The sequence below is a fragment of the Metabacillus arenae genome (assembly GCF_014773385.1).
Taxonomy (GTDB): domain Bacteria; phylum Bacillota; class Bacilli; order Bacillales; family Bacillaceae; genus Metabacillus_D; species Metabacillus_D arenae.
Window position 1 is genome coordinate 57672 of sequence record NZ_JACXAI010000017.1, and the last position, 57671, is coordinate 115342.

47 protein-coding genes are annotated in these 57671 nt (G+C 37.9%); 34 read left to right on the top strand and 13 right to left on the bottom strand.

Annotation, left to right across the window (positions count from 1 at the left end):
* The first annotated feature begins 6 nt into the window (after window positions 1–6).
* The 7 genes from IC621_RS13840 to IC621_RS13870 all read left to right on the top strand — a co-directional run bounded on the left by IC621_RS13840 (window position 7) and on the right by IC621_RS13870 (window position 8145).
* A complete protein-coding gene (locus IC621_RS13840; RefSeq protein ID WP_191158911.1) occupies window positions 7–690 on the top strand; it encodes a Yip1 family protein in 684 nt (227 codons plus the stop codon).
* Window positions 690–1814 carry an efflux RND transporter periplasmic adaptor subunit gene (locus tag IC621_RS13845; protein WP_191158912.1) on the top strand — a complete coding sequence of 375 codons (1125 nt, stop codon included), beginning with the start codon at window positions 690–692 and terminating at the stop codon, window positions 1812–1814. The genes IC621_RS13840 and IC621_RS13845 overlap by 1 nt, the downstream gene beginning before the upstream one ends.
* A complete protein-coding gene (locus IC621_RS13850; protein WP_191158913.1) occupies window positions 1811–2503 on the top strand; it encodes an ABC transporter ATP-binding protein in 693 nt (230 codons plus the stop codon). The genes IC621_RS13845 and IC621_RS13850 overlap by 4 nt, the downstream gene beginning before the upstream one ends.
* Window positions 2500–3693, top strand: a complete 1194-nt coding sequence (locus tag IC621_RS13855; RefSeq protein ID WP_191158914.1) for an ABC transporter permease — start codon at window positions 2500–2502, stop codon at window positions 3691–3693. The genes IC621_RS13850 and IC621_RS13855 overlap by 4 nt, the downstream gene beginning before the upstream one ends.
* Window positions 3694–4238: 545 nt before the next feature.
* Window positions 4239–4880 carry a TetR/AcrR family transcriptional regulator gene (locus tag IC621_RS13860; RefSeq protein ID WP_191158915.1) on the top strand — a complete coding sequence of 214 codons (642 nt, stop codon included), beginning with the start codon at window positions 4239–4241 and terminating at the stop codon, window positions 4878–4880.
* Window positions 4881–5075: 195 nt separating this feature from the next.
* Entirely contained in the window at window positions 5076–7382 is a 2307-nt protein-coding gene (locus IC621_RS13865) for an ABC transporter permease (RefSeq protein ID WP_191158916.1), read from the top strand.
* Window positions 7383–7386: 4 nt separating this feature from the next.
* Window positions 7387–8145, top strand: a complete 759-nt coding sequence (locus tag IC621_RS13870; protein ID WP_191158917.1) for an ABC transporter ATP-binding protein — start codon at window positions 7387–7389, stop codon at window positions 8143–8145.
* Between the two features lie 606 nt (window positions 8146–8751).
* On the opposite strand, the gene IC621_RS13875 is transcribed toward IC621_RS13870, so the two are convergent.
* Together IC621_RS13875 and IC621_RS13880 are read right to left on the bottom strand one after the other, a co-directional pair.
* Entirely contained in the window at window positions 8752–10068 is a 1317-nt protein-coding gene (locus IC621_RS13875; RefSeq protein WP_191158918.1) for an MFS transporter, read from the bottom strand.
* A 227-nt stretch (window positions 10069–10295) separates the two neighbouring features.
* A complete protein-coding gene (locus tag IC621_RS13880; RefSeq protein ID WP_191158919.1) occupies window positions 10296–11054 on the bottom strand; it encodes an MBL fold metallo-hydrolase in 759 nt (252 codons plus the stop codon).
* Between the two features lie 288 nt (window positions 11055–11342).
* On the opposite strand from IC621_RS13880, the gene IC621_RS13885 reads away from it, so the two are divergent.
* From IC621_RS13885 to IC621_RS13895, 3 genes are read left to right on the top strand one after another with little or no spacing between them, the layout of a single operon-like run.
* On the top strand, window positions 11343–12893 hold the full coding sequence (locus IC621_RS13885) for a spore germination protein (RefSeq protein WP_191158971.1): 1551 nt from the start codon (window positions 11343–11345) through the stop codon (window positions 12891–12893).
* The gene (locus IC621_RS13890; RefSeq protein WP_191158920.1) at window positions 12890–13996 is read left to right on the top strand and encodes a GerAB/ArcD/ProY family transporter; all 1107 of its coding nucleotides are present in this window, start codon (window positions 12890–12892) and stop codon (window positions 13994–13996) included. Before IC621_RS13885 ends, IC621_RS13890 begins: the two co-directional genes overlap by 4 nt.
* The gene (locus IC621_RS13895; RefSeq protein WP_191158921.1) at window positions 13989–15185 is read left to right on the top strand and encodes a Ger(x)C family spore germination protein; all 1197 of its coding nucleotides are present in this window, start codon (window positions 13989–13991) and stop codon (window positions 15183–15185) included. Before IC621_RS13890 ends, IC621_RS13895 begins: the two co-directional genes overlap by 8 nt.
* A 297-nt stretch (window positions 15186–15482) precedes the next feature.
* On the opposite strand, the gene rodA is transcribed toward IC621_RS13895, so the two are convergent.
* Window positions 15483–16658 carry a rod shape-determining protein RodA gene (gene rodA, locus IC621_RS13900; RefSeq protein WP_191158922.1) on the bottom strand — a complete coding sequence of 392 codons (1176 nt, stop codon included), beginning with the start codon at window positions 16656–16658 and terminating at the stop codon, window positions 15483–15485.
* A gap of 602 nt (window positions 16659–17260) precedes the next feature.
* Window positions 17261–18046: an alpha/beta fold hydrolase gene (locus IC621_RS13905; protein WP_191158923.1), complete on the bottom strand. Its 786-nt coding sequence runs from the start codon at window positions 18044–18046 to the stop codon at window positions 17261–17263.
* A 136-nt stretch (window positions 18047–18182) separates the two neighbouring features.
* Between IC621_RS13905 and IC621_RS13910 the strand changes: the two genes are divergently transcribed.
* From IC621_RS13910 to IC621_RS13935, 6 genes are all read left to right on the top strand, one after another.
* Window positions 18183–18938 (top strand): DeoR/GlpR family DNA-binding transcription regulator, encoded by a 756-nt coding sequence (locus IC621_RS13910; protein ID WP_191158924.1) that lies wholly within the window; start codon window positions 18183–18185, stop codon window positions 18936–18938.
* Entirely contained in the window at window positions 18939–19862 is a 924-nt protein-coding gene (gene pfkB, locus IC621_RS13915; RefSeq protein ID WP_191158925.1) for a 1-phosphofructokinase, read from the top strand.
* The gene (locus IC621_RS13920; RefSeq protein WP_191158926.1) at window positions 19863–21752 is read left to right on the top strand and encodes a PTS fructose transporter subunit IIABC; all 1890 of its coding nucleotides are present in this window, start codon (window positions 19863–19865) and stop codon (window positions 21750–21752) included. It abuts the gene before it with no gap.
* A gap of 457 nt (window positions 21753–22209) precedes the next feature.
* Window positions 22210–22761 carry a signal peptidase I gene (lepB, locus tag IC621_RS13925; protein ID WP_191158927.1) on the top strand — a complete coding sequence of 184 codons (552 nt, stop codon included), beginning with the start codon at window positions 22210–22212 and terminating at the stop codon, window positions 22759–22761.
* A 96-nt stretch (window positions 22762–22857) separates the two neighbouring features.
* Window positions 22858–23799 (top strand): DUF4349 domain-containing protein, encoded by a 942-nt coding sequence (locus IC621_RS13930; protein WP_224752526.1) that lies wholly within the window; start codon window positions 22858–22860, stop codon window positions 23797–23799.
* Window positions 23800–23891: 92 nt separating this feature from the next.
* Window positions 23892–24935, top strand: a complete 1044-nt coding sequence (locus tag IC621_RS13935; protein ID WP_191158929.1) for an SDR family oxidoreductase — start codon at window positions 23892–23894, stop codon at window positions 24933–24935.
* A 320-nt stretch (window positions 24936–25255) separates the two neighbouring features.
* On the opposite strand, the gene IC621_RS13940 is transcribed toward IC621_RS13935, so the two are convergent.
* Window positions 25256–26698: a carbon starvation CstA family protein gene (locus IC621_RS13940; RefSeq protein ID WP_191158930.1), complete on the bottom strand. Its 1443-nt coding sequence runs from the start codon at window positions 26696–26698 to the stop codon at window positions 25256–25258.
* Between the two features lie 668 nt (window positions 26699–27366).
* Here IC621_RS13940 and IC621_RS13945 point away from each other — a divergent pair.
* From IC621_RS13945 to IC621_RS13990, 10 genes are all read left to right on the top strand, one after another.
* Window positions 27367–27513, top strand: a complete 147-nt coding sequence (locus IC621_RS13945; protein ID WP_191158931.1) for a hypothetical protein — start codon at window positions 27367–27369, stop codon at window positions 27511–27513.
* Window positions 27514–27885: 372 nt separating this feature from the next.
* Window positions 27886–28233: a hypothetical protein gene (locus IC621_RS13950; RefSeq protein WP_191158932.1), complete on the top strand. Its 348-nt coding sequence runs from the start codon at window positions 27886–27888 to the stop codon at window positions 28231–28233.
* Between the two features lie 260 nt (window positions 28234–28493).
* Complete coding sequence (locus IC621_RS13955) at window positions 28494–28676, top strand: hypothetical protein (RefSeq protein ID WP_191158933.1); 183 nt, start codon at window positions 28494–28496, stop codon at window positions 28674–28676.
* A gap of 411 nt (window positions 28677–29087) precedes the next feature.
* Entirely contained in the window at window positions 29088–29573 is a 486-nt protein-coding gene (locus tag IC621_RS13960; RefSeq protein ID WP_191158934.1) for a DUF2975 domain-containing protein, read from the top strand.
* 10 nt (window positions 29574–29583) lie between these two features.
* Entirely contained in the window at window positions 29584–29805 is a 222-nt protein-coding gene (locus IC621_RS13965) for a helix-turn-helix domain-containing protein (protein ID WP_191158935.1), read from the top strand.
* Between the two features lie 143 nt (window positions 29806–29948).
* Window positions 29949–30728: a DUF817 domain-containing protein gene (locus tag IC621_RS13970; protein WP_191158972.1), complete on the top strand. Its 780-nt coding sequence runs from the start codon at window positions 29949–29951 to the stop codon at window positions 30726–30728.
* A 759-nt stretch (window positions 30729–31487) separates the two neighbouring features.
* The gene (locus tag IC621_RS13975) at window positions 31488–32507 is read left to right on the top strand and encodes a Gfo/Idh/MocA family oxidoreductase (protein WP_191158936.1); all 1020 of its coding nucleotides are present in this window, start codon (window positions 31488–31490) and stop codon (window positions 32505–32507) included.
* Between the two features lie 28 nt (window positions 32508–32535).
* Window positions 32536–33363, top strand: coding sequence for a sugar phosphate isomerase/epimerase family protein (locus IC621_RS13980; RefSeq protein ID WP_191158937.1), 828 nt, complete (start codon window positions 32536–32538; stop codon window positions 33361–33363).
* A gap of 177 nt (window positions 33364–33540) precedes the next feature.
* Window positions 33541–34962 carry a D-xylose transporter XylE gene (gene xylE / locus IC621_RS13985; RefSeq protein ID WP_191158938.1) on the top strand — a complete coding sequence of 474 codons (1422 nt, stop codon included), beginning with the start codon at window positions 33541–33543 and terminating at the stop codon, window positions 34960–34962.
* Between the two features lie 852 nt (window positions 34963–35814).
* The gene (locus IC621_RS13990) at window positions 35815–36819 is read left to right on the top strand and encodes a LacI family DNA-binding transcriptional regulator (RefSeq protein ID WP_191158939.1); all 1005 of its coding nucleotides are present in this window, start codon (window positions 35815–35817) and stop codon (window positions 36817–36819) included.
* Between the two features lie 258 nt (window positions 36820–37077).
* Here IC621_RS13990 and IC621_RS13995 read toward each other — a convergent pair whose 3' ends face one another.
* The gene (locus IC621_RS13995; RefSeq protein WP_191158940.1) at window positions 37078–37488 is read right to left on the bottom strand and encodes a hypothetical protein; all 411 of its coding nucleotides are present in this window, start codon (window positions 37486–37488) and stop codon (window positions 37078–37080) included.
* 1005 nt (window positions 37489–38493) lie between these two features.
* On the bottom strand, window positions 38494–38943 hold the full coding sequence (locus IC621_RS14000; protein WP_191158941.1) for a hypothetical protein: 450 nt from the start codon (window positions 38941–38943) through the stop codon (window positions 38494–38496).
* 713 nt (window positions 38944–39656) lie between these two features.
* Here IC621_RS14000 and IC621_RS14005 point away from each other — a divergent pair.
* The 3 genes from IC621_RS14005 (at window position 39657) to IC621_RS14015 (ending at window position 43897) form a co-directional block, all read left to right on the top strand.
* Complete coding sequence (locus IC621_RS14005) at window positions 39657–39809, top strand: hypothetical protein (RefSeq protein ID WP_191158942.1); 153 nt, start codon at window positions 39657–39659, stop codon at window positions 39807–39809.
* A 952-nt stretch (window positions 39810–40761) separates the two neighbouring features.
* On the top strand, window positions 40762–42381 hold the full coding sequence (locus IC621_RS14010) for an ABC-F family ATP-binding cassette domain-containing protein (protein WP_191158943.1): 1620 nt from the start codon (window positions 40762–40764) through the stop codon (window positions 42379–42381).
* A gap of 280 nt (window positions 42382–42661) precedes the next feature.
* On the top strand, window positions 42662–43897 hold the full coding sequence (locus IC621_RS14015) for an ATP-binding protein (protein WP_191158944.1): 1236 nt from the start codon (window positions 42662–42664) through the stop codon (window positions 43895–43897).
* Between the two features lie 43 nt (window positions 43898–43940).
* Here IC621_RS14015 and IC621_RS14020 read toward each other — a convergent pair whose 3' ends face one another.
* From IC621_RS14020 to IC621_RS14035, 4 genes are all read right to left on the bottom strand, one after another.
* Window positions 43941–44669, bottom strand: a complete 729-nt coding sequence (locus IC621_RS14020) for a LytR/AlgR family response regulator transcription factor (RefSeq protein WP_191158945.1) — start codon at window positions 44667–44669, stop codon at window positions 43941–43943.
* Window positions 44666–46411, bottom strand: coding sequence for a sensor histidine kinase (locus IC621_RS14025; RefSeq protein WP_191158946.1), 1746 nt, complete (start codon window positions 46409–46411; stop codon window positions 44666–44668). Before IC621_RS14025 ends, IC621_RS14020 begins: the two co-directional genes overlap by 4 nt.
* Before the next feature lie 215 nt (window positions 46412–46626).
* Complete coding sequence (locus IC621_RS14030; protein ID WP_191158947.1) at window positions 46627–46821, bottom strand: IDEAL domain-containing protein; 195 nt, start codon at window positions 46819–46821, stop codon at window positions 46627–46629.
* 569 nt (window positions 46822–47390) lie between these two features.
* Complete coding sequence (locus IC621_RS14035) at window positions 47391–48251, bottom strand: glycine betaine ABC transporter substrate-binding protein (RefSeq protein ID WP_191158948.1); 861 nt, start codon at window positions 48249–48251, stop codon at window positions 47391–47393.
* Between the two features lie 676 nt (window positions 48252–48927).
* Here IC621_RS14035 and proV point away from each other — a divergent pair.
* The 3 genes from proV to IC621_RS14050 all read left to right on the top strand — a co-directional run bounded on the left by proV (window position 48928) and on the right by IC621_RS14050 (window position 51969).
* Window positions 48928–50124 carry a glycine betaine/L-proline ABC transporter ATP-binding protein ProV gene (proV, locus tag IC621_RS14040; RefSeq protein ID WP_191158949.1) on the top strand — a complete coding sequence of 399 codons (1197 nt, stop codon included), beginning with the start codon at window positions 48928–48930 and terminating at the stop codon, window positions 50122–50124.
* Window positions 50117–50953, top strand: coding sequence for a choline ABC transporter permease subunit (gene choW, locus IC621_RS14045; RefSeq protein ID WP_191158950.1), 837 nt, complete (start codon window positions 50117–50119; stop codon window positions 50951–50953). The genes proV and choW overlap by 8 nt, the downstream gene beginning before the upstream one ends.
* A 104-nt stretch (window positions 50954–51057) precedes the next feature.
* Window positions 51058–51969, top strand: a complete 912-nt coding sequence (locus tag IC621_RS14050; RefSeq protein WP_191158951.1) for a ketopantoate reductase family protein — start codon at window positions 51058–51060, stop codon at window positions 51967–51969.
* A gap of 143 nt (window positions 51970–52112) precedes the next feature.
* Here IC621_RS14050 and IC621_RS14055 read toward each other — a convergent pair whose 3' ends face one another.
* A complete protein-coding gene (locus IC621_RS14055; protein WP_191158952.1) occupies window positions 52113–53024 on the bottom strand; it encodes a CobW family GTP-binding protein in 912 nt (303 codons plus the stop codon).
* A gap of 200 nt (window positions 53025–53224) precedes the next feature.
* Between IC621_RS14055 and IC621_RS14060 the strand changes: the two genes are divergently transcribed.
* Entirely contained in the window at window positions 53225–54247 is a 1023-nt protein-coding gene (locus IC621_RS14060) for a potassium channel family protein (protein ID WP_224752527.1), read from the top strand.
* A gap of 643 nt (window positions 54248–54890) precedes the next feature.
* Here the strand turns inward: IC621_RS14060 and IC621_RS14065 are convergent.
* Window positions 54891–56111 carry an aminopeptidase gene (locus IC621_RS14065; protein ID WP_191158953.1) on the bottom strand — a complete coding sequence of 407 codons (1221 nt, stop codon included), beginning with the start codon at window positions 56109–56111 and terminating at the stop codon, window positions 54891–54893.
* Between the two features lie 289 nt (window positions 56112–56400).
* Between IC621_RS14065 and IC621_RS14070 the strand changes: the two genes are divergently transcribed.
* Window positions 56401–57567 (top strand): acyl-CoA dehydrogenase family protein, encoded by a 1167-nt coding sequence (locus tag IC621_RS14070; RefSeq protein WP_191158954.1) that lies wholly within the window; start codon window positions 56401–56403, stop codon window positions 57565–57567.
* The last annotated feature ends 104 nt before the right edge of the window (window positions 57568–57671 follow it).

The following is a 57671-nucleotide window of genomic DNA, read 5'->3' on the forward strand; positions in this document are numbered from 1 at the left end:
ATTGGAATGGAAAATCAACCAGAAGTAACAGTAAAAAACAATGTAAGTAAACCCTCAATATTCGGAATGTTTACCAGCCCGAACTTGCAGTTTGAGAGAATAAGAGAAAGGCCTGCCGTTCTAGTCCCGTTATTAATTGTTATTTTAGTCTCTTTCATTGGCAGTTATTTTGTTGCAAATTCAATGGATTTTGTGGGACCAGCGGTTGAACAAGGAATGGGTGTAGAGGAGGCAGAAGCTTTAGCAGGCATTTCAAAGGTTACAACAATCATTTTCGGGGGAATTGCAATTCCAATCGTGTTATTAATTTCAGCGCTTATCTATTTTGCGATTGTAAAAATTGCGGGTACTGAAGCAACCTTTAAACAATTATTTTCATTTGTTACATTCGTATCTATTATTACAGTTACAGGAGCGTTATTAAACGGAATTGTCGCATATTTTACTGGCACAAACCCTGAAACATATGTGACTAGCTTAAATAGTTTTGTAGGAGCAGAAGGTGGATTAGGCGGTGCTTTAAATACAATTGAAGTATTCGGCATTTGGGGAACAATTTTAACAGGTATGGGTCTTCATAAAGTAGCAGGATTATCAAAGGGAGCGGCTTGGACGGTTGCCATCATCTTCTTTGTGTTTGGATTAGTGATGGGCGCTGTTGCCGGTATAATTGGAGGAATGGCAGTATAATGAAAAAAAAGGTTTGGATAATCGTCGGGGTTGCGAGCTTAATCGCAATCCTTGTAGGTGCAAATGTGTATCGCGCAATGAGTGCAGAAAGCCCAGAAGTAAAAACAGTTAACCTAAAGGAACGTGAAATTACAGCCAATGTCATGGTGCCTGGCACCTTACAATTTCAAGAAGAAGAATATATTTTTAATGAACCTGAGAAGGGAACTATTGCAGAGATTCTTGTAAAAGAGGGAGATACTGTTGAGAAAGGAACTCCTTTATTAAAATACGAAAATGAACAACTTACTCTTGAAAAGGAACAAAATGCTTTATCAATTGAATCTGGTTATCTTAGAATCAATCAATTAAAGGATCAAATCGAGGATTTAGATGAGAAAGAAAAGGATTTAAAAGACCAAGTTGGTGAAAAGGAAGCCGAAAAACAGATAGATACAGAGCGTTCGCAGCTTGAAATGGATTTAAAAGTTGCTGATATTGAGCTAAGGCAGACTCTTCTGCAGAAAGAAACAATTGCAAAGAAAATGGAAGAATTAGTTGTTAAAAGTCATTTTGCCGGCACGGTTCTTTCCGTGGATGAAGAAGCAGCATCTAATAAATCTGAGGTTCAAAAGCATGTCTTACATATCGGGGATCCAAATAAGCTTGTGGTGAAGGGTGTTTTATCTGAGTATGACGCTTTAAAGGTAAAGAAAGATCAGCCTGTAAAAGTAAGATCCGATGTGATCCCTGACAAAGAGTGGAATGGAAAGGTCACAACAGTAGGGATGCTTCCTGAACAAACTGACCCAGCGCTGGGAGATCAAAATCAGGCTGTTCAATATCCGATCGAGGTGTCCATTGATACAAAGGATTTGGAAGCAAAGCCTGGATTTAAATTAATTATGGAAGTTGAAACAGAAAAGCGGACAGCGTCATCTATTCCAGTAGAAGCTGTCAAACAGGAAAATGACAGCTACTTTGTTTATGTAGCAAAAGATGGAAAAGCCCAGCGGAAAGAGGTTGAAGTGGGACAATCCTCAGGAGATTATATGGAAGTGAAACAGGGGATAAATGCAAAGGATGATGTTATCGTAAATCCTCCTGACACCTTAGAAGTTGGTTCGGAAGTGACCGTTAAATGATCGAATTAAAAGATATTACGAAAAGCTATAAGGTAGGAAAAGAATCGTTTGATGTCCTAAAGCAGATAAATGTAGCGATTCATCAGGGAGAGTTCATTGCGATTATGGGGCCTTCAGGATCTGGAAAATCTACATTAATGAACATCATCGGTTGTCTTGACAGACCCTCTGACGGCAAGTATTTACTTGATGGGGAGGATATTTCCACCTATAAGGATATACAGCTTGCAAAGGTTAGAAATGAATCTATCGGCTTTGTTTTTCAGCAATTTCAATTACTGCCAAGATTGAATGCCCTTAAGAACGTAGAGCTTCCAATGATTTATGCAGGATTAGGTAAAAAAGAGCGGGAAGAAAGAGCAAAGCAGGCTTTAACAAAAGTTGATCTCGGAGATCGAATGCAACATATGCCTAATGAGTTGTCCGGCGGACAAAAACAACGTGTCGCAATTGCCCGGGCGATTGTCAATCAGCCAAAGCTCATTTTGGCAGATGAGCCAACAGGTGCTCTTGATACAAAAACAAGCTATTCCATTATGGAGCAGTTTACACAATTAAATGAGGAAGGTACTACAATTGTCCTCGTCACCCACGAACAAGAAGTCGCTGAATATGCGAGAAGGATGATCTTGGTTCGTGATGGAGAAGTTGTTTCGGCTGATGAACAAGTGAGGAGGGTGACAACGTGAGTTTGATGGAAAACTTAAGAATGGCATTTTCCTCCGTTTTAGCCCATAAAATGCGTTCCATTTTAACGATGCTTGGAATTATCATTGGTGTAGCTTCTGTTATCGTTGTCGTAGCGATTGGACAAGGCGGCGAACAGATGCTCAAGTCGCAAATCACAGGTTCTGGAAATACAATTGAAGTGTATTATGAACCAAGCGAAGAGGAACTTAAATCAAATCCAAATGCTTATATGGAAGCAGCCTTTACACAGGAAGATATTCAGTTGTTAAACGAAATTCCTGAAGTGGATAAAGTCGTAGCCTCTAGTACAGAATTTTTGCAAACAAGATATAAAGAAAACACGCTTGATACTAGTATTTTAGGAATAAACAATGCTTATATAGAAGTGAATGAATTAAAAATTCAAAATGGACGAAGCTTTGTTGAAGCTGATTTTTTAGGCGGAAGACGAGTTGGTCTAATAAGTGATGAGTTAAAAAAAGAGCTATTTAAAGACGAAAAAGGAATTGGCGAGGTTGTTTGGGTAAATGGACAGCCCATCGAAGTTGTAGGGGTTTTAGAGAAGCCAACAGGATTATTTGCTTTCGGGGCGATGGAGGTTTATATACCTTCTGAAACCTATCGCTCATCATTTGGAAAAAGCGACTTCAATCAGGTGACCCTTCAAGCGGTCAATGCTGATCAAATGAAAATAGCCGGCGATCAGGCAACAGAGCTTTTAAATAGAGTCCACGATACTGACGAATCCTACAAGGTATTAAATTTTGAAGAGCTTGCCCAAGGGATCAGCCAAGTTACCAATATTATGACATTGATTATTGGTTCAATTGCAGGAATCTCCCTCCTTGTCGGCGGGATTGGGGTTATGAATATTATGCTTGTATCCGTTACGGAAAGAACACGGGAAATCGGAATCCGAAAAGCACTTGGAGCGACAAGAAGCCAAATTCTTACTCAATTTCTAATCGAAGCGATCACCCTTACATTGCTTGGTGGAATCATTGGAATTGTATTAGGCTCCGGTGCAGCTTCATTAGTATCCGTTTTTGCAGGCTGGCCATCTTTAATTTCCTGGCAGGTCGTGTTAGGAGGACTACTGTTCTCCATGATCATCGGAATTATTTTCGGTATGCTTCCAGCAAATAAAGCAGCAGGCCTTGACCCAATAGAATCGTTGCGTTATGAATAAAAATCACATGATTTTTTCACATAAACCAGGAGCTAATAAATTAACGCGTGGGGATTAAGAAAAAAAGACTTATAGCAGGAATAATTGTTTTGCAGGTTGTATTAGCTATTTCTTATTGGACTAAAGGTTGGAGTTATATTTCAATCTCCTTTGGATTAATCGCTGTCGCTCTATCTTTTGGGTGTCTCATCGATATTTTAGGAAACAAAGGAAGTTTCTTTCCTAAGAAAGAAACATGTAAAATATGCCGTTGAGGAGATGCAAAGGGATTTGTTTCAAAAGCTGTTCCTAACTTATTAGCAGCATTGGTCTATATAATAATCTAAAAAACAGCACTACCCAAAGTAGGATAGTGCTGTTTTTTATGATCTATTCATAATGTATATTCCATACATTTTTAGTGAACATAATGATGTTTTATAGGTATTTACCCTATAGGGTAATTTTAGAGTCTTTACAAAATTTAACACACATCCTATTGACAATTAAAAGTAGTATGTTAATATTTAATCGACAGACAGTCGGTCTATAAAGGGGGTGTAACAATGAGAAAAGAAGCAGAGGAACGTAGGAACGAAATACTTGATGCGGCCGATGAGCTTTTTGGTCAGAAGGGTTTTGATGGAACGAGTACAAACAATATTCTTGAAAAGGTCGGAATTGCGCGGGGAACACTGTATTATCACTTCAAGTCGAAGGAGGATATTATGGACGCGTTGATTGACCGGTATAGTGTCCGTCTTTTAGGAGCGGCGCAGGAAATTGCCGCAGATAAGAGTATTCCTGTAGTCGAACGTATTATCCGCGTTGTTATATCAATGAATTTCAGTGGCGGAAGCAGCCAGGAAATTATGGAGCACATTCATAAGCCACAGAACGCCCTTATGCATCAGAAAATACAAAAAGTCATCATCAACGGCGTTACGCCAATACTGACGGGAATAATCCAAGAGGGCATTGAACATGGACTGTTTAGCACGCCTTACCCTTATGAATGTATGGAAATGGTTGTTACATATGCGAATACCGTTTTTGATGATGATATGGTAGAGATGACCAATGAGGAGCGTGCCTCACGGATACAAGCGTTTATATTCAACGGAGAAAGGCTGCTCGGTGCAGAAAGCGGAAGTCTGATGAACGTTATGCAAATGTTTGGCAGCGAAAATGGTAGAAATAATGAATAATTCGGAAAAAAATTTGGAAGATTTCTTCTGCTATGGTCTAAGGCAGCTTATTTCAGCAATAGGAAGCGGGCTTACGGCGGGCAGCGGCAGAGGAACGAGATTTCTCATTTTCATCACTGGAGTGCTGATATGTGTGACATCGGTAATTTTGTCTAATGTAAAATCGGTTAAAAAGCTTGAAAACAGAGGTGACTTATGTATTTCAGAATAATACGGAATGACATTTTAAAGAGCAAAGTAATAACATTTACAACAATGATATTTGTTGCTGCAGCATCAATGCTTGTTTCACTCGCAGCGATACTCGTCGTCAATCTTTCGGGTGCGCTAGATACGCTAATGACAAAAGCTGAAACTCCACATTTTATGCAAATGCATTCCGGTGATATTGAAACCGCTCGACTTAAATCCTTTGCAGAGCAAAATAACAATGTCGAAGAATTTCAGGTAGTTGAGTTTCTAGGCATGGAAGGCGCGCAGATTATTTTAGGCGATAATTCGCTTGCGAATAGTGTTCAGGATAACGGCTTCAGCATACAGAATGAAAAATTCGATTATCTTCTTGATCTTAACGGCAACATCATCAACGTATCTGACGGCGAGCTTTATGTTCCAGTAACCTATATGAGGGACAACACTACAAAGGTCGGTGACAAGGCCGTAATAAGCGGGAAGGAATTTACCGTTGCGGGATTTCTACGTGATTCGACCATGAATTCCTCGCTCTCCTCGTCAAAGCGATTTCTTGTAAGCAACAATGATTTCGCGGAAATAAAAGACCTTGGAAGTATCGAGTATCTGATTGAGTTTAGATTAAAAGATTTCTCGGCGATAGGCGAATTTGAAACAGCTTATGCTTCCGCAGGATTTGAAGCGAACGGACCAACGGTTACCTATACGCTTTTTAAAACGATGAACGCCATTTCAGACGGGATGATGCTTGCGGTTATCCTTCTTGTAAGCGCCCTTGTCGTTGCAATCGCATTTATGTGCATACGCTTTACGCTCCTTGCGAAAATAGAGGACGACTACCGCGAAATTGGGGTATTGAAGGCAATAGGGATGCGTATATCCGAAATAAAGCAAATTTATCTTGCGAAATACGTAGCGATAGCAGCGTTAGGCAGTGTTCTTGGGTTTATTCTTTCGGTTATGTTCCAAGGTGTGCTTCTTGAAAATATACGGCTTTATATGGGTGAAAGCGAAAATTCTTCTTATGCTGTGGCTTTAGGAATTATCGGTATACTACTCGTTTTCATTGCAATTATTGCCTATGTCAATGGTGTACTGAAACGCTTTCGGAAAATTTCCGCTGCGGAAGCTATACGCTTTGGTACTTCTCAGGAAAAGAAAGCTGGCGCTAAGCGTTTTTCCTTAATTAGAAATAAACTGTTTAGCACGAATATTTTTCTCGGAATCAAAGATGTTCTCGCAAGAAAAAGACTTTACGCCACAATGCTTGTGGTCCTGGTGATTTCGGCATTTATCATTATTGTTCCGCAGAACCTGTACAACACGATTTCCTCAAAAAGCTTCATCCAATACATGGGGATTGGAAACTACGATCTGCGCATTCAGACCAATATATTTGACAAAACCGATGAAATTGTGAAGACGATAGAGAGCGACAGTGCCGTTTCAAAGAATGCTGTTCTAACAACAAAGACTTTCAAAGTAAAAACGAGTAACGGGTCAGAGGAAAATATAAAAATTGAACTCGGTGACCATTCGGCATTTCCTATAGAGTATTCTGAGGGCAGAGCACCTGCTGCAGAAAACGAAATCGCGCTTTCGGCTATAAACGCCGGTGAGATGAGCAAAAAGGTCGACGATGTTATTACGCTGGTGATTGAAGGGAAGGCGAAAGATCTCACGGTAACCGGAATATACTCCGACGTTACTAACGGCGGCAAAACCGCAAAGGCTGTATTCACCGACAATTCTGCGAACATCATGTGGACCATCGTCTGTGTTGAACTTTCGGATAAATCTCTTGTCGAAAGAAAAGTTTTGGAATATTCAGATAAATTTGATTTTGCAAAGACTTCAGACATTGATGAATTTGTTTCTCAGACCCTCGGCACGACAATAAGTTCCATCGAAATGGTCTCCTACGTTTCAGTTGCGATTGCGCTGATTATTACGGTGTTGATTACATTTTTGTTTATCAAAATGCTTGTCGCAAAGGACAGATATTCCATTGCCGTAATCAAAGCGTTAGGTTTTACAAACTCGGATGTTAAGGCGCAGTTTATTTCGCGTTCAGTATTTGTTCTGATTGTCGGAATTGTTATCGGCACGCTTCTGGCGAACACACTTGGAGAGATACTTGCAGGCGCGATGATCTCCTCGTTTGGAGCATCGACGTTTAAGTTTGAGGTCAATCCGCTTTCGGCTTATCTGTTTAGTCCGTTGTTGATGATATGCACGGTACTTATCGCAACAATAATCGGCCTATCGGGCGCAGGCCAAATAAAAATTTCCGAAAATATAAAGGAGTAGTCATATGAAGAAGATTATTATCGGTGAAAATATAGTAAAATCTTTTGGCGAGGGTGATGAACACCGTAATGTTCTAGACGGAGTGTCTGTTGAAATAAACGAGGGCGAGTTCGTTGCAGTTATGGGACCTTCGGGCTCTGGAAAATCGACACTGATGTTTTCTTTAAGCGGAAACGATGGTGTTGATGATGGAAAGGTCGTTTTTGACGGCAAGGATTTATCGACAGTCGGGGAGAATGAGCTTTCAGATATAAGGAGAACAAAAATGGGATTTATTTTTCAGCAGCCGACTATGCTAAAAAATCTGAATATCCTCGACAACATCATTCTTCCGTCAATGCGCGGCAACGGAAAAAACACCGCAAAAATTTCGGAGAAGGCGAGAGCGCTTATGAAAAGGGTAGGCATTGCGGAGCTTGAAACGCGCGATATTACACAGGTTTCGGGAGGTCAGCTTCAGCGTGCAGGTATATGCAGAGCACTGATGAGCAGTCCAAAAATTATTTTCGGCGATGAGCCAACAGGGGCGCTCAACTCAAAATCTGCCCATGAAATAATGGACATTTTTTCTGAAATCAACGCGGATGGTACTGCGATTATGCTTGTAACTCACGATGCGAAGGTTGCAGCGCGGACGGAACGGATTCTGTTTATGCGAGACGGAATAATTGTGAGTGAGTTGAAGATTCCGAAGTTTGACGGGACGGATATTGACCACAGAGTCGAAGAAGTGACGGCGAAAATGTTGGAAATAGGAATATGATTTGTAGTATCACAGTCTCATAGATTTTGTGAGTATTATTGGGTTATAGGATACCTAATTATCCTGTTAAAGCTTACCCTGATATACCGACGTTTCACCTAAGGAGGAAATATAAAAAGTGCACGTTTTACACATATGAAATAGAACAAAAGCACTTTACTTAATTATCCAAATTTTTTTATAATTTACATGTCGATTTGTAAGTTAATCATCACCTACTAAAAGAGGCTCCGAAAAGGGCAAATTTATTAAAAATTGAAAATCAAGAATGTTAATAAATCAGTATTCTGAAATATGTAAAGAGGCAGCCAATATGCGAAATCACTTATCGAAAGCTGCCTTTATTCATAAGTTCAGAAAGTTTTATTGGATTAAAGTATTAACGAATTAAAGTTAGTTATCTTTGTCCAGCTCCAGGCGCCATCGGCCCTTAGGTCATAAGCCAATCCGTCTAAAAGGTTAAAGAACAACCTTCCAGCCGGCTCGCCTTATGCTTGTCGCCGAAGGACTAACGCCTTGCGCTTTTCGTTCTTAGAGCCTAATCTACTAAAATAACTCTACCCATTGATACCAGCCTAACTAAACAAAATATAAATTAGAAAATCTTTATACCAGCACTTTTTTGCGTTGTGTCTTACGAGACCATATAACAACAGGAATCAGCAACAGTGACAGAATCGCCCCAGAAAGTGATAGGACCGCATAACTAGAATGAGCGACGACCATTCCAGATAACGCACCGCCGGAGGCACCTGATAATGCAAGCAAGACATCTACCGATCCTTGAGTTTTTGCACGTATAGTTGGATGTGTTGCATCAACAATCAGAGCCGTTCCGCTTATTAAGCCAAAGTTCCAGCCAACACCAAGCAGTACTAGTGCGGAAATAAGCAGTGCCATTGAGTCAGCCGGAGCAAAAGCCGCAAGTAAACCAGAGGCCAGAAGCGTGGCACCAGAAGCTACAGCCATAGCAGTACGACCGACTTTATCTACAAGCAGACCTGTAACAAGTGAAGGAAAGTACATGGCTCCTATATGAAAACCTATGACCAACCCCACTTCTCTCAAACCATGGCCATGGTGTCCCATATGGATCGGTGTCATGGTCATAATGGCCGCCATGACAAATTGAGTCAACACCATAACGGCAGCGCCTACGACATTTCCTCTTTTGTTTATTGTAGTGCTTTTCAAATTTCGTTCTTCCTGCACTGTACCGTTTTCCTCCTGGGCAGACGCTATGGCTGTAGAGACAACCAAAGGGTCTGGACGAAGGAAAAGGAGGAGAACCAATCCGGCAAGAATAAAAGCAGCGGCTGCTAAGATAAAGGGACCAGCCAAAGTTGGAACACCAATAGAACGCGCAAATTCTCCCATCACATCGACCAGGTTAGGACCCGCTACAGCACCAAAGGTAGTAGATACCATGGCCATGCTCACAGCAGTTGCCCGCTGTTTAGCTGTTGCCAGGTCTGCATTAGCGTATCGTGCTTGCAGATTTGCGGCGGTACCAGCTCCATAAATAAGCAGGGAAGCGAATAAAAGCACGACGCTGTTGAGTAAGGCGGCGATTATAACGCCGAGCGCACCCAGTCCGCCAGCAAGAAAACCGGCTACAAGACCTGCTCTGCGTCCAAAACGCTGGGAAAGCCGGCCTACAAACAGTGCAGCCCCTGCAGAGCCTAAAGTGAGTAAGGCAACTGGAATCCCTGCTGCACTTTCTGTCCCCAGCATATCTTGTGCGAGAAGTGCGCCTACCGTTATACCGGCTGCAAGTCCTGCTCCTCCAAAGATTTGTGAAAGGATTACAACCTTTAATGTTTTTTTATAAAGCTGTTTTTGTTTTTCTGGTGAATCAATATATCCTTGCAACCAAACAGGCTGCTGTATTGGCCTGCTTGTATCTGCTTTTTCAGTTATCATAAACTGCACTTCCTCACAAAATTAATTTTTAGACTTTTTATGCTTTTTTGCTTAACCATCTCCTTTAAGAATATTACTGTTTCGGGCAACTATTGATCAATAATTAAGAAGCTCATGGTTGTCAACGACATTATCATGAGCCCCCCTTGTAATTTTTCGGTATTGGGTTAATACTTAAAAACTTCAAAATTCACAATATCAAATTCCACTTTGTCTCTATAAAAATATTACAATGTGTATAATTCACCGTCTTCTGGCACTAACACATTAGAAGAGATTCCTTTTTCATGAATAAAGCTTTTTAATTCTTCTCTTGATAATGTCCAATGGTTGACAGCTTCCATATGGACAGAAATGATTTTTGCGTTAGGAGCAGCCTTATGCACTTCATAGATGTCATCTTTCCCCATTACTAGAGAACAGCCTTCTAGGAATTGATTATCTCCACCATTTACAACAATGATTTCTGGTTTATGTGTATCGAGCTCTTCTTTGACTCCATCATACCATACCGTATCTCCAGCGACATATAACGTTTTTTCAGTTTGATGTTTGAAGACAACGCCACACACTAGACCAGCAAGTTTTACTATTTCTCCTCTTCCGTGCTCGCCTTTTGTTTTAATTAACTTAATTTCCTCAAAGACTGTGTCTTCTTGTAATACTTCTACATTTTGAAAACCAGCTTTTCTAACTTCTATAGCATCATCTTCAATTTGTACAAACATTTTTATATCTTTTGGCAATACATCTTTGGCTACCTCATCAAAGTGATCTAAATGTAGATGAGTGACAATGACAGTATCTACGTTAATTATATTCTCAATGGATGTTGGTAAGCTAACTAAAGGATTATTTTGATCTTGTCTTACCGAATTAGGAAAAGGTGGGTAAGTACCTTTCACAGCTAACATTGGATCTATTAAAAACTTTTTGCCGGCATATTCGACAACTAGTGTTGCATTTCGAATTTGTTGTATCTTCATATTTCAAAAAACTCCTTTTCTTTGATTTAGAAGCAATCGAATTCGCACAGACTCGAGCCATCAAAAAAGACAGATTTCTCCTATAAAAAACCACTTCAATGTTTTAATACAAATAGCGGTTTATTTTTGTTTTTATGGAAAAGATATTTTTTAACGGAAAGTATATCCAAGTAATTGATTTTCCGCTAAAAATGGATAATTATACTCTCCGCAGGTCAAGTGTTCCTGTAAATTAACTAGGGAAGAAATGAGGATGAAAAATTGGCTTCCTTTTTTAAACATAAAAAAATGAGAAATCATGTGCGAACATCGGTTCAGAATGAACAAGAAGATTTTTCTCTCCAATTGTTTCTTTCTCTCGATGAAAATCTTCATAATATCGAAAAGATGCTGGACAATCCTAGTGATTTGATTATTAGGGAATTTACTGTCGGGAATACAAATCATCGATGTGCTATCGTGTACATAGCTGGTTTAAGTGACAAGATGGTCATCGATCAAGATATCATTAAGAATATTCAAATGGAATTCAAAGTAAGTGAAAAAGAAGAAATAGTCGAGGCTCATGCACTTGTCAATCAATTGCAAAGCAAGGTCCTTTCAATTGGTAAGGTGAAGCGGACCCAATCATTAGATAAGGTTTCATATGCTATTCTTAACGGGGACTCTGTCCTGTTCGTGGATGGCACGGATGAAGTATTAATCATGGGAAGTGAAGGGTGGAAAAACCGCAGTATTGAAGAACCAATTTCAGAGGCGTTGATTCGGGGACCGAGAGATGGATTTATAGAGAATCTGCATACGAATACTGTTTTGATTCGGAGGCGCATACGGGATCCCAATTTGCGGTTTAAATCCTATCAAGTAGGTAGACGTTCAAAGCAGGATCTTGTCGTTGCCTATATCGACGGAATTGTGAATCCTCATATTGTGGAGGAAGTGAACCTGAGACTTAAATCAATAGATTTAGATGATGTCCCAGAATCTGGATACATTGAGCAGTGGATCGAAGATAATTTTTTATCTCCTTTTCCGCAAATCGCCCATACGGAAAGGCCGGATAAGGTAGTATCAGCTCTCATGCAAGGAAAAGTGGCCATTTTATTAGATGGAACACCCTTTGTATTACTTGCACCACTCACTTTCGGGAATACGCTTCAGTCCCCCGAAGACTATTATGAACGATGGCTCGTCGGGTCTCTGATCCGGATGCTCCGGTATCTCGGAGCATTTATTGCGGTGTTTTTACCATCTTTATATATCGCTCTCGTGTCTTTTCATCCTGGATTGATACCGTCTAAATTGGCATTTTCCATAGCTGCGACCAGGGAAGGAGTTCCTTTTCCGGCATACATGGAAGCATTTTTAATGGAAGTAACGATGGAAATATTACGTGAAGCCGGCATACGTTTGCCTAAGCCAATCGGACAAACAATTGGAATTGTCGGAGGGCTGGTCATTGGTGAAGCGGCTGTTGCTGCTGGCATTATCAGCCCTATTATGGTTATTGTCGTCGCCGTTACGGCTGTTTCTTCTTTTTCCATGCCCTCCTATAGTACTGCCCTTGCTTTTCGAATGCTTCGATTTGGTTTTATGGGGGCAGCGGCATTTTTTGGGCTTTACGGAATTATCCTGTTATACATTGTCGTGAATATCCACCTCGTAAATTTAAAAAGTTTAGGTCTTCCTTATACGACTCCTTTCGCGCCAAATTTTTTTCAAGATTGGAAAGACCTTGTCGTTCGCTCGCCAATTACGATGCTCTCCAAACGCCCTCAATATTTGCAAACAGATGATAAAGAGCGCATGGGGAGCGGGAAGGGAGGGCAATCGTCTTGAGGCCGTTTGAATATGGAGACGAGGAAATTGGGGAAATCGAGATTCTTTATATAGTAGCTTCCTATGTAATCGCGTATGGAATTCTAACCCTACCGCGTCAATTAGCTGAAGCAACAAATTTTTTTGATGGCTGGATCCCATTAATGATTGCGGGAGGTACCTCCATTATATTTACGGGGATTACCGCAAAGCTTGCTTGCCGTTTTCCAAATCAGTCATTTTTCTCGTACGCCTCATCGATATGTTCGAAACCTGGTTCTGTAGTCATTACCTTATTCTTAGCGCTCCACTTTATTTTCCTTTCGGGCTTTGAAACGAGAGCTGTTGCCATTGTTGCCAAACAATATTTATTTGATCGAACACCGGCAGAGGTAATTGCGTTAGCGTTTCTTCTTGTCGTGGTCTATGCGGTATCAGGAACTCGAGTTGGAATCATCCGGTTAAATTTGTTATTTTTGCCGATTATTCTTTTCATTGCTTTTTTGTTGATGGTGTTGAATATTCCATTTTTTGAAGTCAAAAACTTAACCCCATTATTCACTACCAGCTTGGAAGGGCACTTTAAAGGAGCTAAGGAAAGCTTTTTTTCAATTAGTGGTTTTGCTGGGCTTTTATTTTATATATCATTTGTGAATCGTCCGAAAAAAGCGCCAAAATTTGCAATATTTGGTATTTGTATAGCGCTGGGTCTGTATCTCCTGTTTTACACGATGTCGATTGGTGTTTTTAGTGCAGGTACAACGGCTACTCTTGTATATCCGACTATCGAACTTGCTAAAGAAGCAGAGATCCCAGGGGGCTTTTTGGGGCGCTTTGAATCCTTGTTCTTTACGGTTTGGGTTATGGCCATTTTTAATACGACATCGCTTGCGTTCGACGTGTCTTTAATGGCCCTTAGTTCCCTTTTTCAAAAGGTAAAAAAAATCACGTTTATTTTTGTTTTAACGCCTATTATTTTCATGATCGCCATGTTCCCGCAAAATTTGGTAGAGATGGAGTTACTATCAAAGTATCTTAATTATTCAACATATGGAGTGTCGATTTTCGTTCCAACAGGGCTATATGTTTTAGCTAAAGCAAGGAGGATCAAAGGAAATGGGTAAATCTGCGTCATTTTTATTCATGATAGGGGTCCTTTCCATTTTCCTAATTGGGTGCTGGGATCAAGTTGAGATAGAAGATCGAGGGTTTATCGTCGGGGTTGCCATCGATTTAGTGGAAGAAGCCGCTTCAGAACCAGATGAATCTAAAGGAAAATATTTGTATAAAGGAACTTGGCAATTTGTCGTTCCATCTGGATTATCCCAAGGCAGCTCTGACACAGGGGGAAGCGCCGCGCAAAAAGCATTTGAAAATGTGTCAACGACCAGTGACAGTATACTTGAACAGGCGCGTCAATTAGCAGCAACAGTGAGTCGCCCGCCTTTTTCCCAACATCTTCAATTAATTATTATATCAGAAGAAGTTGCAAAAACCCCGCAAGCATTTGGGAATATTCTCGACCTTTTCCTGAGAGATAATGAAATGAGAAGGGGAATAAAAGTATTGATTTCTGAAGGTGAAGCAGGTCAGGTTTTGAATACCCAGCCAACACCTGAAAGCCTACCTGTCATGTATTTGGATTCAGTTTCTGAAAATTCCAACAAAAACCAAAAAATTCTGCCGGAAAATCGAATTGGTACCGCTCATGAACGATTAATAGATAAGAAAAGTTTTGTTCTTCCGAAAGTAAAGAAGGATGGAGAAAAATTGAATTTGTCAGGAGCTGCCGTTTTTAACGGGAATAGCAGTCAAATGATTGATTTTATTAATGGAGACATTACTGAAGGACTTAATTTTATAACGGATGAATATCAACGCGGGTTAATTAAAACGAAAATGAAAGATGATTTAATCGTATATGATATCGAAAATGCGAGAAGGAAAGTAAGCGTTAAGGTAAAGGATAAAGATAATATTCAATTTAATATTGAGATTCAGACAGATGGGATGATCGGAGAGGGATTTATTCCACTCGATTACACAAAGCAAAAAACGATATCAAAAGTGGAGAAAGCAATTGAAAAAGAAATTGAACGAAAAGTGTCTAACACGATTAAAACTTTCCAAGAAGATTTAAAAGTCGATGCATTAGGGCTTGGAAGTTTTCTTCAAGGGGAAGATTATGAGACATGGAAAAAGATTAGAAAAGACTGGGATCATGGCGAAAATTATTTTTCCAAAAGCACCATTAACCTTAAAGTTAAAGCCATTGTTCGAAACTCAGGTTCTGTGATTGAGAGTGAAAAATAATAGGAAGAAGGTTTAAGAACATGTGGGAAAAAATTGTCGGGAGATTTCCTTCAAATTTTATTTTTTATTCAACATTCGCATCCCTAGTAATTCCCATCCTCATTTATAAAATAACTCGAAAACTGCGCAAAGACTTGGATCCTCCTTGGAAGAAAAATCAGGAGTAAATAATGGACAAGCGCACGAACTGGTGAGAAAGCTTTTTATTCTTGAACGGGGGACTTAATAAGTTATCTCCTCCTTGTTCTAAACCAATAGAATTAATAAGGCCGCTCCGATTACCTGAGCGGCCTTGTTTTAATCATTTGAAAACATATAAACACGGTGATGATATCGAATCCCGAATATTAATCCAATCGCAAACATACTGCCCATCATTGAACTTCCTCCATAACTAATAAATGGAAGCGGAATACCTGTAATAGGAAGCAAGCCAATTGTCATCCCGGCATTTTGGAAAACGTGGAATACGATCATACTAATAACACCCGCGCAAAGATAGCTGTTAAATGATTCTGTTGTTTCCATTGCCACTTTTACAAGGTGGTAGACGAGCAAGAAAAAAATACTTAATACAATACTAGTACCAATAAATCCAAACTGCTCCCCAATTACGCTGAAAATAAAGTCTGTATGGTTTTCCGGGATATAGACATCACCAGTACCAAGACCCTTGCCAAAAACCTGTCCCGAGCCAATCGCTTTAAGCGAATTTAACAGGTGATATCCTTCTCCGCTTTTATAAACTTCAGGATTTAACCAAGAATAAATTCGTCCCAATTGATATTGTTTAATTCCGAGGTATTCATTCAAGAATTCGGGAGCTTGAATGACTAAATACAGGACTGTTGTTCCAACGAGCGTGATGGATAAGGAAATGAACGTAATTATTTTCCATGAGATTCCTGATACAAATGTCATCCCCGCCAGTATTGCCAAAATAACAAGTGATGTCCCAAGATCCGGCTGTTTCATAATAAACATGATAGGTACAACAGCAGTGATCCCCATTTTAACTAATAATATAAAATCTGTTTGCAGGGACTTATTTAAGTATTTCTGATGATGTGTAGTAATGATTTGACTGAGAGCTAATATAACAAACACTTTCACAAACTCAGACGGCTGCAGCGAGAGTCCAGGAATTTGAAACCAGCTTCGGGCTCCGTTAATAGTAGGAACAATCGATTCGGGCAAAATCACAAGCAAGCCAAGCAAAAATAAACCAAACCCGTATAAATACCAAGTAACCCTCTGCAACTGTTCAGAGTCAAAATACATAACGATCGCTACAATGATTCCTCCAACAATATACCACACGATCTGTCTGATTAAATAATTTCCACCCTCATACTGACCAGATGTTGATTGTGCAGCATAAATTGCAACCATACTAGCGCAAAAAAGTAAAAACAGTAAAAAGGCCAGCTGATAGTCAAACCTGCTATAAAATGATTGATTTTCTTTATCCAATTCTTTCACCAACTTGATTATAAAAACTGTTCTTAAGCAAACCTATTATATCGGAAGATGTGTTACATTGTCTTAAATTTTTCATACAGAAAAACCTTCAATTAACATAGACGTAATTTTTACAAAATCGTTTCAAAAAATATTTGTAAAATTACATTTCAAGATTCCGAAGTAATAAAAAGGTTCATTTTATATGAGAGTTCACTAATAAGGATTTATCCATAGTCAAGCATACATTGAAACGATAAACAGTTCAATGGAATTTTAGCCTTAAGATATTTATTATGGCATTTTATAAAAAGGTTTTGTTTATTGAAGATTAATAGGTAGTGAAAATGAAGGAGTATAATTGTTAATTCGTTCACACTTTTGTCAAGATTGTGTGCAATTAATTTTGATAAAGGTGGTGTAATAAATCGGATAATGATGCAATTGCAGGGTAACGGTTCAAATAATTGGATAACGGCGCAAATAACCCGATAATCGTGCGATTATCCGAATAACTGATGCGATTAATCCAGTTGAAGGTGCAATTAATCGCATTTTAATCAGATGTACATGCAGTAAATTCACTTACCGTTTGTCCATTTTCAATTCCCACCTTATTTAACTTCCTTCATGCTAAGTTCCTTCATAAATTCCTTTATTATGGCATTAAGCTCCTGAGAAAATTTAGTAGGAATTTGGTGATTTGCTTTGTTAATAAAGACCGTTTTTACATTTTTCACATATTTTTTATACAAAATTTCATAGGCTTGGCAAAAAGGATCGCGATTTCCATAAACTAACAATAAGGGGGCCTTTATTTTGTTTAGAGATTTTGTGCAGTGATAAAGAAAACCTGCTTTATATAATTGAAAAAGTGAGTAAGGATCTGTCTTGTTCATATAGTCCTCAAGCTTTTTTTTCAGTTCTATTGAATTTCCATGACCAATGCTGATCATTTTTGAAAGAATGGGCAACCCTCCAATTCCAGTTAAAGCAATACCTGCCATAAACTCAGCCTCTAAAAGTCTTGTGCTTACCTCTGGAAAGCCTCCAATTAAAATAATTCCTTTCACCTTTTCGGGGTAAACAATCGCCAATTCCTGTGCGATCGACCCTCCGCTTGAATATCCGCAAAGAACTATTTTCTCAATTCCTAAATGTTCAGTTAATTCATTGATATCTTTTGAAAGCAGACTTATTGTTATTTTCTTTTTGCCAGGTTTACTTTGTCCGTTTCCTCTTAAATCAGGTGTGATCACCTGGAAATATTCACTTAATTCCCTTTGATAGAAAAATGTCACTGATCCCATTCCAGGAGGGTGAATAAAAACAAGGGCTTCCCCTTTTCCTTCTTTTTCAAAGTATAGAGAAACTTGGTCATTTGTTTGAAAATATGGCATAATTTATCACCTAACTTAGTTGTTTTTGATCGTTTTTGGATGAAAATGATATTTTATGATTGATTTTTATTGATATTGAAGTTACAATGAAGATAGATAGCAAATGAATGCGTTTTCAATGAAAGGTGGCGATAATTTGTTAACACCTGAACGCCATAAACTTATTGTTGACCTAGTGAAGGAAAAAAATGTTGTAAAAATTCAGGAGCTTGTAGAAGTAACGAATAGCTCTGAATCCACAATTAGACGAGACTTGACCTTGCTCGAAGATGAAAAGCAAGTAAAGCGTATACATGGTGGAGCTGCAAAGCTGAAGGGGAAATTAATTGAGCCTGACTTAATTGAAAAATCAGCCGCTAACCTCCTTGCAAAGAAGCTGATTGCCAAGCATGCAGCATCTTTGATTGAAAATGGAGACAGTATCTTTTTAGATGCTGGAACGACAACCCTGCAGATGGTTCCTTACTTAACAAATGCCGAGAATATTGTTGTCGTGACAAACAGTATCTCCCTCATTCAGCCCCTTATCGAAAAAAATATTAAGACATTTTTAATTGGCGGCTATATCAAACCTAGAACTGCCGCCATGGTTGGTAGAGGAGCAATAGAAGGGATTAAAAATTATCGGTTTGATAAAGCATTTTTAGGAGCAAATGGGATTCATCATGAATTAGGGTATACTACTCCTGATCCTGATGAAGCGAATATAAAAAGATTTGCGGTTTCTCTTTCTCGAGAACCATTCATTTTAGCGGACTCTTCAAAATTAGGAGAAGTTTCCTTTTCAAATATTGCTGATTTAGAAGAGGCTGTCATTATTACAGATGAAGAGAATATTTCGATTGATTTAGAATCCTATCAAGGAAAAACTGAGATAAAGGTAGTGAAGTAAATGATTTACACTGTAACGTTAAATCCTTCAGTTGATTACATCGTAGAGGTACAAGATTTCCAATTGGGCGAATTAAATCGTTCATTGGACGATTATAAATTTCCTGGCGGAAAAGGAATTAACGTTTCAAGAGTTTTACGGAGATTTGGACTTCCTTCAAAAGCACTTGGATTTGTCGGAGGGTTCACAGGTCAATTTGTAAAAGATTATTTAGCAGATGAAGAAATAGAGACCGATTTTGTGAAGGTTAGTGATGATACGCGGATTAATATTAAGTTAAAAACAGGATCTGAAACAGAAATCAATGGGAAAGGTCCCGATATCAGTAAGGAAAAATTGGAAGAGTTTTTTACCGTTTTTGATCAGTTAACAAATGAAGATATCGTTCTTCTTGCAGGAAGTATTCCAACCTCGCTGCCGGATACCTTTTATGCAGAGATTGCTGAAAAATGCGGTGAAAAAGGGATCCAGGTTGCTGTTGATATATCTGGAGAACCATTAAAACACATTGTGAAGTGCAAGCCTTTTCTGATGAAGCCGAACCATCATGAGTTAGCTGAGATGTTCAATGTGGAAATTAATTCTGCACAGGACGCCGTGCCATACGGTCAAAAATTAATCGAAGCTGGTGCAGAGCATGTCATTGTTTCAATGGCTGGTGATGGTGCCCTGCTTTTCACAAAAGATCATCAGTACTTTGCAAATGTACCGAAAGGGAAAGTTCGAAACTCAGTAGGTGCTGGGGATTCCTTAGTCGCTGGCTTTATTGGAAGCTATGTAAAAGGACTTTCAATCGAGGAATCATTTAGATTTGGTGTAGCAGCCGGAAGTGCAACCGCTTTTTCTTATGAGCTCTGCACAAATGATGAGGTAGAAAAATTGTTAAAAGAAGTAAAAGTAAAATCGTTAGAGGAGGGGTTTTAAATGAGAATTACAGAGCTTTTAACAAAAGAGACAATAAAGCTCAATCTTGAAGCTGATTCCAAAAATGGTGTAATTGAAGAACTGGTCACACAATTAGATCAAGCTGGTAAATTACAAGATAAAGAAGGATATAAACAAGCAGTTCTGGATCGAGAAAAACAGAGTACAACAGGCGTAGGGGATGGAATAGCGATTCCGCATGCAAAAACAAAAGCTGTTAAGAACCCTGCAATTGCGTTTGGTCGTTCTTCAAGTGGTGTAGACTACGAATCCCTTGATGGACAGCCAAGTCATCTTGTTTTCATGATCGCTGCTCCAGAAGGTGCAGACAATACCCATTTGGATGCACTTTCAAAGCTATCAGGATATTTAATGAGGGATGAAGTCCGTTCTAAGCTGATGAAGGCAGAAACTGTGGAAGACATTCTGGCATTATTCAACAAGCTTGAGGATGATGAAGATAAACAGGAAGAAAAGACTTCAAGCTCGGCTCCAAGCCAAAAAGGAAAAATCCTTGCTGTTACGGCTTGTCCAACTGGAATTGCCCACACCTATATGGCGGCAGATGCCCTTAAGGAAAAGGCGAAGGAAATGGGTGTTGATATTAAAGTTGAAACAAACGGTTCCGGCGGCGCTAAAAACGTGTTAACACAAGAAGAAATTGATGAGGCTCACGCTATTATTGTCGCAGCAGATAAGCAAGTAGAAATGGCGCGTTTCCGCGGGAAACATGTTATTGAAGTGCCCGTTTCAGATGGACTTAGAAAACCTAAAGAATTAATAGACCGTGCTCTCAAGCAGGATGGACCCGTTTATTCAGGGAATGGAAATAAATCAACCGATGGAGAGCAAGGTGAGAGTAAGCAAAAAGGAAGAAGCGGATTTTATAAGCATATCATGAATGGTGTCTCCAACATGCTTCCATTTGTTGTTGGCGGCGGGATCTTAATAGCGATCTCCTTTATGTTTGGAATTCATTCTGCTGATCCGAATCACGAATCATATAATCGTTTCGCAGAAGCGTTAAGTACGATTGGCGGCGGAAATGCCTTTGGTCTAATGATTCCTGTGCTTGCAGGGTTTATCGCGTTAAGCATTGCAGATCGCCCAGGACTTGCCCCCGGAATGGTCGGCGGGTTTATGGCTGCCCAAGGCGGAGCCGGATTTTTAGGCGGATTAATTGCTGGATTTTTAGCTGGATATCTTGTTGTCCTCTTAAAGAAAGCTTTCTCCGGCCTTCCTGCTTCATTGGAAGGAATCAAACCTGTTCTCTTGTATCCGCTTTTTGGTATCTTTTTAACAGGAATGATCATGTTTTTCTTAGTTATCGATCCAGTTAAAGCTTTAAATGATGGACTTAGCGGCTGGTTAAGCGGTCTTGGTACTGGTAATTTGGTCATTTTAGGAATTATTCTCGGCGGGATGATGGCAGTTGACATGGGTGGTCCTGTCAACAAAGCAGCATTTACATTCGGGATTGCCATGATTGATTCTGGAAACTTTGCACCGCACGCAGCTATTATGGCAGGCGGGATGGTTCCTCCACTTGGAGCTGCCCTTGCTACAACATTTTTCCGTAATAAATTTACTAAGCGTGAACGTGAAGCAGGCATTACCAACTACATTATGGGCGCATCGTTTGTAACAGAAGGGGCTATTCCATTTGCAGCGGCAGATCCTTTAAGAGTGATCCCTTCGATGATTGCGGGTTCAGCTATAGCCGGAGCATTGGCGATGGCATTTGGAATTGGATTGCGTGCCCCGCATGGTGGTGCCTTTGTCATCTTATTTGTAGAAGGAAATCCGCTTCTCTATGTGCTTGCAATAGCGATAGGGGCAGTTGTTAGTGCATTATTGATTGGTTTCTTAAAAAAGCCTATTAAAGTATAATTTCAGGGTTTAACTGTGAGATGAAAAACTAAAAGTCATGGTAAAAATCCCATTAAAAATGAGCTTGGAGTAATAACTTCAAGCTCATTTATTTTATTGACCGATTTTTTTATTTTGTGGATATGTATGGCGGTTAAATTTAGTGAGTCTTTGATCATGTGCAATTATATTCAAAACTCTCGCAATTAATTTAGAAACTCAAGCAATTATATTCAAAACCCTTTCAATTAATTTAGAAACTCAAGCAATTATCTTTAATCTCTAGGCATTCCTTCGAGCTTAATTGATCCTGATCCTAGTAAGCCGTTTATGATAAGTTATTTTTACAAGGGATATGGATGTTAACCTGAAATTTAAATGGTTTCTTAATGAGCTTTTATAGGATAACTTTAGTTTTTGTGGTAAATTAAAGAGAAGAGGGATAAAAGCTACACATCATCCGAGGAGGAACCCGCAATTGAGTAAACACAAAAAGAAGAATTCTATATTAGAATGGGCGAAAGCACTAATAATTGCTATAGGACTTGCCCTAGTAATTCGCATATTTCTATTTGAACCATATTTAGTCGAAGGCTCCTCTATGGATCCCACTTTAAAAGATGGAGAACGATTATTTGTTAACAAAACGATCAATTACATAGGTGAATTCCAGCGTGGCGACATTGTCATAATTGACGGGGAAGAAGAGGATATTCATTATGTGAAGCGGTTGATTGGTTTTCCCGGCGATACGATCGAAGTAAAAGAAGACAAGCTTTATGTAAATGATAAAGTAGTAAAGGAATCATACTTAAAGGTTAATAAAGATAATGCAGAAGAGCTTGGTGTTTATTTGACAGGAAACTTTGGACCGATAGATGTACCGGAAGGCCAATATTTCGTAATGGGGGATAACCGCCTGAACAGTATGGACAGCCGCAATGGTCTTGGGTTTATTGATGAGGAACGTGTTGTTGGTAAATCAGAATTTGTTTTTTTTCCATTTGGTGATGTTCGTCAAACCAACTAGGGTTTGTAAATGTAATGAAACATTGTAAAATAATTGTAACTTTATAAATACACCTCTCGTCAGATTCAGTAGACTATGATGAGAGGTGTGTTTAATTTGAAGAAAATATGGATTTTATCCATAACCTTACTTTTCCTTTTTTTGACTGCCTGTAGTGGGAATGAAACCGAATCAACTGATCAGTCGAATATGGCTTCAAAAGGAGAAATGGAAAGCAAGAGTATGGAGATTGCTGACAAAGAAGGTTCCTCTGGAAGTAACGCCACTGCAGCAGAATCTCAATCAGAAAGTCCTCAAGAAGACAAAGCATCACAAGTACCTCAAGTAAGTGAGCGAAAGGTCATCTACAATGCCAGCCTCCATATTTCTGTAGAGAATTATCTTCAATCTCTCGAAATCATTCAAAAAGAAGCAGAGCAGCTTGGCGGCTACATTGTTAACTCAAATACGTATCAATCAAATGAAAACGAAAGCAGGGAAGGCTCAATAACGGTTCGAGTTCCACAAGAAAAATTCAATGATTTTCTTTCGGTAGTAGAAAAGGGAAGTACAAAAGTTAATGAGAAAAGCATCTCCGGTCAGGATGTTACAGAGGAATTCGTAGATCTTGAATCGAGAATGAAATCCAAAAAAGCTGTAGAAGCAAGATTGCTTGAATTTATGAAAACGGCTGAGAAGACGGAGGATCTCCTAAAAATATCCTCGGATCTGACGGCTGTCCAAGAAGAAATCGAGCAATTGCAAGGAAGAATGAACTATTTAGAAAATCAATCCGCATTAGCAACGGTTACAATCAATCTAACAGAGCAAAACGTAAATGTACCAGGTTTACAAGGTGATGAGTTGAATACATTCGAGAAAACGAAAAAGCAGTTTATGGACAGTTTAAATTTTCTACTCTCCTTTTTCTCAAGCATTTTTGTATTGCTTGTTGGCAGTTTGCCAATTTTGATACCACTAGCGATCGTGGTACTCATTACCATCTATTTCATAAAAAAATCATCTAAATCGAAGAAAACTCCTCCGACAGATGTGTAACTTTTCCTGCTACCCATAACTTTTTTCGAAGGAAAATCGTTTATTAAACGAAAGGTATTTTTCCAAATTATTAAAGTGAATGGGGGAAAAGGATGAAGGTTCTTATATTAGGAGGTACTCGTTTTTTAGGGAGAGCTTTGGTAGAAGAAGGTGTGAAAAGAGGGCACGAAATCACCTTATTTAATCGTGGCAACAATAAAGAGTTGTTTCCTGAAGTGGAGCAGCTTATCGGCAATAGAGACAGTGATGTATCACTTCTGGAAAACCGGAACTGGGATGTTGTCATGGATACGTGTGGGTTTGCTCCTCATCAAATCAAAAAAATCGCAGCTGCACTCGGGGATAACATCGAACATTATACATTCATCTCAAGCATCTCTGTTTATAAAGATTGGATTCCACTCAATATTACGGAGGACTATCATTTACAATCCATGCCGCTGGATAAAATGCCTGATGTTGAGAAGGGTAAAATTTCTCCTTACGAGTATTATGGCGCGCTTAAAGTACTATGTGAAGCAGAAGCAGAGAAGCATTGGCCTGGGCGTGTTTTGCATGTAAGAGCAGGGAGTCTTGTCGGACAGTTTGACTATTCAGATCGGCTCCCTTACTGGGTTCAGCGTGTAACAAAAGGCGGAAAAGTATTGGTGCCGGGACGTTTAGATCGTCCTGTTCAATTGATTGACGTAAAAGATTTAGCAACATGGGTGTTCAATATGGCGGAAAACAGAAGTGGAGGTACGTTTAATGTAACAGGCCCGAACTATAGGTTGACTATAGAAGAGCTATTAAACACCTGTAAGGCAGTAACAAACAGTGATATTGAATTTGTGTGGGCAGAAGAGCAATTTTTACAGGAGCACAAAGTCCAGCCATGGCTAGATATGCCTTTCTGGATTCCTGAACACTTCCCGTTAGATGGAGAAACAGAACCGTGGAAAGGCACTTTTTCGATTAGTATAGAAAAAGCTGTTAACGCTGGTCTTTCCTTCCGACCTCTTGAAGAGACTATTTATGATGTGTATCAATGGGAGAAAGCGAGACAGGATACAGAAAGAAAAGCGGGGATATCACGAGAAAGAGAGCAGAAGCTTCTAGAAAGTTTGTTTCTAAAAGAGAAAAAGAAGTCGTTGTGATGGGGTTATTATTCTATCCCATTAAACCAATGGAAAATTGGATTCAACTAAATGATGATCTTCAACAATCCTAACCAATATAAGTAACACTTTAGGCGATAATGCACGGGATCATGTCCTAAGTGGGCGAATGTCCTCCCGAAGGCTGCTTAAAGAATAATCTGAAAAAGGCCAACCAGAATGAACTGTTTGACCTTATAATCTGATTAGAGCGTGATTGGATCGATCTTTTTCTCAAAAAACGCTTTTTTTATGAAGTGTACTTTAATTGCAAAAAAACAAGGGCTGAAACTCAGTTTTGAGTCAGCCCTTGTTAAGATTTAAGCTACACCAGATAGGTCTTCTTCCAATGGAATCTCATCTGCACGTTTTTTGACTGCTGCAAAGTAGAAAGTCACAATAATCACAGCAGTTACTGCAGCTGAAACGATATATGAGAGGTTCATCGGTAAGTTAAAACCGATTGGTGCATTTAAGATATAGGTAGTTGTTGCCATCGTCATAAAGATACCAGGAATCATAGCAATCCAGTAATTCTTCTTAGCAATAAACAAGTACATCGCACTGACCCATAACGCGATCACAGCAGTTGATTGATTCGCCCAGGAGAAGTAACGCCATAGGATGTTGAAATCAATTTGCGTTAAAGCAACTGAAATGGCAAACAGCGGAAGGGCAATCCACAAACGGCTAGAGAATTTCTTTTGTGAAAGGTTCAAATAGTCCGCAATAATCATTCTGGCGCTTCTGAAAGCTGTGTCTCCTGATGTGATTGGAAGGACGATTACCCCAAGTACAGCCAAAGTTCCGCCAATTGCGCCAAGCATTGTGATAGAAACCTCTTTTACGACTGCAGCAGGTCCGCCGGCAGCTAATACTTCATTTAAGCCATCATACCCGTTAAATAAGCTCATTGCTGCAGCTGCCCAGATCATCGCAATAATCCCTTCCGCAATCATCATTCCGTAGAAAATAAAGCGTCCTTGCTTCTCGTTTTCCGTAGTCCGTGAAATGATCGGAGTTTGTGTAGCATGGAAGCCTGACAGCGCTCCGCAAGAAATGGTTAAGAACAGTAAAGGGAATATTGGTAAATTATCAGGGTGCATGTTTTCGAGAGTTAATTCTGGAATTGGCGCCCCGGTCATTATCAAAGTTCCTAATATTCCGACTGCACTAATTAATAACAATGCACCGAAAAACGGATATAGACGGCCAATTATTTTGTCAATCGGCAATAATGTAGCAAGAATATAATAGATGAAAATAGCAGCTATAATGACTCCAAATGTAACCCAGCCAGGTGTAATGCTAGCCAAAAGCTCTGCCGGAGCAGTAACGAAAACGGTTCCAACTAAGACTAATAAAAGAATGGCAAATGCATTTACAACATGCTTCATCACTTTTCCGAGAAATTTACCAGCAAGTTCAGGCAAATGAGCGCCCCGGTTACGAATTGAGATCATTCCTGTTAAATAATCATGAACCGCCCCAGCAAAAATACATCCCACTACTATCCAAATAAACGCTACCGGGCCGTATAATGCCCCCATAATTGGACCGAAAATTGGACCTACTCCAGCAATATTTAAGAGCTGAATGAGTGAGTTGCGCTTTTTGCCCATCGGCAGATAATCGACATTATCTTTGTGGCTGTAAGCAGGTGTTTTCCGACCTTCCTTCGTACCAAAAATTTTTTCTACAAAACGACCATAAATAAAATATCCTGCAATTAAAAGAATAATTCCCAATAAAAAAGTATACATTCATGAACCTCCCAGCATCAATTTTTATGAAGGAAAAGGGCCTGAAACTGTTTAGAGAATGAACAATCTTGGTCCAATAAAGTTTATTTTGCCATTACACTAGATATTCCTTCACACAGATTTATTGAAATCGCTTACACCAATTTTAACAGTGGAGCATGGATTTAATGGCATTTTTTGACCAAGATGTTAGTTTTTCATGCCAAAGTGTCAAAAAATCTGCCCAAGATGCAAAAAATCCATACAAAATGATTGAAAGGTTAGAGGTTATAGGCTTCCATCTTTGAGGTTATGCAATTGGTAGAAATTATTTTTATCAAACTTACGATAAAGGTCAGGGGATTCCCTAACCTTTTTAAAAACTAAGTTTTTCACCATTTCTATTGTTTTTTGTCATATTACCTCTAGCAGAACTTTACTAACATGGGAGCGATAGCTTCTGGGTCAGCGCCGTGACCTTGCAGGGAGCGGTATTCGGAATCGGCGAGGTAATCCGCGACAGCTTTCGCCATTGAATCCTAAGTGCAGCGTTATAGTAAAAATAAAAGTGGTAAGCGTCTTTTTCATGAATGCTGATCCTCTTCGCTTTTAAAATTAGCGAAAAAGAAAAGGTATGTATCTTTGGCATTAGAGGAAAATAGTAGAGTAAGAAAGGAGGGGATGAATTGATGAAAAATCAACAAATTCCAGAACATAAAATGAATTTTACCGGAGAAGTAAGTGAAGCTCTAGATAATATGGATAATAACGATACAAATAGGGAACATGTAAAAAAAGAAGCAGGCGCGAAGCGAAACAACCTTAAAGAAAAGTAAAACGTGAAAATATTTCGCAAATCCCGCGCTACTTGAGGACAGTGAGTGAATGTACAAGCTCACTGTCTTTTTATTGGCAGTTTCCGTTAATTTTGCTTTCGAGAAAAGGGGAGATGTAGGAGGGAAGGCAGATAACGTTATAAATTCGTATTTTCCTGACCGCATCCTATTATACAATGTCGTTTCTTATTGATAGAAAAACTAATAGGAGATTTACTATCAAAATTTTCAATTTGGATAGTATAAAATGGTAGATCCTAATGATAAGGCAGATGAACTTTTTTTGATTCATAGTATACTTTGTCCAATCAAAAAAACTATTGAATCATATCCTGTAAATAACTTTAACTAAGGAGGTGTTGAAAAGTAGCCTTGTGTGTTCGTATTAAGGAACCTTTAAATGCGGAAGTCAATGTGCAAGAATTCATTCAAGTTTGCGCTTTTCCAACTACCGATATAGATAAGGATACAAAAGTTTTAGTAGCTTTAGGGGATCGTAATCAAGTTGAGGATATAGATTTTGCATTTAGTAATGGGAATCCAATTGAATTTAATGAGGTTGGAGTACATGTTTTTGAAAATGTTGCCCTAAATACATGTGCAAGCATTGTTGGAATTTTTAAAAAACCAGGAGAGTATTTATTTAATGTCGCTTTATTAGAGGCAGACACAGATGACCTTTTGGATCTTGAAATGGCAACTGTCAAAGTTTTTGAATAAAACTAGAAGGGGTACCGTCACACATGCCTATCAAACTAAGGCAAATCTATCTAGATGGAAAAGATGCTGTATTTATATGCGTATTACCGATTGAAGTTGCAGCTGTTAATGTAGGTTAATAGTTTATCCCTTATTACTATAATGACCTCTATTTTCAAAATTTATAGTTTTTAGTCTATTGATTTGTAAGGATCATCTTACAATTTCGTCCTTTTTTAATAAATATAAAATACATGATAGAGGAGGGAGGTATTTTTAATATGTTACGAGAAGGAGATCGTATTGAAGTATTTTCAGCAGGTGCATCAATTGGAAAAGGTACTTTTTTACGTTTTGCTGATGCAGGTGAAGCTGCTCCTCATACTATATTAGTATGGTTTGATGAAGGAGATCAGTCTTTACATGCCACTGATTTAACAACGCTCAATATACGACGCATTTAATAGTTTCTTTTTCAGTTAAGGGATGTCGTTATTATAACTCATCCTTTAACTCTTTAGAATTAATAATCTATAGTTTTCTGTTACCTTACTAAAAAAATCATTCAAAAAAATTGCATCAATTATCGATTGTATATGATATACATAATTATAAATTTTAAGAAGTAGGCCGTGGTTCTTCTGCATATGGGCAATTGTACTTAAAGTAACTGGGAGGTTGAACAAGTTATATAAATTGAATCGTTTAAATTTATAAAGCGTTTCTTTGTAATGAGAAATGCTTTTTATCTTTGTCTAAAAACAAAAGAATATTTCTATAACAATAATAATATAATAAAAGACAATAATATTTTATTGTAAAACGATAAAACGTGTGTTAAAGTCAAATTGATAATAAATAGTGAGGTGCTTTTTATGAAACGAGGATCAACACTGTTTTTAAAAATAGCTGTTTTTCTTATTGGAACTCCAGTTCTTGCTTTGTGTATTTTTGGGCTGCCTTGGTTAGCTAAGGAGGCAGCAGAAATGAGTAGTTTAAATTGGGCTTATTTGCTGTATGGAGTTTTAATTATTATGTCTGTATCAGCGATACCGTTTTTCGTTGCATTGTATCAGGCTTTTAGACTTTTAGGTTATATTGACAAGAACAACGCTTTCTCGGAATTATCTGTAAGAGCTTTAAAGAATATTAAAAAATGTGCCATTACAATCAGTAGCTTGTATGTGGTTGGTATGCCGCTCTTTTATATCATAGCGGAGCTAGATGATGCCCCAGGTACCATACTCATCGGAATGGTCATTATTTTTGCTTCAATGGTGATTGCAGTCTTTGCTGCTGTTCTTCAAAAACTATTAGAAGATGCCATTAAAATAAAATCAGAAAATGATTTAACGGTCTGAGGTGAATAATATGGCAATTGTAATCAATATTGATGTCATGTTGGCTAAAAGAAAAATGAGCGTAACAGAACTTTCGGAAAGGGTTGGAATCACGATGGCTAATCTTTCTATATTGAAAAACGGAAAGGCAAAAGCGATTCGATTATCAACTTTAGAGGCGATTTGTAAGGCTTTAGAATGTCAACCTGGAGATATTTTAGAATACAAAAGTGACGAAGACGCTCAAGAATAATATAGTAGGAATATTTAACATTGAAAGGAAAAGAAAGATTTCTTTTTCCATAATTTCAATGAATCAAATTCATAAAAGAGGGGTTACTCATGAATTTAACCATTCAAAATGATTCTCAGAAAAAACCTTTGAAGGCACAAATCATGAGAGCACTAAAACAACTCGTTTGTTTTGGCTCTGAGCAGGCCCTATCATGTTTGTTTCCTGTCGTTATTTTTTCCTCTTTGGCTATTACACAAATCATGCCGCTTCCATTCCTGCCACGATATGACTGGCTGCTCATCATTTGCCTTCTGATGCAATGGTGGATGGTGCGTTCTGGGCTTGAAACACGGGATGAACTAAAGGTTATCACATTATTCCACCTTATTGGCCTTGCTCTTGAACTTTTTAAGGTACATATGGGCTCCTGGTCTTATCCAGAGGAAGGCTACTTCAAAATTTTAGGAGTGCCTTTGTATAGCGGATTCATGTACGCCAGTGTAGCAAGTTATCTTTGCCAGGCGTGGAGGAGGTTAAGGGTTGAACTGGTTAAGTGGCCGCCATTTTTAGTAGTTGTACCTCTTGCAGCTGCGATTTATTTGAATTTTTTCACCCACCATTATTGGATAGACGTCCGCTTTTGGTTATCTGGACTTGTCATTATCGTCTTTTGGCAATCATGGGTCACATACCAGGTTAATGGAACTCGTTACCGTATGCCACTCGCCCTTTCTTTTGTGCTCATCGGATTTTTTATATGGATAGCCGAAAATATCGCAACGTTCTTTGGAGCTTGGGAATATCCAAACCAAACTGATGCATGGAGTCTCGTTCATCTAGGAAAGGTGAGTTCCTGGCTCTTATTAGTGATTGTTAGCTTTCTTATAGTAGCAACGTTAAAGCAGGTTAAGGGGAAAAATTCCGAAGATAAATTGGATTAAGCAACGTTTGAATTGTTGCTTTTTCTTTATAAATAGCTTTTGGTAATACAGCTGGAATGCATTTATTAGGGATTTTTGTGAAATGTTCACTTAAACTTTAGGGTAGCATATCTCGAATAAGATTTAGGCATTGATCTTCAACGAGCTGACACTTTTCTCTAATAACGATATTCAATGACAGGCACAATTTAAAATGTAAATTGCATGTTTGTAGTATGTTTCTGATATCAAACTGTAAAAAGAATAAGAGTATAAAAATTTCTCTGTATGAGCATATTATCAACTTGTTTAAAAAATATTTATTGGTGCTTTATAGTAATGTTTACAGTGTGATCCTTATTAAAGAAGGAAGAAAACTCTCCCTTAAATTCCTTAAAACGACTTCGTGTAAACTATCAATTAACCAAACTAAACCGCTATAAATGAAACGTCTTAAACCCGGGCATTAATGGGCTTAAGACGTTTTTTAATTATTACAGCACTTACTAACAAGAAAAAAAGTAACACAATTAGATTCTGAGAGAAAGCACTTTCCTTAAGAGTTAAGGACATAGTCATTAAATTTTACTAAAGTTGTTAGAATGTAAAATAGAGATTGTTGTAAGTTCGATGGCGTACTAATGTAAGTTTTCTTGAATGGTTGTGATTAAATAAAAATAGTTTGACTAATAAAATGTAACGGCTTACAATATAAATTAAGGAAAGAACTTTCCTAAATTTAAAGGTTGATAAATACATAAATTCTCAGGAGGTATTGTAATGAATAAACTAAACGTTGGGTTAATAGGTGCGGGACGAATGGGAGCTTTTCACGGCGAGACTATTGCTCACCGCTTACTACAAGCTAATTTGTATGCGATTTCAGATCCTGTACCTGGTGCTGCTGAAAGATTAATAAGTCAATTAGATGAAAACTCAATAGCATATATAGATCCAATGGAGTTAATTCAAGATTCTAGCATAGATGCAGTGGTTATAGCTTCTCCTGCACGTACACATGCTAGTAATATCCTTGCTGCTATTAAACAAGGTAAAGCAGTATTTTGCGAAAAACCTATGGCAGTTAACTTAAAAGAAGCAAACGATATTGTTCAAGCTATTGATGAGAGTAACATTTTAATGCAAGTTGGTTTTAATAGAAGGTTTGACAAAGGCTTTAAAGCTGCTCATGCTGAAATCACATCAGGCAAAATTGGTACACCTCAATTATTAAAATCAACAACGAGAGATCCTAAGTTAATGAGAGCTGAATCGATTCCAGAATGGACCATCTTTTTAGAAACCTTAATCCATGACTTTGACACTTTAATGTACTTAAATCCAGGTGCAAAACCTATTGAAGTGTATGCAGCTGCTGATGCGTTAATTCGACCAGACTTAAAAGAAAGTGGATTATTAGATACTGCGATTGTAACCATAAAATTTGATAATGGTGCATTAGCTACTGCAGAAGCTAATTTTCAAGCGGTATATGGTTATGACATTAGAGCAGAGGTTTTCGGATCTGAAGGAATGATTACTGCTGGAGGAATCCGTAAATCGAGCATGACGAGATATAACCATAATGGAGTAAGCTTTGATACGTCTCGTTATGATCAAGATTTATTGTTTGATGCTTATGTTGATGAATTAAGAAGCTTTGTAGATTGTGTGATTCATAATAAACCAACATTAGCAACGTCTGAAGATGCTCGATGGGCTTTGAAAATCGCATTAGCTAGTATTGAGTCAGTAAAAAATAACTGCCCAATTAAACTTGATCATTTTGTCTTGGTTTAATTTAATCACTATGCTTGGAGGGGAGAAAATGAGTAGAGATTATGGTCTTTGCTTTTGGACTTTAGGGGATATATCTTTTGAAGAAAAATGTAAGATTGCGAAAGACATCGGTGTTAATGGCGTAGAGGTTCAAGGAGACTTATCACAAAATCCGGTTGAATTGCAAGCGCTATTAAAAAAGTATGATTTAAAAGTATTATCAGTGACTCCGGAGAACGTAGATATTTCAAGTGCTGATGATCAAGTTCGACATCGGGCAGTTCAATATTTTTTAGATCTATTAAACTGGGCACAAGAATTAGGAGCTAAAAGAATTTGTCTGCATGGCGATGTTGGGAAAACGCAAGGAAGTGGAGATCTATCGAAAGATTGGGAATTGCTTGTGGATAGCACGTTTGAGGTTCTGAAGAAAGCAGAGGAATTAGACATCGAGGTTGTGTTTGAAGTATTAAATCGATATGAAAACCACCAAATTGTCACAGCGAAAGAAGCGTTAACTCTAATTGAAGATGTAAAGAGCGAGAATTTTTATGTACTCCTTGATGCTTATCATATGAATATTGAAGAACCTTGCCCAATAAAGGCTATTAAAGACACTAATAATAAATTAGGGGTTTACCATGTGGCAGATTCAAATAGGCAGGGAGTAGGAAACGGACATTCTACTATTAAAAGTCAAATTGATGCCTTGCATGAGATCGATTTTAAGGGACCGATTATTATGGAGATGACTGCTGAAGGACCAAATCCATTTTCGCCAATAAAAGATGGGAACTACTTAGAAGAAGTAGCAGGGTACTATAAGGACTCCCTTAGAAAACTAAAGGAATGGGATTTAGCTAAAGTAAGTTTATAAGATGATTTTTTTCTAGGAAAAAATTTAAAAGCCTGGTCTAACTTATCTTGATTCATATGGCAGTTTTATGAATCAGGATAAGAAGATCTATTCAAACTGCTTCGAGATGAAAAATCTAAAGGTAAATTGATAGTAAGGAAGTGTACATTTCAAATAACAAAAATAGGAGTTTAAAAAATGAAACAGAACATGAAATATATCATTTACTTGACGCTAATCACTGCATTAGGAGGCTTATTGTTCGGGTACGATACAGCGGTTATATCTGGCGCTGAACAATCTTTACAATTGTATTTTATAGAAAAGCTTGGGTTAAGCACTGTGTTTCACGGGTTAACAGTATCTAGTGCTCTAATTGGATGTATTGCAGGAGGATTGATAAGTGGATTTATTGCAAATCGGATAGGTCGTAGAAATTCTCTACTGGTTGCTGCTGTTTTATTTTTTATTTCAGCGATTCTTTCTGCTTATCCAGAATTTCTCTTTTTTGAAAAAGGCGAGCCAACTATTGGTCTCTTTATCATGTTTAATATATATAGAATTATTGGAGGTATAGGTGTTGGTTTGGCTTCTGGATTAGGTCCGTTGTATATTAGTGAAACTTCTCCTGCAAATATTAGAGGGAGATTAGTGACGTTAAATAATCTAGCGATCATTTTTGGTACTTTACTAGTTTATTTTGTGAATTGGAGAATAGCTGCTGGACAAAGTGCCAGTTGGATAAATGATTTAGGTTGGAGATACATGTTTGCTTCCGAAGCAATTCCAGCACTCTTGTACTTTTTCCTTTTATTTTTAGTACCTGAAACTCCTCGTTTTCTAATATCTAAAAATAGAGATAAAGAAGCACTGCACGTTTTAGAGAAGATCAACGGATCAAAGGAAATTGCAAAAGAAATTTATAACGAAGTAAAACAAACGATGGATACTCATAAAGGGCATGTTTTTTCATTTGGGAAATTGGTTGTCATTGTAGGAATTTTATTAGCTGCTTTCCAACAATTTGTAGGGATTAATGTTATTTTATATTACGCGCCTCGTATATTTGCAAATATGGGAGCAAGTGCTGAAGCCTCGATGCTTCAAACGGTCCTGCTAGGTGTTGTGAATTTTGTATTTGTTTTTCTAGCGCTTATGACAGTTGATAAATGGGGGAGAAAGCGCTTAATGTTATTAGGTTCACTTGGTATGACGGTTGGAATGTTTGGAGTAGCTGCATTATCGTTTTCTGATGCTATGGGGATAGGTGCATTACTCTTTATCTTGCTTTATGCTGCTTTCTATAATTTGTCATGGGGGCCATTAATGTGGGTGCTTGCTTCTGAGATTTTCCCAAATAGGATAAGAGGCCAGGTTATGGCAATAACAGTTGTTGCTAATTGGAGCTGTAATTTACTTATATCATCAACATTCCCTTCATTATTGGAAATTAGCGGAGGAATGACTTATAGCTTTTATGGAGTAATGTGTATTCTAGCGTTTATGTTTGTATGGAAATTAGTTCCGGAAACAAAAGGGAAAACACTTGAAGAGATTGAAACATACTGGAAACCGAAGGAAGTGGCTGCTGATATACGTCGAAAAAAAATTGATTTTTAGTTCCGTGTATATCAATTTTATATAAAAAGAGAATGATAAGGTAGGCACTTACTGATTCAAGTGTAAGTTTAATAACAAAACAATGGCGGAAGATCAAAATTTGTAAAATGTAACAGAGGAATTGAAAAAAGAATTAAATATTCGTATTATTCGCTTTCTATGTCTGTTTTTAGGAAAGACCTTTCTTGAAAGCGATTACTTTTTTAAATAAATACTGATATAAGATTGCAAGAAATTAATGATATATCAATTATCTACAAAGTTAAATTGATTTTGTAAAAAGTAGATACACTATTGGGAGTTTTTAATAAAAGTAACAATAGGTGTTGGATTTATCAATAAAATTTAAATTCTTTTTAGGAAAGACCTTTTCCTCAACGGGGGATGATAACGCTACAATTGAAAGCGTAACCAATATGAGTTTGTACCAAAAGGGTATTTGCTAAGTAAAAAATTAGCCTAATCGCTTTTAATGAATTTGTATAGGTGTAATTAGAATTTTTTTCTGGAATTTCGGGGTCCAACTTTTAATCCGGCATGGTTCATTTGCAGAAGCTCTGGAAAGGAAACCTTATGTAACAGGGGTATAAATATAGAGTAATGGTAAAGCAATAACTAGTTTTCTTTTCTCAAACGGTCATCATAAGTTGTTTATGATGACCGAAATTGCAACAAAATCGAAAAAGAGTAATCATAAGACGGGTATGATGCCCAAAATGGTATCAAAAGCGCAAGAGTAATTTATCTAGGTCATAGATAAAGTTTGAAAATCTCTTTCCTGATAATTTTAATCCACCTAAAAATGGATTAAAATAAATGTAAAGGTATTGAAGGGGAAGGGGAAAAGAGTAGGTGAAACAACCAACAATATATGATGTTGCAAAAGAAGCAGGAGTTGCCATTTCAACGGTTTCAAAAGTGCTGAATAATACAGGTAGTATCGGAGCAAAAACTAGAAAAAAAGTTGAAGAGACAATGCAGAAATTAAATTATCAACCAAGCGTTGCAGCATCAGTTAAAAAGCGAATTCAAACAATCGGACTGCTCATTCCGGATATTGCAGACCCATTTATGGCTGAAATCGCAAGAGCGATTGAAGATCATGGGAGGAAATTTGGTTTTAGTTTAATGATATGCAGCACTGATAATGATTTAGATAAGGAAATGGAATATGTCTCCATATTAAAGAAAAAATATATCGATGGCATTATTATTGCTACGGGTTTGAAAAATACTGCAGCGCTAAAAGAATTGATAAGTAACGAAATCCCTGTAGCTTTGTTGGCGAGGGAAGTGCCTTCACTTGCTGTAAATACAGTTGTAGTGAATGACTTTTTAGGTGCATTTGAGGCAACTTCTTATCTTATAAAACTCGGACATCGAAAAATTGCTATGATCACTGAAGATATCTATTTTCCGGTGACTAAATCCAGACTTGATGGCTACAAACAAGCGCTTGAAGAAGCCGGTATAAATGATAATGGAGATTTAGTCTCGCTAAATAATACTAGCTATACGGATGCTTTAGAGTCAACGGTTAAGCTATTAAATTTACCGGAACCTCCAACAGCTATTTTTGCATCAACGGAACCTCTTGCAATAGGAGCAATGCAAGGTGCTCGCGAGTCTGGACTGGATATTCCAAAGGATATTTCAATAGTAGGCTTTGACAATTCCATTCTTGCAAAAATGTGTTATCCACAGTTAACGACTGTGTCACAGCCAATACATGAAATGGGCAAGAAAATAATTAAACTATTAGTTGAACAGATAAAAGATCCAAAAAAAGTAAAACAACGAATCGTTATGTCTCCTGAGCTAGTCATTCGAGGAACGGCAACTAAAATCAATCTCTAAGAACTAAATCCCACATACAATAACTAAGAATTTATTTAGTTGGATTTGCTCTTGAGGGAAGATCGTTATGTTGGAATTGAAAAGATTTAAAAAATCTAATCAAAAGAGTAAAAATCAAGAACAAATCAACAATGAGAAATGGAATAATACTCAAAATCAAAATATTTAACAAGTGATATTGATAATGAATAGTAAGACAGTCAAATCCTTTGCTGCCTAATTTGGCAACTACAAATAAATCACCTTTTAAAAATAATATCACTCAAGGTTTGATATACACACACCGTATGCTCGACACAATTTTGATGGTATAGCAACTGGAATGACAATATTAGTAAATGGCGCCATTGGAGCTACAAAGGCAAAAGTGTTAACAGTTCTTCCTTCAACGACTGTAGTTGCCCATACTAACATCGGACATAATAATTTTCCACCTGGAGTACTAAAATCAATCGTAAGTAATTCTTCAACTGTTGGAAATCGATAACCTAAACTTGCACACAATTCCTTGGCTTCTGCAAGAGTTGCTTGATCATTAAAGAAATAAACTTCAAGATTTAGACTTAAAAAAGTATGAGGTTTATCTTCTTCGTATTGTTGTCTTCTTACTTCACATTCTGGTAGTTCATTGGAAAGTGTAACAGGCGGACAAACAGGACGTATCCCCATAATTAATCAACCTCCTTAATTTATAAAACATTTTATGAAGAAATCATAAAAATGATCGGATAATCGATTAATTGAGGAGATATATGGTTGATTTTCTCCAAGGGCTAAATATATTTCGAGTTAGATCCACATTTGAGGGTTCTTTTTACTCAATTTGTTATTCAAGTTTAGTCGTGGAAAAAAGAAGGGAATGCAGGCATCTGTTTTTTGACTTTTTACAATAACTGGTGAAAAGGGGCTGGAACCATGTGCAACAAAAAAGTAAATCACGTAATCACATCAATATTATTTAACTTAAAAAAGTATTATTTACAGCTTTCTTTGCATTGTTAATATGGGCATTAATTATTAATGTGGATTATGAAGTATCTGCCGTCATTACGATGATCTATATCGCATTTTTAACATAGAGGAACAGAATTATAGAGAGCAGCAGTAGAGTGTGTTCCAAAACATTATTGATTGATCTTAACAGAGGGTACAAGGAAAGCTTGCTAGTTGTAGGACAAATCAAGGGAAATCAGAAATTAGATACTCCTTGCACCCTTAGTAATTATACCCAATCAAACAGGAGATACAAGCTATACAATCAATAATGATCAGGATAGACTATGCAGTTTTAGTTAGATTAGGAAATTGTTATCATTGGCTAGGGTGTCACAAATTGAGTTATCCTACAAATGGCGGGGACACGTAATATAGTTCTCACTGGTATCGTCAAATAGGTAATGAACTAGGAATTTCTGCTCGTTCTGTGCAACATATTATTTTAGGCTATACATACAAGGAAGCAACATAATTATAAGACTCCCCAATAGAGCAAAGTTTCGAAAGTGACAAATATTGCGGAGTAGCAGTTACCTAAAAAAGGTGCATCCAATAGCCGAAAAATTTATTTATTGGATGCCCCTATACATGTTTCAGAATGCTGATTTATTAACATTCTTGATTTTCAATTTTTAATGAATTTGCCCTTTAGGGAACCCCTCTTATATATTATATTAATCATAAAATCTGAATTACTTGTAGGTAGGTGGTTTGGTATGCACTATTGTTTGTAGCATCTGGTACAACTTCTACCAAATCTCCAGCGTCTAATTCAACAATGAGAGATCCGTGCTGCGGAATTACATGTTGAATAACGTTATTGCCTGGACTTTGTGGCTCTAATTCTAATCTGCTTTGATATTGTATAGCAACAGGTGTGCCATTGACTCTTACTCTTAAATAAACAAAAGCTGCTGATCCTCCTGCTGAATCAGATTGAAAGGAGGAAGTAGTATATTGCACATGATATACTCCACTTCGTTGAACTCGTAAACCAGTTGCTTCAAAATCTACATCATTTAAAGGGCCAGCTGTGTCAAATAAAACTGGGCTGTTAATTATAAAAGCCATATTAGTAGTATTTGTTCTTACTGCATAACCATAAGCTGGTGTTAATATTATTCCCATTTTTTTCACCTCACTTTATTGAGTCTTATTAATGTATGAACAATGCACACTTAGTGAATAGACAACCGTCAACGTATTTTAAAATAATTTGATGAACAGTACGAATAAAATGAATGGAAATCTTTTGAATAAGAACTGAATGGTAAACAAATAAAGATTGTCAATTCTGATCATCATCAAAATTGGTGAAACCTTTACTGTTCAAAGTATTTGCTCTAGATAAAAAAGTAAAATATGCGTTAGAACAACAATTGAACATGCAGAATGGAGGTATGGTTGGGTTGAGAAAGCAGACTGCGAGTTTGTGTCGTAGTTCGCGTATTTTTCGAAGTGAAATAAATGGCTGATGGCTGGTCAGTCTACTGTATAATTACAAAAATAATTTTGCCGTTGTCAACTATTAAAACCAAATGGCAGGTTTGGCAATGGCAATTCTCTAATATCTACATTCAAATTCCCATCTTTATCCTAGGGGATTAGCATGTGTGTAAAGTTTTTTGTCTACAAACAAATTAACTATTCTCCAAAGTTTACTTTAATTCTTGACGTGGTAATTCAGAACTAATCAGTTTATGGCAAAACACGGCAGACTATGACAATTTATTTTGTGTTTTTGTATGAATTTGGTATAAGATTTCTATATACAACCACCCTAAACCTAACTAACATGTAGGTAAAGGGGTGATTTGATGTTCGAGAAGGAGGAAAAAGATTTGGGGACTGCTACAATAAAACGAATTGATAAGTCTAATGTAACAGGTTTATCAAAAAATAAAAAAGATTTACTTAAAAAACATATGGGTAGCGCCTCTGTTAAAATTGATTTGAATAAGGTTCGTGATTGGTGGAAGTATGAAAATAATTGATTTTAATAACCCTTCTTTTTCTGGATTTGCTGAAGAGGAAAACAAATTGATTGCTTGAAATGTCTGCGGATTTAGGAGCTGTTGATGCGGTGAACGCTTCAATTGCTAATTTATACGGTACGAGCTTCCTAACAGTCGATAGAAAATTAACAGAAATTATATTTAATAAGCGCTCTAATCTACCTAATATTAAGAATATCTATTATACAATCGGTAAAAATAGAGATTACTAGTAAGACCTTTCACACTAACCAGTGAGGTCTTTTTATTATGGATAAATTTCACCCTCCTCCCCTACCCTATTGTGAATAGAAAAAGACAATCGTAGCTACGTTGCTGTAGGTTGGGATTGTCTTTTTTGTGTTTTTATTTTATTGGTATGAATCATAAGGACTGCTGTATTCAAAACGGCTTTCAAGTAGATCATTGCTAAGTAAATATTACAATTCTTCTATTGGTTTTTGCTCACATAATGAAGCATGAAGTAAGAATAATATTCAAAGCGCTCATATTTTGCCTACATATAGATGAATGGGAGTTGATCACTTGAAAGAAATTGAGGAAATGCAAAAGAATATTGTCAAGTTGCAAGAGAACATAAAGTTTAGACTTATGTTGTTGGAGAAGGCTAGAGAGATAATTAAGGGTATGCAGGTAGAAAAAAGTAAGGGCCATTAGTATGTACTTTATTGTTATGCAGTTACTCAAGCATTTCTTACCTTTATGAAAAATAATTTAGATACATTCGGTGTGAAGATTATGGATCATGATATCAACATATAGGGTGTACATAAAAAAGGTGAGTAATTTCAATGCTGGATTTTCATTGCTCCTCTTTACAAATTGCTATATAATATTGGATAGTGAAAAAATAGTGAATCGTATACTATACTTTATTTTTGAATTTAGTGTTTAGGGTATTTTAACCCTTATTAGATGGAGGATGTATGTCATGATTGCTGTAAATAATGTCAGTTTGCGATATGGTGATCGCAAGCTTTTTGAAGATGTTAATATTAAATTTACTCCGGGTAACTGCTATGGATTGATTGGGGCAAACGGTGCTGGTAAATCAACTTTTATAAAGATTCTTTCAGGTGAAATAGAAGCCCAAACCGGTGATGTAAGCATGACTCCTGGTGAACGTTTAGCTGTTTTAAAGCAAAATCACTTTGAGTATGAAGAACACGAAGTCTTGAAGGTAGTCATTATGGGACATCAGCGCCTTTACGAGGTTATGCAGGAAAAAGATGCGATTTATATGAAGCCTGATTTTTCTGATGAGGACGGAATGCGCGCCGCAGAACTTGAAGGGGAATTTGCTGAGCTTAATGGCTGGGAGGCCGAAAGTGAAGCAGCGATCCTTTTAAAGGGATTAGGAATTCCAGAGGATCTGCATAGTAAAAAAATGGCCGAATTAACAGGCGGAGACAAAGTAAAGGTTTTGCTTGCTCAAGCCCTTTTCGGTAAACCGGATGTCCTTTTACTGGATGAGCCGACTAACCACTTAGATTTGCAAGCCATTAAATGGCTGGAAGAGTTTCTTATTAACTTTGAAAATACCGTCATTGTCGTATCCCATGACCGTCATTTTTTGAATAAGGTATGTACTCATATTGCAGATCTGGATTTTGGAAAGATCCAAATCTACGTCGGAAACTATGATTTTTGGTATGAATCAAGTCAGCTAGCATCTAAGCTTGCACAGGATGCGAACAAGAAAAAAGAAGAGCAGATTAAACAACTACAGGAATTTATTGCTCGATTTAGTGCAAATGCATCAAAATCTAAACAAGCAACCTCCAGAAAAAAATTGCTGGATAAAATTACGCTTGATGATATTAAGCCATCCTCACGTCGTTATCCATACGTAAACTTCACACCTGAGCGTGAGGTCGGTAATGATTTATTACGTGTGGAAGGTATTACAAAAACGATTGACGGTGTAAAGGTTCTTGACAATGTCAGCTTTATTTTAAATAAAGGTGATAAAGCCGCTCTTGTCGGCAGAGATGAAATTGCAAAAACGACTCTGTTCAAAATATTAAGCGGAGAAATGGAGCCTGACAGCGGAACCTTTAAATGGGGGATTACGACAAGTCAAGCCTATTTCCCTAAGGATAACAGTGAATATTTTGAAGGCTGTGACATGAACCTGGTGGATTGGCTTCGTCAATATTCTCCAAATGATCAAAGCGAAAGCTTCTTAAGAGGTTTCTTAGGAAGAATGCTGTTCTCAGGAGAAGAAGTCATGAAGAAGGCAAGCGTCCTTTCCGGAGGAGAAAAAGTCCGCTGTATGCTCTCAAAAATGATGCTGGCCGGAGCCAATATCTTAATGCTTGATGAGCCGACAAACCATTTAGATTTAGAATCTATAACAGCACTTAATAATGGTTTAATTAGCTTTAAAGGGTCCATGATCTTTACATCTCATGACCATCAATTCGTTCAAACGATTGCGAACCGGGTTATTGAAATTACGCCAAAAGGTGTAGTGGATAAAACGATGACATATGACGAATATCTTGAGAATGAAGAAGTTCAAAAGCAAGTTGAGACAATGTATGCATAAAAATAAAACCAGTTTCAGTTATATAAAAGAGGCAGCGAGTTTACTGCCTCTTTTCATTATGTAAGAAATCATAAATTCTCACCTTGTTAATCGGAAAACCTTTTTGCTAGAATGGGATTTTGAAATGAAAATAACGTTATTTATTTAAAGATAATGATGAAAGCACGGGCAATATGTAGTCTTTGTTAAAATTTTATTAAGAACAAGGAATTATTAAAACCTTACCGAAATTTAATAAAAGAATAGCAGGGCATAATTTACAAAGTAGCAGGGTGAGAAAATGTTGGAATCCATTCAAAGTTTATGTTTGCATGTTGTCTTTATTTTGTTTTCGACTTTACTATACCAGGTCTTTTTTCAAGAAAATCATGAAGCTAGAAAAAAGATTGGTTCCAAATTTTTCATCTTAACACTTATCATTTTACTCTTTACGATGATTCAACCAGTATCCTATTCCGACCAATATAAATACGACTTTAAAGCGATTGCTATTATCCTTGCCTTTTTATATGGGGGAAAGCAAGTTGGATTTGCTGTTTTCACATTTTTGCTCTTATTTGGATACTTCACTGATCACCGTATGTTAGTATTGGCAGGAAACTATACCATTTTTTGTGTTTTGTTAATTCCGATTTCTAATTTATTTCACACCTATAGAAGAAGAGGCAAAATGATTGTCATCAGCCTGTTCTTTTTAACCATCCCCATTACTCGGACAATCTATCTCTTTTTAATGGATGATTATACACAAATGCTGTTTGAATTAACTTCTTCTTTCATTATATGGGCTACTTTAGCAGCGGTGGTTTTTTTAATCGAGAATATGGGAGAACAGCTGGAAATGAGGCAGGAATTGCAAAAAACTGAAAAATTGAATGTAATCAGTCAGCTGGCAGCTTCTGTAGCACATGAGATACGGAATCCAATGACTTCTGTAAGAGGGTTCATGCAGCTATTACAACGGGAGCCGCTTACGAGGGAACAGAAGCGTTATATTGATGTATCAATCGACGAATTGGACAGAGCCCAAGAAATCATAAATCAATACCTTGCTTTGGCAAAGCCGCAAACGAATGAAAATGAAATCATTAACTTTACTGAGCTGATTCATAAAACAATTGATATCATGCATTCCTATTCTGTTCTAAATAACATTCAAATCACTCATCAAATCGAGGACTCATTAAAAATAAAAGGTTCGAGGATAGAGATTCAACAAGTTCTGATCAATCTAATTAAAAATGCTATAGAAGCCATTCAAAGCGAAGGGGTTATCCGAATAATGGCTAAAATGAATGATAACCAAACGATTACGGTTCAAGTAGAGGACAATGGCATTGGAATGAGCATAAAGCAAATCAATCGGTTAGGCAGCCCTTATTATTCCACGAAAGAAAAAGGAACGGGTTTGGGGTTGACTGTTTGTTTTCAAATTATTAAACAAATGGGTGGAAAGATAAAAATCGCCAGCGAACCAGGAAAAGGTACGTGCTTTACAATCACATTTATTACATAGAAAGTATCAGGTACCATTGGTGCCTGATATCTCCCTAAGATGTTTATAACTCAAGCTTCATTCGCAATGCTTTCACATAATTTCGACTGACGGAAAGCTGTTCTTTTTTGCCAATAAGTTCTAAATGATAGGCACCATTAAACCAAGGGATCAAACGGGAGACATAGCTTAAGTTTACGAGATAGCTTTTATGGATGCGAAAGAACTCATAGCCCTTTAAACGCGTCTCTAACTCTTTTATAGGCATTTTTGTTTCATATTGATTGTCTGTAGTAACAATTTTGGTCACTCTATCATCCCGATAGATATATAAAATTTCTTTAGGAGAGATATAGAGAATTTCATCCTCACCTTCTATTGCCAATCTTGCGGGTGATGCAGGAGCCCCCTCACTTGGCTTTATTAAACGCGTGCTTATGCGATTTACGGTTTCTTTTATCTGTTCTTCTTCAAAAGGCTTGAGGATATAATCGATTGCTTCGTGCCGAAAAGCTTCAACTGCAAAGTCAGGATAGGCAGTAGCAAATACGAGAAGCGGCGTTTTCTTTAATTCATGTAATCCCTTAGCCGTTTCCATCCCATTCATATTTCCCATTTCAATATCTAAAAACACGACATCGGGATGAAGCTGAAGACATTTCATTATCGCTTCTTCACCAGATTCTGCTTCACCGATGACATCAATGATTTCAAAGTTTGAAAGCAAATGTTTCAATTCGTCCCGGCTGTATCGTTCATCATCCACAATCAAGACCTTAATGGAGTTTTTCATATTCCTTGTTCCCCCGTTTTCTTTGGCAGATGGAAGCTAACAGTAGTTCCTTTATTCTCTGAGCTTATAAATTGCAGGGCAGATTCTTTCCCAAACATCATAACTAATCGTCTGTTTACATTATATAAACCGATACCTGTTCCGTTTTTTGAAGGCATTATTTCGTTTCCGAGCTGTTCTAATTTATTTTTTTCGATTCCTTTTCCATTATCCTGTACCTTAATCGTGATTCCGCCTGCGCAAATATGAACAGAAATGATGATAAGCCAGTTAGTGTCCATGTGCTTGATCCCATGCTTGATTGCGTTTTCAACGATCGGCTGCAACGTCAAAGGCGGAAGGTGATAGGAGAGAGCTGCCTGATCAATCTCATATTGGACCTTCAGCTTTCCTACAAATCTTGCTTGTTCAATTGATAAATACGCCTGCACATGATCCATCTCTTCCTTTAAGGACGCCCAATTTTTTGTCGTACCAGTCAGGTTTTGACGAATAAATTTTGATAACTGAATCAGTAATTTTCTAGCATGAACAGGGTTAGTGCGTATCAACGATACAATGATATTTAATGAATTAAAAAGGAAGTGCGGGCTGATTTGGGCTTGCAGCGCTTTTATTTCGGCTTCCTTTGCAAGCTGGTGAGCATGATCTGCCTCTGAGATTTCTAATTGATGGCTAAGCAAAGAACTAAGACCCGTGATGAGTTCAATATCTATGTGTGAAATGTCTTTCTGTTGCCGAAAATAAAATTTTAACGTTCCAACTGTTTTATTCCTCTTTTTTAGAGGTGAGATGACAGCTGCTCCTAATGGACAATTTGTTTTTAAGCATTCAATTTCTTTCTTTTCGACAATCAGCATTTTGCCAGCATGCAAGACCTTTTTGGTAGCATTTGTTTGGATTGGAAGATTGGCTTGATGATGATCATTCCCTTGGCCAACATGTGCCAAAATCCTTTTCTCATCAGTGATCGATATCGCGCTTGCTTGAACCTCCCGAATAAGAATTTCACAAACCGTTTTTGCTGAATCGGCATTTAGTCCTTTCCGCATGTAAGCAAGTGTTTTTTCAGCTAACCGTAAAGCTTTCTGAGCTTGAAGGGCACCGATCTTTTCTTCTTCATTTATCACGTTGCGAATAATGAGAAGAAAGAGAGCAGAGCCAAGGCCATTGGCAATAATCATTGGCATCCCGATGCCTTCCACCAACGTAAGGGCCATATTAAATGGCTTGGCAACGAGAAGAATGATGAGCATTTGAATAGCTTCTGCCAAGCTTCCAACGATTAGAGCGGTAGATAATTTAAAACCTGGCTGCTTTTTATGGAACAGACTAGAGATAATTCCCGCGACTACTGCTGATACAGCACAGGCTAATGCGGTAAAACCCCCCATAAAATATCGATGGGCTCCTGCAATGATTCCGGCTCCAATTCCAACCTTATAGCCTCCTAATAAGCCTGCAATAATGATTCCAATGACTCTAGAGTTAGCTATCGCTTCATCTTGGGCAACTTCATAGGACCAGCGATTAAATTCTAAAGATTCGGTATTGAAGGTTAAACCAGTATAGGTTCCAATGACACCGAAAAAACCAAAAAAAACAATGGCAAACAGTTGCTGCCGATTAGAAATATCGTCTCTTCTCATCAATTGCTTGATAAAAGAAAATCGGGTCATAACGAAAGCAACTGTCACGATAATACCCAGCCGTTCAATCATGGTTATTAATAATTCAATCATAGTTTAGTCACCAACAGAACTCGTTTTTCTTATTGTAAACGAAAACACATAGGAAGAAAAACAAGTCTTAGTATATCTTGTTGAAATGGACTTATAAAAAGAAGACATAAAAAAAGAAGCCCAAATCGAAATACATTAGTTTGGGATTCTTTTTTTCTTTATTATATTTGTTTATTTCTTTTCATCTCAAAGCTATTCCGATTTGTATCCTACAATTAAGAAAGATCTTTTAATTTTTCTGATAACCGCAGGAATTCTCTTTTGTTTCTGTCTTGTAAGGACTGGTCAATTTTTTGTTGGATTTTCTTTTTTCGGAAATCAAGCAGAGCCTTGTCTAACACCATTTCAGCAAATAGAGAATCAATGACATTTACTTCAGATTGTGGTGAATTAAGCAATTTCTGTTCCATAAAAATCAGCTCCTTGACCTTTTTTCTATTATACTATCAATTTTCATACTATTCAAACCATTTAATTAAAAATGCGTAGTCCAACTCCATGAGCCTTAGGGAGATAAGCTTTTAGCCTTAAAACTTTGTGTTCATATTTGAAAAGTAAGGTGAAAGAATAGGCGGATATCTAAAAAAGTTGTCATGCTGTAGAGGACATCAAGTTCCAGATTATATGGGTGACAAAGTAAAGGTATTAAGTGCTGAATGGACCCATCGCCATAAGAGTAGGGGAGTAAATCTGAAAAGGGTGTGATGCAAGGGGAATCACGATCTTGCAAAGGAGTGTCCGAAAAGATCAAATTCACTTACTGCTGTCTAGGTGACCAAGTCAGATTCTGGAAAATTTATGCACTACTCAAAAGGACGAACATCAGGTTATTACAGGATGAATTCAGTGAGATCAAAAAAATACTGGGGGCAGAGAGGATATTTTTGAATTCATTGGTACAGTGACGAAAATCATTAGTAGCTGTATAGCCAATCATATCAAAAATAAAGAGCCAGATGCCTGGCTCTTTCAATGTAAACTATTCAACCCAGCTGTCAACAAGGTCGCGGTTTTCTTCAACCCACTTTTTTGCCCCTTCCTCAGGAGAAGAAGCTTTCTCAACTTCTTTAATAAGGGTTCCTAATTGTTCTTTATCCATTTGCCATGTATTCATCCAATTCATTACTTGTTTATGGTCCTGTTTGAATTCAGGCCTCATTAAATATTGTATGTTGTCAGGTTTTCCATAGACATTTTTTGGTTCTTCCAAATATTTTAAATCTAACTCCGTAAAGATCCAATGAGGGTCCCATAATGTAGTGACAATCGGTTTTTTATCTTTATACGCTTTCTGAAGCTCGGTTAACATGGCTGTTTCAGATGATTCAACAAGGTCCAAGTCAAGCTGATAGTCTTTTACTAGTTCGCTAGTCAGTTTCATGAGGGCAGAACCTGGATCAATTCCAATAATCTCGCCATTTATCTCCTCTTTAATGCCATTTAAATCTTCTACAGAATTAACATTCTCCATATAAGTTGGAACAGCTAAGCCAAGCTTGGTATTTTCATACCATACCTCTCCGATTTCAACCTGATTCTTATATTTTTCATATAAATCCTTATCTGTTCCAGGAAGCCAGGCTTGAGTCGTAATATCAATGTCACTGCGGGCAATTCCTGTCCACATCGCAGCTTTGTCGAGCTCCTGCAAATTTACTTCATAGCCTTTTTCTTCTAAGATCACTTTCCACAGATTGGCGGTTGCTATATTGTCGATCCAGTTGACCATTCCTATTTTAATGGTTTTCTTTTCTTCTTCTGAAGCATTATTTCCGCAACCGGAAAGGATCAGTGAGAAAATAAGGAGGAAGACTAAATAAGTAGATATTTTTTTTTGCAACATAATTGCTCCTTTCTTAAAGACTAACAAAAATTAAGTCTACTAAAGTATTTAAATGAAATGGGCTCATTGGCAGATCTCAATTGATCATGCCAAACAATTTTCACCTCCTGGTGGACTCGCATTCGTATTTCCAATATGTAGGATACGTCAAATTATACCCGAGTTTGTTCGTTTAAAAACATATAAATAAAAAAAACAAAAATTCCCCCTTATTTATTTTTTTGAAGAGCGTAAAAGTTACAAATTAAATGTATTTTTGTAAAATTTATTGTGAAGTCGTTAACTTATTTATTCCATTGTAAACAAACAATTTTTTGATAGAAAAGGATGTTCGAAGGATAACAATTTATTTTCTTAAAAAATATGTTTAACTAATAGATAGTTGGGTATATGAATATGGTCCCGCTTTAATGTTCTTGCTCATGATAAGAAGACAGTAGCTGCGATTATATAGCACTTCGCTTCAAAACAACCTTTACTATCATCTCCTATGATTAATAAGCACTAGCCATCCGGCATGAAGCTTGCTTCTATTTTTGATATGTGGAATCAAATTCATCAAAATCACAAACAACGAAGGAAACTACAATACAATAGATTTAACTTTTAATAGGTGAGAGTCACAGATAGAAAGAGGTTTAGCAGCAGGAAGAAAATTGGAAGAGGTGGAGCAATGGAAAATAGTAAAATAAAGGTAGACCACGTTAGTAAAATTTTTGGCAAGAACCCGCAAAAAGGAATTCAACTTCTGAAAAACGGAAAAACAAAGGCAGAGATTCTAGAAGAAACAGGTATGACGGTTGGTGTTAACAAAGCTAGCTTTGAAGTGAAAGCTGGAGAAATTTTTGTCATCATGGGCTTATCAGGAAGCGGAAAATCAACATTGGTCCGATTGTTAAACCGATTAATTGAGCCGACGGACGGGCACGTATACATAGATGGACAAGATATTGTGAAAATGAAGGACGAAGCATTGCGTGAAGTTCGCAGAAAGAAAATGAGTATGGTTTTTCAAAGGTTCGCTCTCTTTCCGCATCGAACTGTTCTTGAAAATGCTGCGTATGGATTAGAAGTACAGGGCATTGGAAAAAAAGAAAGAAAAGATAAAGCTTTGGCTTCACTGGAGCTTGTGGGTTTGAAGGGCTATGAAAACAGTTACCCAGTTGAGCTGAGCGGAGGAATGCAGCAGCGGGTTGGTTTGGCTCGTGCTCTTACGAATAGCCCTGATGTGCTGTTAATGGATGAGGCATTCAGCGCACTTGATCCCTTAATCCGCAAAGATATGCAGGATGAACTTCTGGAACTGCAAGAAAAAATGGAGAAAACGATCATCTTTATTACGCATGATTTAGATGAGGCCCTTAGAATTGGTGATCGGATTGCTTTGATGAAGGATGGAGCGATTGTTCAAATAGGGACTCCTGGAGAGATCATGACAAATCCAGCAAACGATTATGTTAAGCGATTTGTTGAGGATGTTAATTTGGCAAAAGTTCTTACTGCTGAAAGTGTGATGAAGCGGCCGGAGACAATCCAGGTGGAGCATGGTCCGCGTGTGGCCCTGCAAATTATGAAGGATACAGGTGTTTCCAGTGTGTACGCGGTTGATAAACAGAAAACCTATCTAGGTATTATTTCAGCTGACGGTGCTTCACAAGCTTTAAAAGAAGAACGCCCAATCATTGATTACTTAAAGACAGATATCCCTTCTGTTCAAACAGATACCGTTTTAGAGGAAATGTACAAAAAAATGACTATGTCACCATATCCATTACCTGTACTTGATAAAGAGAAACGATTAAAAGGAATCATAAAACGCGCAAGTGTCATACAAGGTCTTGCAGGTAGAGAGGTGAAAGAGAATGAATAATATTCCTCGTATCCCTGTTGGCGATTGGGTAGATCAGTTTGTCAATTTGCTTTATCGTAATTTTTCAGATTTTTTTAATGCATTTGCAGAGGTTATTGAAGGCTTTGTTGAGTTTTTAGTCATGGTTATAAGTCTACTGCCCCCAGTCGTCCTTATTTTAATTTTTGCTGGAGTTGCATGGTTTGTCACAAGAAAATGGAGCCTGCCGTTTTTTACGGTCATCGGCTTGCTGTTCATTTGGAATATCGGCTTCTGGGAGGGGACAATTGATACTTTATCTCTTGTGTTAACGTCTGTCATTATTTCTATTATTATTGGAGTACCTCTTGGAATTTGGGCTTCACAAAGCGACAGAATGTCCAGCATTATTACCCCTATATTAGACTTTATGCAAACGATGCCTGCTTTCGTTTATCTGATTCCGGCGATAACGTTCTTTGGAATTGGAGTTGTACCTGGGATTATTGCTTCTGTTATTTTTGCCATGCCGCCAACGATCCGGTTAACAAATCTAGGCATCAGACAAGTCCCTGAAGATCTTGTCGAAGCTGCAAATGCATTTGGGTCAACTACAAGTCAAAAGCTTTTTAAAGTCCAGCTTCCTCTAGCGACTGGAACAATCATGGCCGGTATTAACCAAAGCATTATGCTTGCTCTTTCGATGGTCGTTATTGCGTCTCTTGTCGGTGCACCAGGCCTTGGTGTCGAGGTTTACCGTGCGGTGACACGGATTGAGGTCGGTGCCGGATTTGAAGCAGGCTTAGCCATTGTTATTATTGCGATTGTGTTAGACCGAATTACACAAAATTTAAAGCCGAATCGAAAATAATTGTAGCGAGGTGTCAATGATTTGTTGTTAAAACAGGTTATTGGCACCTTTTTCTTACATTCTATATACTTAGGTTAGACTAAGAGAATAAGGGGGACTTAGGAATGCGATTTTTAATCATAAGTGCCGGAGCGGTAGGGGGCTATTTTGGAGGAAGACTAGCAGAAAAAGGGGAAGATGTCACATTTTTAGTAAGGGAAAATCGTCAAAAGCAGTTAAACGAAAATGGGTTAGTGATTAAAAGTATTCATGGGGATACCATACTTGAAAACCCTAAAACTATAAGGGCTGGGGAAGAAACAGAACGCTTTGATGTTGTGCTTCTTGGGACGAAAGCGTATCATCTTTCAACTGTTATTCAAGACATTAAACTTTTCATACATAATGACACAATGATCATACCGATGCTGAATGGCATGAAACATATGGACATGCTCCTTGAAGAATTCTCTGATGATCAAGTAATGGGCGGGCTTTGCTTTATCGAATCAACCTTGGATGAAGATGGCGCCATTTTGCAAAGCAGTCCGATTCATGAATTTGTTTTTGGTGAAAGGACTGTTGAACAGTCTGAGAGAGTGGCACGATTAGAGCAGGCATTTAAAGGAGTTAATGCCAGTATGAAAAGCAGCCAGCATATTATGAAAGACATGTGGCATAAATATATGTTTATTTCTGCTTTATCAGGCGTAACGACATTGTTTAAATCTGCAATAGGGCCAATCCGTGAGGCAGAAGGCGGCAGTAAATTGATTAAACAGCTTTTCACTGAAATCGCAACCATCATGAGACATGAAAATGCCCCAATATCGGACGGAATAGAAGAAGTACAGATTGCAAAGATAAGTGATATGACGTATGAGATGAAATCCTCGATGCTAAGGGATATGGAAAAGGGAGCTTCGGTCGAAGCGGATCATCTGCAGGGCTATCTCCTAGAGTTAGCTGACAAGCACCAACTCGAAACAACAGTTTTACAGGCTGTTTATACAAACCTGAAAGTCTATGAGCTTTAAGGCTGCCATTATGGGTGCCAATTAAGGGTGCCAGGCACCAAATATATTAAGGGTGCCAGGCACCAAATATTCAATACGGTGCCAGGCACCAAATTTTCAATATGGTGCCTGGCACCCTTTTTGGCACCCTTTTTTTATCTTGATCACAGCTCATTCAATTGTTGTTCCAATTGAGTATGATTGAGATTGTCCCCAATAAATACAAGAGTATTTTTTATTTTTACTGGTTCTTTCATATAAAGGGGCATCCCGTATGAGTATTGAAATAAAAATGATTCATTTGAATGGGTGAATCGAATATATCCTTTTATTCGGTAAACTGTTTCTGGCATGTTTCTAAGAAATTCTTCAAATCGGTCAAGGTCTACCGGCTTAGTAAACGTATGAACATATGTTTTTAAATGAAGGTGGTCGGTTACATGGGTTTTTGTATGGTTTTCCTTTGGAGTAAAGGACACTTGCTGAAAGTCAGCTAGTTTAATATTAGCAAATTGAGTAAGCAGGAGTTTAGATTTAGCATTAAGATTCTGAATCTCCATGACGACTTTTCCTAACTCACTTTCAGATAATTGGTCTGTTTTGTTTAATAGAATCACATCTGCATGAGAAATTTGTTCAGCTATTAATTTTCGTAAGGGTATCGTTAAAGAATCGCGGTTTTGCCATCTTGCAGCATCAACGAGCGTAACAATAGAGCCGATAGACAGCTGATCTGCGAAGAGAGGAGACAGGCAAGCATCCAACACTTCGACAGGGTGAGCTGCACCGGTTGTTTCTATGTAAATAGCATCTAAGTCGTGCTGCTGCAAAAGGCCTTGAAGGTGAGCTTCTAGTTGTCCAGAAATCGTACAGCAAACACAACCATTTAATAATTCGGCTAATGGCGTATTCCCAGGGACAGCGTCTGAGTCAATCGAAATTTTCCCAAGCTCGTTCATAACAACAGCGATTCTACGGTTTAATGTTCTTTCTTGTTCTAAAATATTTTTTAATAACGTTGTTTTTCCAGCTCCTAAAAAACCCGACAGGATATAGACTTCTGCTTTTTTCAACATGACCCTCTCCTAAAATTAATCTTTACATATCGTAGCGAATCCGATTTGATTCGTCAAACCTTTTTGGAGGTACAAGGCCTATATTGTAGGAAAAACCAAACATGAAACGAATCATAAATTATTTTGGCAAAATTCTATGATTCCATCAATAAAATGGTAAAATAGACTCATTCACTTCTTTAAAGAAGGAGGATTTTTTTATGCACATTTTTATGCGGATTTGGAAAAGCTTTAGTTCTATGAGCTTTTTTTCTGTTTTTCTGTTATCACTTTTAGTCGTTCTGCTAGGTACCTTTTCTATTCATTTCGCAGAACCAGAAACATTTCCAACGTTATTTGACTCATTGTGGTGGACGATGACCACATTAACTACTGTTGGTTACGGAGATTATTCTCCTGGAAGTGTTCCCGGGAGAGTGATTGGAATGATTTTGTTTATCTTTGGAATTGGTATATTTGGTGCCTTAATTTCAAAAACAGTTGAGCATATATCAACCTATAACCGTTTGAAGGAAGAGGGGAAAATCGTGTACAAGAAAGACGGGCACTATGTTTATATTACTTGGTCGAAAAAAACAAAAGAAGCGATAGAAGAAGTTTTGGCTACTCAGCCTGATGCAAAAATTGTCATTATCGAAAACAGTGAAAAAACACCGTATAGACATGATAATGTCCATTTTGTTCAGGGTGACCCAGCGGAAGAAGAAACTCTAACCAAAGCAAATGTATTAGGAAGTAAAAGAGTCTGTATCTTTTCAGACAGCTTTATTGATGATGCAACATTAGCAGACGGTAAAACGCTCCTCATCGCTTCAGCTGTAGAGTGCTTATGCACTGAGGGAAATGATATACATACAATTGTCGAAATATCAAAGGAATCTCATATCTCTAAATTTAAACATGTCAAAGTGGATGATTTCATCGTATCGAATGGTTCTGTCTCAAGATTAATGGCAAAAGCCACCCTTAATCCTGGAACGACAGCTATCTTCCGCCAACTCTTAAGCAAAAGATTCGGCAGCAATATTCACGAAATGGTACCAAAACCAGGATGGAAAACCTATAAGGATGCTCATCAAGAACTTTTTGAAAATGGAGCTGTTTTAATCGCAGTGAATGACTCTATGAATATTTCAATGAATCAACAGATGAATCTCCAAAACAACGATATTCTCTATGTCATCTGCGATGATCAAGTTGCTGCATCCATCGGAGCTTATTAAAAAAGATTCGGACGAATGAAATAATAAAAAGCGGAAGCAGCTTGTATAATCCTAACAGATACAAGACGTGCCTCACAAATAAGTAATTATTCCTTTGATTGAGTATTGATTTGTGACCTCAGGCGGGATAGACGCTGGAATGACACCTCTCTTTAACACATTCCCAGTTTAATCAACTTAAACTCTGACACTAGAACGAAATGATCAGGGGCGCTAGACCTTCGGCGACAAGCATTCTGGCGAGCCGGCTGGATGGTTGTTCTTTAACCTTCTAGAGCGGATTGGCTTATGACTCGAGCCGATGGCGCCTGGCCGGCAAAGGCGTCACGTCCTTATGCCTGTCGGCACTAGGACGTCTGTCCGCCTGCACTGGACATCGATAGCCAACTTTGCCACATTAATACTTTAATTAACTTAAATTTTCTGATCTCATAAGAAAAGCGCAAGCGCCTTGTTCAGCCTAGGGCAAGCATAAGACGCAAATGAAATGAAGGTGTTCTTTACCTTCAATTCATTTGTGGCTTATGACCTCAGGCGGGCTAGGCGCTGGAGCTAGACACGAAAACTTGGTACAAAAACTTATACTTTCTTATCTTTCAAAAAAGACCGCTCACCTGCCAGAGCGATCTTCAGACTTAATCATTTAAAATGCCCAGTTCCCATTGCGGAATACCGGTTCACGGTTTCCGTCTTGTGTAATTCCGTCAATATCCATTTCCGCTGAACCAATCATGAAATCAACATGCGTGATACTTGAGTTACAGCCATTTGCTTCAAGTTCTTCTTTATCCATTTTCTTCCCTCCTTCAATACAAAATGCATAAGCATTACCGATCGCAAAGTGGTTTGACGCATTTTCGTCGAATAAGGTATTGTAAAATAAAATTCCTGACTCGGAAATTGGGGATTGATGCGGGACAAGAGCCAATTCTCCAAGGAAATGAGAACCTTCATCCGTTTCCACCAATTCTTTTAAGATCTCTTCTCCTTGCTCTGCTTTTACATCAACGATTTTTCCTTTTTCAAACGTTAAGGTGAATTTGTCAATCAAGTTACCGCCATAGCTCAAGGGTTTTGTGCTGGCGACTACTCCGTTGACTCCTTCTTTGGCAGGCACTGTGAAAACCTCTTCCGTCGGCATATTAGCCATAAAGAGATCGCCATTCTCGTTTTCACTCCCTGCACCAACCCAAATATGCTTTTCAGGCAGATCAACCGTTAGATCTGTACCTGGTGCTGTGTAGTGAAGGGCTTTGTATTTCTTATTATTTAAATATTCGACTTTTGTATGTAGCGTCTCATCATGCTTTTTCCATGCTGCAACAGGGTCTTCTTGATCTACACGGACAGCTTTAAAAATGGCATCCCACAGCATTTCAAGAGCTTCTTGTTCTGTTACATTAGGGAATACTTTTTGTGCCCATTCTTTTGATGGGGCCGCAACCACTGTCCAGCTGACTTTATCAGACTGTATGTAATTCCGAAATTTATGTAAGGCCTTGCCTGATGATTTACTATTAGCAGCAATTTTTTTTGAATCAATTCCTTTTAAAAGGTCAGGGCTTGAAGAAACTACTGACATAAAAGCCGCTCCGCTCTCTGCTAACGTTTCCATTTCTTTAGCACGCCATTCAGGAAATTCTTCAAAGGCTTCAAATGGTGCAAGTTCAAATTTTGTACGGGTGACGATATCGTCATTCCAATTTACGTGAACATGTTTTGCACCCGTTTCATACGCTTTTCTTACAACAACCCTTACAAATTCTGCTGCATCTGTGGAAGCGTTTACGACCAACGTTTGGCCCTTTTGAATATTAACCCCCACTTTGACAGCGAGTTCTGCATATTTTTCCAAATTGGACATGAAAAAACCTCCTTAATGGGATACCTATATTTTAGCAGAGCTATATGAATATAGTAAAGAAAATGTATTTTCGTCTTTATCAGATTGTGCGCAAACTGATCAGTGTTCACTCTTTGAATCAAATTCCTCTATTAAAAATAACATTTTAAAAATCAGCTCTATCCTTAACCCCCTAAAATTGTAATTTCTAATTAAAGCAGAACTTTTGCATTACTAAATCAGATTATTTCATTTCCGTTTCTAATAAGGCTACAATAATGAATAGACATATTTAAAGAAGGTGACAGACATGCATTACCTTGATGCTTCATTTATAAAAACAAAGATTCAGGCTGATCGATTGAAATTAGCAGACGAATTAAAGATTCTTTTTTCCAAAAGAGCTGCTAAACATGATGAAGAAGCTACCTTTCCGTTCGATAATTTTGATAACCTTAAAGAATATGGCTTTACTCATTTGACAGTTCCTAAAAAGTATGGCGGAAAAGAGCTCTCCTTATACGAATTTTTGCAAATTCAAGAGAGGATTGCCCAAGGGGATGCGGCTACAGCTTTGTCACTCGGCTGGCATTTAGGGATCATCATGAATTTAAGGGAAACAAATAAATGGCCCCAAGGTTTATTTGAAAAAGTATGCAAAGAGATTATCACAGAAAATAAACTGATTAATAGTGCGGCAACTGAACCAAGATCCGGAAGTCCTGCACGGGGCGGAAAACCTGAAACAACAGCCGAATTGATCAATAATCGCTGGGTTTTAAATGGGAAGAAAACCTATGCATCGCTTGCCCCGGCATTAGATTATTTTATCATTACGGCAACCATCATAGAATCTGGTAGTGTAGCTGAATTTTTAGTCTCCAAAGGTGCGGAAGGCCTCAAAATCGAGGAGACATGGGATACTCTGGGGATGAGGGCAACTAGAAGCGATGATTTGATTTTAACGAATGTAACGGTTGAAAAAGAAGCTTTGATCGGAACACGGGAAAAGGCGGGAAAGCCTAAGCCGCAGGGCTGGCTTCTTCATATCCCTGCCTGTTATGTTGGTGTTGCGATGGCAGCGAGAAATGAAGCCATCCAATTTTCAAAGGATTATCAACCGAATAGTGCGAATCATCCAATTTGTGAGTTTCCAGAGGTACAGCAAAAAATTGCCTTAATGGAAATCGAGCTTATGACTACAAGGCAGTTCATGTACAGTACAGCCGAACGCTGGGATCAGGCAAATAAAGAAGAACGTGAGCGAATGGGAACAGACCTTGCTGCCGTAAAATATGTAGCTACGAACTCAAGCGTAAAAGTGGTCGATCTTGCAATGAGAATTGTCGGCGCGCACAGCCTTTCTAAAAGCAGCCCTATGCAAAGATATTACCGGGACGTGAGAGCTGGTCTGCACAATCCGCCGGCAGATGAGATGACTTTAAAAGTCCTGGCCAAACGTGCTTTAGGAAGTTAACTGATCTATCATTGACAAACCGCTTTCATAGGCAATATACTAATGATAAACCGATAACAGAAAGGAATGAAAACTGGGCCAATGAAGTTTTAATCTTATTTTCT

Excerpts from the sequence above, each read along its gene's own strand:
- IC621_RS13840 (WP_191158911.1), top strand. The coding sequence starts at position 7 with ATGGAAAATCAACCAGAAGTAACAGTAAAAAACAATGTAAGTAAACCC.
- IC621_RS13845 (WP_191158912.1), top strand. The coding sequence starts at position 690 with ATGAAAAAAAAGGTTTGGATAATCGTCGGGGTTGCGAGCTTAATCGCA.
- IC621_RS13850 (WP_191158913.1), top strand. The coding sequence starts at position 1,811 with ATGATCGAATTAAAAGATATTACGAAAAGCTATAAGGTAGGAAAAGAA.
- IC621_RS13860 (WP_191158915.1), top strand. The coding sequence starts at position 4,239 with ATGAGAAAAGAAGCAGAGGAACGTAGGAACGAAATACTTGATGCGGCC.
- IC621_RS13865 (WP_191158916.1), top strand. The coding sequence starts at position 5,076 with ATGTATTTCAGAATAATACGGAATGACATTTTAAAGAGCAAAGTAATA.
- IC621_RS13870 (WP_191158917.1), top strand. The coding sequence starts at position 7,387 with ATGAAGAAGATTATTATCGGTGAAAATATAGTAAAATCTTTTGGCGAG.
- IC621_RS13875 (WP_191158918.1), bottom strand. The coding sequence starts at position 10,068 with ATGATAACTGAAAAAGCAGATACAAGCAGGCCAATACAGCAGCCTGTT.
- IC621_RS13880 (WP_191158919.1), bottom strand. The coding sequence starts at position 11,054 with ATGAAGATACAACAAATTCGAAATGCAACACTAGTTGTCGAATATGCC.
- IC621_RS13885 (WP_191158971.1), top strand. The coding sequence starts at position 11,343 with ATGAGAAATCATGTGCGAACATCGGTTCAGAATGAACAAGAAGATTTT.
- IC621_RS13895 (WP_191158921.1), top strand. The coding sequence starts at position 13,989 with ATGGGTAAATCTGCGTCATTTTTATTCATGATAGGGGTCCTTTCCATT.
- IC621_RS13905 (WP_191158923.1), bottom strand. The coding sequence starts at position 18,046 with ATGCCATATTTTCAAACAAATGACCAAGTTTCTCTATACTTTGAAAAA.
- pfkB (WP_191158925.1), top strand. The coding sequence starts at position 18,939 with ATGATTTACACTGTAACGTTAAATCCTTCAGTTGATTACATCGTAGAG.
- IC621_RS13920 (WP_191158926.1), top strand. The coding sequence starts at position 19,863 with ATGAGAATTACAGAGCTTTTAACAAAAGAGACAATAAAGCTCAATCTT.
- IC621_RS13935 (WP_191158929.1), top strand. The coding sequence starts at position 23,892 with ATGAAGGTTCTTATATTAGGAGGTACTCGTTTTTTAGGGAGAGCTTTG.
- IC621_RS13940 (WP_191158930.1), bottom strand. The coding sequence starts at position 26,698 with ATGTATACTTTTTTATTGGGAATTATTCTTTTAATTGCAGGATATTTT.
- IC621_RS13945 (WP_191158931.1), top strand. The coding sequence starts at position 27,367 with ATGAAAAATCAACAAATTCCAGAACATAAAATGAATTTTACCGGAGAA.
- IC621_RS13955 (WP_191158933.1), top strand. The coding sequence starts at position 28,494 with ATGTTACGAGAAGGAGATCGTATTGAAGTATTTTCAGCAGGTGCATCA.
- IC621_RS13960 (WP_191158934.1), top strand. The coding sequence starts at position 29,088 with ATGAAACGAGGATCAACACTGTTTTTAAAAATAGCTGTTTTTCTTATT.
- IC621_RS13965 (WP_191158935.1), top strand. The coding sequence starts at position 29,584 with ATGGCAATTGTAATCAATATTGATGTCATGTTGGCTAAAAGAAAAATG.
- IC621_RS13970 (WP_191158972.1), top strand. The coding sequence starts at position 29,949 with ATGAGAGCACTAAAACAACTCGTTTGTTTTGGCTCTGAGCAGGCCCTA.
- IC621_RS13975 (WP_191158936.1), top strand. The coding sequence starts at position 31,488 with ATGAATAAACTAAACGTTGGGTTAATAGGTGCGGGACGAATGGGAGCT.
- IC621_RS13980 (WP_191158937.1), top strand. The coding sequence starts at position 32,536 with ATGAGTAGAGATTATGGTCTTTGCTTTTGGACTTTAGGGGATATATCT.
- xylE (WP_191158938.1), top strand. The coding sequence starts at position 33,541 with ATGAAACAGAACATGAAATATATCATTTACTTGACGCTAATCACTGCA.
- IC621_RS13995 (WP_191158940.1), bottom strand. The coding sequence starts at position 37,488 with ATGGGGATACGTCCTGTTTGTCCGCCTGTTACACTTTCCAATGAACTA.
- IC621_RS14000 (WP_191158941.1), bottom strand. The coding sequence starts at position 38,943 with ATGGGAATAATATTAACACCAGCTTATGGTTATGCAGTAAGAACAAAT.
- IC621_RS14010 (WP_191158943.1), top strand. The coding sequence starts at position 40,762 with ATGATTGCTGTAAATAATGTCAGTTTGCGATATGGTGATCGCAAGCTT.
- IC621_RS14015 (WP_191158944.1), top strand. The coding sequence starts at position 42,662 with ATGTTGGAATCCATTCAAAGTTTATGTTTGCATGTTGTCTTTATTTTG.
- IC621_RS14020 (WP_191158945.1), bottom strand. The coding sequence starts at position 44,669 with ATGAAAAACTCCATTAAGGTCTTGATTGTGGATGATGAACGATACAGC.
- IC621_RS14025 (WP_191158946.1), bottom strand. The coding sequence starts at position 46,411 with ATGATTGAATTATTAATAACCATGATTGAACGGCTGGGTATTATCGTG.
- IC621_RS14030 (WP_191158947.1), bottom strand. The coding sequence starts at position 46,821 with ATGGAACAGAAATTGCTTAATTCACCACAATCTGAAGTAAATGTCATT.
- proV (WP_191158949.1), top strand. The coding sequence starts at position 48,928 with ATGGAAAATAGTAAAATAAAGGTAGACCACGTTAGTAAAATTTTTGGC.
- choW (WP_191158950.1), top strand. The coding sequence starts at position 50,117 with ATGAATAATATTCCTCGTATCCCTGTTGGCGATTGGGTAGATCAGTTT.
- IC621_RS14050 (WP_191158951.1), top strand. The coding sequence starts at position 51,058 with ATGCGATTTTTAATCATAAGTGCCGGAGCGGTAGGGGGCTATTTTGGA.
- IC621_RS14055 (WP_191158952.1), bottom strand. The coding sequence starts at position 53,024 with ATGTTGAAAAAAGCAGAAGTCTATATCCTGTCGGGTTTTTTAGGAGCT.
- IC621_RS14060 (WP_224752527.1), top strand. The coding sequence starts at position 53,225 with ATGCACATTTTTATGCGGATTTGGAAAAGCTTTAGTTCTATGAGCTTT.
- IC621_RS14065 (WP_191158953.1), bottom strand. The coding sequence starts at position 56,111 with ATGTCCAATTTGGAAAAATATGCAGAACTCGCTGTCAAAGTGGGGGTT.
- IC621_RS14070 (WP_191158954.1), top strand. The coding sequence starts at position 56,401 with ATGCATTACCTTGATGCTTCATTTATAAAAACAAAGATTCAGGCTGAT.